At 70.9% G+C, this 55,889-nt stretch carries 52 protein-coding genes and 6 tRNA genes (1 of these 58 running past the window's edge); 13 read left to right on the top strand and 45 right to left on the bottom strand.

Annotated features, from left to right (window positions below; genetic code table 11):
* The 8 genes from alaS to ACFZDE_RS29960 all read right to left on the bottom strand — a co-directional run.
* Positions 1-1,359, bottom strand: partial view of an alanine--tRNA ligase gene (gene alaS, locus ACFZDE_RS29995; RefSeq protein WP_391205000.1) — the 5' portion only. The gene continues 1,311 nt to the left of window position 1, outside the view; only the first 1,359 of its 2,670 coding nucleotides appear in the window; its start codon is at positions 1,357-1,359; the stop codon falls past the left edge of the window.
* Complete coding sequence (locus ACFZDE_RS29990) at positions 1,359-1,712, bottom strand: hypothetical protein (protein ID WP_033309654.1); 354 nt, start codon at positions 1,710-1,712, stop codon at positions 1,359-1,361. Before ACFZDE_RS29990 ends, alaS begins: the two co-directional genes overlap by 1 nt.
* Positions 1,713-1,721: 9 nt before the next feature.
* Positions 1,722-2,162 carry a DUF948 domain-containing protein gene (locus tag ACFZDE_RS29985; protein WP_391004866.1) on the bottom strand — a complete coding sequence of 147 codons (441 nt, stop codon included), beginning with the start codon at positions 2,160-2,162 and terminating at the stop codon, positions 1,722-1,724.
* Between the two features lie 176 nt (positions 2,163-2,338).
* Positions 2,339-2,953: a 30S ribosomal protein S4 gene (gene rpsD, locus ACFZDE_RS29980; protein ID WP_031104240.1), complete on the bottom strand. Its 615-nt coding sequence runs from the start codon at positions 2,951-2,953 to the stop codon at positions 2,339-2,341.
* A gap of 301 nt (positions 2,954-3,254) precedes the next feature.
* A complete protein-coding gene (locus ACFZDE_RS29975) occupies positions 3,255-4,607 on the bottom strand; it encodes an AAA family ATPase (protein ID WP_391204997.1) in 1,353 nt (450 codons plus the stop codon).
* A 56-nt stretch (positions 4,608-4,663) separates the two neighbouring features.
* Positions 4,664-5,320: a vitamin K epoxide reductase family protein gene (locus tag ACFZDE_RS29970; RefSeq protein ID WP_391004861.1), complete on the bottom strand. Its 657-nt coding sequence runs from the start codon at positions 5,318-5,320 to the stop codon at positions 4,664-4,666.
* A gap of 268 nt (positions 5,321-5,588) precedes the next feature.
* Positions 5,589-6,851, bottom strand: coding sequence for a histidine--tRNA ligase (gene hisS / locus ACFZDE_RS29965; protein ID WP_391004859.1), 1,263 nt, complete (start codon positions 6,849-6,851; stop codon positions 5,589-5,591).
* Positions 6,852-6,862: 11 nt separating this feature from the next.
* A complete protein-coding gene (locus ACFZDE_RS29960; protein WP_391204993.1) occupies positions 6,863-7,570 on the bottom strand; it encodes an MBL fold metallo-hydrolase in 708 nt (235 codons plus the stop codon).
* A 169-nt stretch (positions 7,571-7,739) separates the two neighbouring features.
* Between ACFZDE_RS29960 and ACFZDE_RS29955 the strand changes: the two genes are divergently transcribed.
* Positions 7,740-8,582, top strand: a complete 843-nt coding sequence (locus tag ACFZDE_RS29955; RefSeq protein WP_391204990.1) for a peptidylprolyl isomerase — start codon at positions 7,740-7,742, stop codon at positions 8,580-8,582.
* A gap of 135 nt (positions 8,583-8,717) precedes the next feature.
* The gene (locus ACFZDE_RS29950) at positions 8,718-9,947 is read left to right on the top strand and encodes a DUF349 domain-containing protein (protein WP_391004853.1); all 1,230 of its coding nucleotides are present in this window, start codon (positions 8,718-8,720) and stop codon (positions 9,945-9,947) included.
* Between the two features lie 85 nt (positions 9,948-10,032).
* Here ACFZDE_RS29950 and relA read toward each other — a convergent pair whose 3' ends face one another.
* The 19 genes from relA to pgsA all read right to left on the bottom strand — a co-directional run bounded on the left by relA (position 10,033) and on the right by pgsA (position 28,194).
* A complete protein-coding gene (gene relA / locus ACFZDE_RS29945; RefSeq protein ID WP_391004851.1) occupies positions 10,033-12,555 on the bottom strand; it encodes a GTP pyrophosphokinase in 2,523 nt (840 codons plus the stop codon).
* 194 nt (positions 12,556-12,749) lie between these two features.
* Positions 12,750-13,289, bottom strand: coding sequence for an adenine phosphoribosyltransferase (locus ACFZDE_RS29940; protein WP_391004849.1), 540 nt, complete (start codon positions 13,287-13,289; stop codon positions 12,750-12,752).
* On the bottom strand, positions 13,286-14,401 hold the full coding sequence (gene secF, locus ACFZDE_RS29935) for a protein translocase subunit SecF (RefSeq protein ID WP_391004847.1): 1,116 nt from the start codon (positions 14,399-14,401) through the stop codon (positions 13,286-13,288). Before secF ends, ACFZDE_RS29940 begins: the two co-directional genes overlap by 4 nt.
* Position 14,402: 1 nt before the next feature.
* Positions 14,403-16,169, bottom strand: coding sequence for a protein translocase subunit SecD (gene secD, locus ACFZDE_RS29930; protein ID WP_391204987.1), 1,767 nt, complete (start codon positions 16,167-16,169; stop codon positions 14,403-14,405).
* Positions 16,170-16,301: 132 nt separating this feature from the next.
* Positions 16,302-16,793: a preprotein translocase subunit YajC gene (gene yajC / locus ACFZDE_RS29925; RefSeq protein WP_391004843.1), complete on the bottom strand. Its 492-nt coding sequence runs from the start codon at positions 16,791-16,793 to the stop codon at positions 16,302-16,304.
* Between the two features lie 185 nt (positions 16,794-16,978).
* Positions 16,979-18,049, bottom strand: a complete 1,071-nt coding sequence (gene ruvB / locus ACFZDE_RS29920) for a Holliday junction branch migration DNA helicase RuvB (RefSeq protein ID WP_391004841.1) — start codon at positions 18,047-18,049, stop codon at positions 16,979-16,981.
* Positions 18,050-18,073: 24 nt separating this feature from the next.
* On the bottom strand, positions 18,074-18,679 hold the full coding sequence (ruvA, locus tag ACFZDE_RS29915) for a Holliday junction branch migration protein RuvA (RefSeq protein WP_391204984.1): 606 nt from the start codon (positions 18,677-18,679) through the stop codon (positions 18,074-18,076).
* Complete coding sequence (ruvC, locus tag ACFZDE_RS29910) at positions 18,676-19,215, bottom strand: crossover junction endodeoxyribonuclease RuvC (RefSeq protein ID WP_391204981.1); 540 nt, start codon at positions 19,213-19,215, stop codon at positions 18,676-18,678. The genes ruvA and ruvC overlap by 4 nt, the downstream gene beginning before the upstream one ends.
* A 135-nt stretch (positions 19,216-19,350) precedes the next feature.
* Positions 19,351-20,103, bottom strand: a complete 753-nt coding sequence (locus ACFZDE_RS29905) for a YebC/PmpR family DNA-binding transcriptional regulator (RefSeq protein WP_033309637.1) — start codon at positions 20,101-20,103, stop codon at positions 19,351-19,353.
* A 48-nt stretch (positions 20,104-20,151) separates the two neighbouring features.
* Entirely contained in the window at positions 20,152-20,760 is a 609-nt protein-coding gene (gene pdxT, locus ACFZDE_RS29900) for a pyridoxal 5'-phosphate synthase glutaminase subunit PdxT (protein WP_391204977.1), read from the bottom strand.
* Between the two features lie 13 nt (positions 20,761-20,773).
* On the bottom strand, positions 20,774-21,679 hold the full coding sequence (gene pdxS, locus ACFZDE_RS29895) for a pyridoxal 5'-phosphate synthase lyase subunit PdxS (protein ID WP_391204974.1): 906 nt from the start codon (positions 21,677-21,679) through the stop codon (positions 20,774-20,776).
* A 162-nt stretch (positions 21,680-21,841) separates the two neighbouring features.
* Positions 21,842-22,384, bottom strand: a complete 543-nt coding sequence (locus ACFZDE_RS29890) for a hypothetical protein (RefSeq protein ID WP_185009149.1) — start codon at positions 22,382-22,384, stop codon at positions 21,842-21,844.
* A gap of 55 nt (positions 22,385-22,439) precedes the next feature.
* Entirely contained in the window at positions 22,440-22,871 is a 432-nt protein-coding gene (locus ACFZDE_RS29885; RefSeq protein WP_391204971.1) for a lasso peptide biosynthesis B2 protein, read from the bottom strand.
* A complete protein-coding gene (locus ACFZDE_RS29880) occupies positions 22,868-23,101 on the bottom strand; it encodes a lasso peptide biosynthesis PqqD family chaperone (RefSeq protein WP_391204968.1) in 234 nt (77 codons plus the stop codon). Before ACFZDE_RS29880 ends, ACFZDE_RS29885 begins: the two co-directional genes overlap by 4 nt.
* Before the next feature lies 1 nt (position 23,102).
* On the bottom strand, positions 23,103-24,938 hold the full coding sequence (locus tag ACFZDE_RS29875) for a lasso peptide isopeptide bond-forming cyclase (protein ID WP_391204965.1): 1,836 nt from the start codon (positions 24,936-24,938) through the stop codon (positions 23,103-23,105).
* A 52-nt stretch (positions 24,939-24,990) separates the two neighbouring features.
* On the bottom strand, positions 24,991-25,131 hold the full coding sequence (locus ACFZDE_RS29870) for a lasso RiPP family leader peptide-containing protein (protein WP_391204962.1): 141 nt from the start codon (positions 25,129-25,131) through the stop codon (positions 24,991-24,993).
* A gap of 230 nt (positions 25,132-25,361) precedes the next feature.
* Entirely contained in the window at positions 25,362-26,525 is a 1,164-nt protein-coding gene (locus ACFZDE_RS29865) for a glycosyltransferase (protein WP_391204959.1), read from the bottom strand.
* Positions 26,522-27,430 carry a phosphatidylinositol mannoside acyltransferase gene (locus ACFZDE_RS29860; RefSeq protein ID WP_391204957.1) on the bottom strand — a complete coding sequence of 303 codons (909 nt, stop codon included), beginning with the start codon at positions 27,428-27,430 and terminating at the stop codon, positions 26,522-26,524. The genes ACFZDE_RS29865 and ACFZDE_RS29860 overlap by 4 nt, the downstream gene beginning before the upstream one ends.
* Positions 27,427-28,194, bottom strand: a complete 768-nt coding sequence (pgsA, locus tag ACFZDE_RS29855) for a phosphatidylinositol phosphate synthase (RefSeq protein WP_391005041.1) — start codon at positions 28,192-28,194, stop codon at positions 27,427-27,429. Before pgsA ends, ACFZDE_RS29860 begins: the two co-directional genes overlap by 4 nt.
* A gap of 218 nt (positions 28,195-28,412) precedes the next feature.
* On the opposite strand from pgsA, the gene ACFZDE_RS29850 reads away from it, so the two are divergent.
* Together ACFZDE_RS29850 and ACFZDE_RS29845 are read left to right on the top strand one after the other, a co-directional pair.
* On the top strand, positions 28,413-30,611 hold the full coding sequence (locus tag ACFZDE_RS29850; RefSeq protein WP_391204954.1) for an elongation factor G-like protein EF-G2: 2,199 nt from the start codon (positions 28,413-28,415) through the stop codon (positions 30,609-30,611).
* Positions 30,612-30,850: 239 nt separating this feature from the next.
* A complete protein-coding gene (locus ACFZDE_RS29845; RefSeq protein WP_391004821.1) occupies positions 30,851-32,518 on the top strand; it encodes a hypothetical protein in 1,668 nt (555 codons plus the stop codon).
* Between the two features lie 130 nt (positions 32,519-32,648).
* Here ACFZDE_RS29845 and ACFZDE_RS29840 read toward each other — a convergent pair whose 3' ends face one another.
* The 4 genes from ACFZDE_RS29840 to ACFZDE_RS29825 form a co-directional block, all read right to left on the bottom strand.
* Positions 32,649-33,206, bottom strand: coding sequence for an HIT domain-containing protein (locus ACFZDE_RS29840; protein WP_161364015.1), 558 nt, complete (start codon positions 33,204-33,206; stop codon positions 32,649-32,651).
* Between the two features lie 66 nt (positions 33,207-33,272).
* Positions 33,273-35,249, bottom strand: coding sequence for a threonine--tRNA ligase (gene thrS, locus ACFZDE_RS29835; RefSeq protein WP_391204951.1), 1,977 nt, complete (start codon positions 35,247-35,249; stop codon positions 33,273-33,275).
* Between the two features lie 91 nt (positions 35,250-35,340).
* Entirely contained in the window at positions 35,341-36,555 is a 1,215-nt protein-coding gene (locus ACFZDE_RS29830) for a hypothetical protein (RefSeq protein WP_391204948.1), read from the bottom strand.
* Positions 36,552-37,118, bottom strand: coding sequence for a DUF4365 domain-containing protein (locus tag ACFZDE_RS29825; RefSeq protein ID WP_391204945.1), 567 nt, complete (start codon positions 37,116-37,118; stop codon positions 36,552-36,554). Before ACFZDE_RS29825 ends, ACFZDE_RS29830 begins: the two co-directional genes overlap by 4 nt.
* A 171-nt stretch (positions 37,119-37,289) precedes the next feature.
* Here ACFZDE_RS29825 and ACFZDE_RS29820 point away from each other — a divergent pair, with 171 nt between their 5' ends.
* Positions 37,290-38,021, top strand: coding sequence for an exonuclease domain-containing protein (locus tag ACFZDE_RS29820; protein ID WP_391204942.1), 732 nt, complete (start codon positions 37,290-37,292; stop codon positions 38,019-38,021).
* Between the two features lie 69 nt (positions 38,022-38,090).
* Here the strand turns inward: ACFZDE_RS29820 and ACFZDE_RS29815 are convergent.
* Both ACFZDE_RS29815 and ACFZDE_RS29810 read right to left on the bottom strand, forming a co-directional pair.
* A tRNA-Val gene (locus ACFZDE_RS29815) sits at positions 38,091-38,162 on the bottom strand.
* Between the two features lie 39 nt (positions 38,163-38,201).
* A complete protein-coding gene (locus ACFZDE_RS29810) occupies positions 38,202-38,648 on the bottom strand; it encodes an SRPBCC family protein (RefSeq protein ID WP_391204939.1) in 447 nt (148 codons plus the stop codon).
* Positions 38,649-38,745: 97 nt separating this feature from the next.
* On the opposite strand from ACFZDE_RS29810, the gene ACFZDE_RS29805 reads away from it, so the two are divergent.
* The gene (locus ACFZDE_RS29805) at positions 38,746-41,130 is read left to right on the top strand and encodes an SCO7613 C-terminal domain-containing membrane protein (protein ID WP_391204936.1); all 2,385 of its coding nucleotides are present in this window, start codon (positions 38,746-38,748) and stop codon (positions 41,128-41,130) included.
* Between the two features lie 67 nt (positions 41,131-41,197).
* Here the strand turns inward: ACFZDE_RS29805 and ACFZDE_RS29800 are convergent, their stop codons facing one another.
* The 7 genes from ACFZDE_RS29800 to ACFZDE_RS29770 form a co-directional block, all read right to left on the bottom strand.
* Complete coding sequence (locus tag ACFZDE_RS29800) at positions 41,198-43,936, bottom strand: Tat pathway signal sequence domain protein (protein ID WP_391204933.1); 2,739 nt, start codon at positions 43,934-43,936, stop codon at positions 41,198-41,200.
* A 125-nt stretch (positions 43,937-44,061) separates the two neighbouring features.
* Positions 44,062-44,652, bottom strand: coding sequence for a hypothetical protein (locus ACFZDE_RS29795; RefSeq protein ID WP_391004804.1), 591 nt, complete (start codon positions 44,650-44,652; stop codon positions 44,062-44,064).
* A 5-nt stretch (positions 44,653-44,657) separates the two neighbouring features.
* Positions 44,658-45,548, bottom strand: a complete 891-nt coding sequence (locus ACFZDE_RS29790; RefSeq protein ID WP_391004802.1) for an ABC transporter permease subunit — start codon at positions 45,546-45,548, stop codon at positions 44,658-44,660.
* Positions 45,545-46,546 (bottom strand): ABC transporter permease subunit, encoded by a 1,002-nt coding sequence (locus ACFZDE_RS29785; RefSeq protein ID WP_391204930.1) that lies wholly within the window; start codon positions 46,544-46,546, stop codon positions 45,545-45,547. The genes ACFZDE_RS29790 and ACFZDE_RS29785 overlap by 4 nt, the downstream gene beginning before the upstream one ends.
* A complete protein-coding gene (locus ACFZDE_RS29780) occupies positions 46,546-47,853 on the bottom strand; it encodes an extracellular solute-binding protein (RefSeq protein ID WP_391204926.1) in 1,308 nt (435 codons plus the stop codon). The genes ACFZDE_RS29785 and ACFZDE_RS29780 overlap by 1 nt, the downstream gene beginning before the upstream one ends.
* Before the next feature lie 1,082 nt (positions 47,854-48,935).
* Positions 48,936-49,007 (bottom strand) — tRNA-Val (locus tag ACFZDE_RS29775).
* 46 nt (positions 49,008-49,053) lie between these two features.
* Positions 49,054-49,512 carry a TIGR02611 family protein gene (locus tag ACFZDE_RS29770; RefSeq protein WP_391004796.1) on the bottom strand — a complete coding sequence of 153 codons (459 nt, stop codon included), beginning with the start codon at positions 49,510-49,512 and terminating at the stop codon, positions 49,054-49,056.
* A gap of 191 nt (positions 49,513-49,703) precedes the next feature.
* On the opposite strand from ACFZDE_RS29770, the gene ACFZDE_RS29765 reads away from it, so the two are divergent.
* Both ACFZDE_RS29765 and ACFZDE_RS29760 read left to right on the top strand, forming a co-directional pair.
* A complete protein-coding gene (locus tag ACFZDE_RS29765; protein ID WP_004002642.1) occupies positions 49,704-50,117 on the top strand; it encodes an SsgA family sporulation/cell division regulator in 414 nt (137 codons plus the stop codon).
* 291 nt (positions 50,118-50,408) lie between these two features.
* The gene (locus tag ACFZDE_RS29760; protein WP_391004794.1) at positions 50,409-50,969 is read left to right on the top strand and encodes a CGNR zinc finger domain-containing protein; all 561 of its coding nucleotides are present in this window, start codon (positions 50,409-50,411) and stop codon (positions 50,967-50,969) included.
* A gap of 87 nt (positions 50,970-51,056) precedes the next feature.
* Here the strand turns inward: ACFZDE_RS29760 and ACFZDE_RS29755 are convergent, their stop codons facing one another.
* Both ACFZDE_RS29755 and ACFZDE_RS29750 read right to left on the bottom strand, forming a co-directional pair.
* Entirely contained in the window at positions 51,057-51,233 is a 177-nt protein-coding gene (locus ACFZDE_RS29755) for a hypothetical protein (protein WP_358567337.1), read from the bottom strand.
* Between the two features lie 157 nt (positions 51,234-51,390).
* Positions 51,391-51,831, bottom strand: coding sequence for a hypothetical protein (locus ACFZDE_RS29750; protein ID WP_391004793.1), 441 nt, complete (start codon positions 51,829-51,831; stop codon positions 51,391-51,393).
* 175 nt (positions 51,832-52,006) lie between these two features.
* Between ACFZDE_RS29750 and ACFZDE_RS29745 the strand changes: the two genes are divergently transcribed.
* Positions 52,007-52,531, top strand: coding sequence for a DsbA family protein (locus tag ACFZDE_RS29745; protein ID WP_391004791.1), 525 nt, complete (start codon positions 52,007-52,009; stop codon positions 52,529-52,531).
* Positions 52,532-52,602: 71 nt separating this feature from the next.
* Here ACFZDE_RS29745 and ACFZDE_RS29740 read toward each other — a convergent pair whose 3' ends face one another.
* From ACFZDE_RS29740 to ACFZDE_RS29730, 3 genes are read right to left on the bottom strand one after another with little or no spacing between them, the layout of a single operon-like run.
* A complete protein-coding gene (locus ACFZDE_RS29740; RefSeq protein WP_391004788.1) occupies positions 52,603-53,427 on the bottom strand; it encodes a GNAT family N-acetyltransferase in 825 nt (274 codons plus the stop codon).
* 53 nt (positions 53,428-53,480) lie between these two features.
* Positions 53,481-54,302 carry an aminotransferase class IV gene (locus ACFZDE_RS29735; RefSeq protein WP_391204923.1) on the bottom strand — a complete coding sequence of 274 codons (822 nt, stop codon included), beginning with the start codon at positions 54,300-54,302 and terminating at the stop codon, positions 53,481-53,483.
* Complete coding sequence (locus ACFZDE_RS29730) at positions 54,299-55,342, bottom strand: chorismate-binding protein (RefSeq protein WP_391204920.1); 1,044 nt, start codon at positions 55,340-55,342, stop codon at positions 54,299-54,301. Before ACFZDE_RS29730 ends, ACFZDE_RS29735 begins: the two co-directional genes overlap by 4 nt.
* 178 nt (positions 55,343-55,520) lie before the next feature.
* Between ACFZDE_RS29730 and ACFZDE_RS29725 the strand changes: the two genes are divergently transcribed.
* The 4 genes from ACFZDE_RS29725 to ACFZDE_RS29710 all read left to right on the top strand — a co-directional run bounded on the left by ACFZDE_RS29725 (position 55,521) and on the right by ACFZDE_RS29710 (position 55,873).
* Positions 55,521-55,593 (top strand) — tRNA-Gly (locus ACFZDE_RS29725).
* A gap of 37 nt (positions 55,594-55,630) precedes the next feature.
* Positions 55,631-55,704: transfer RNA gene (locus tag ACFZDE_RS29720), tRNA-Cys, on the top strand.
* A 1-nt stretch (position 55,705) separates the two neighbouring features.
* Positions 55,706-55,777, top strand: a tRNA-Val gene (locus ACFZDE_RS29715).
* A 24-nt stretch (positions 55,778-55,801) separates the two neighbouring features.
* Positions 55,802-55,873, top strand: a tRNA-Val gene (locus tag ACFZDE_RS29710).
* Positions 55,874-55,889: the final 16 nt, after the last annotated feature.

The raw sequence follows: 55,889 nt of genomic DNA, 5'->3' as shown, positions 1-55,889 counted from the left end.
ACGGTAGGCACCGGCACCGGCGTGCCCGGTCTTCTTGGCCTGGGCGTCGGCCTTGGCGCGCTCCCGCTGCTCCTTCATCAGGCGCCGGAAGCCGTCCTCGTCCACGGACAGGCCCTGTTCGGCGGCCATCTCCAGGGTGAGGTCGATCGGGAAGCCCCAGGTGTCGTGGAGCAGGAAGGCCTTGTCGCCGGGCAGGACGGTGGAGCCGGAGGCCTTGGTGTCGGTGACGGCCGTGTCGAGGATGTTGGTGCCGGCCTTCAGCGTCTTGAGGAAGGCGTTCTCCTCGGCGAGGGCGACCTTCTCGATGCGCTCGCGGTCGGTGATGAGCTCGGGGTACTGCTGGCCCATCATCTCGATCACGGTGTCGATCAGGTCCTGCACGACCGGACCGGTGGCGCCGAGCAGGCGCATGTTGCGGATGGCGCGGCGCATGATGCGGCGCAGCACATAGCCGCGGCCCTCGTTGCCGGGGGTGACGCCGTCGCCGATGAGCATCACCGAGGTGCGCATGTGGTCGGTGACCACGCGCAGGGAGACGTCCGAGCCGTGGGCGTCGCCGTAGCGGACGCCGGTGAGCTCGGTGGCCTTGTTGATGACGGCCATGGAGGTGTCGATCTCGTACATGTTCTGCACGCCCTGCAGAATCATGGCGAGCCGTTCGAGACCGAGGCCGGTGTCGATGTTCTGGCTCGGCAGGTCTCCCAGGATCGGGTAGTCCTTGCCCGGGCCCTCTCCCCGCTCGTACTGCATGAAGACGAGGTTCCAGATCTCCACGTACCGCTCGTCGTTGACGGCGGGGCCGCCCTCGGCACCGAACTCGGGGCCGCGGTCGTAGTTGATCTCGGAGCAGGGGCCGCAGGGACCGGGGACGCCCATGTCCCAGTAGTTGTCCTTCTTGCCCAGGCGCTGGATGCGCTCCCGCGGCACGCCGACGACCTCGTGCCAGATGCGCTCGGCCTCGTCGTCGTCCTTGTAGACGGTGATCCACAGGCGCTCGGGGTCGAGGCCGTAACCGCCCTTGTCCTGGGCGCTGGTGAGCAGCTCCCAGGCGAGCTTGATGGCGCCTTCCTTGAAGTAGTCGCCGAAGGAGAAGTTGCCGCACATCTGGAAGAACGTGCCGTGCCGGGTGGTCTTGCCGACCTCTTCGATGTCCGGCGTGCGCACGCACTTCTGGACGCTGGTGGCGCGGGCGAAGGGCGGCTTGACCTCACCCAGGAAGTAGGGCTTGAAGGGCACCATGCCGGCCGGGACGAGGAGCAGAGTCGGGTCGTCCGCGATGAGCGACGCCGAAGGGACGACGGTGTGACCGCGCTCCTCGAAGAAGCTCAACCAGCGGCGGCGAATCTCAGCCGACTCCATCAGTGGTCCTCATTCCGGTTGTACGGGTACGTCTGGTACGCCGAACCCTCGACGTACTTGGGGTTGTTGCGGTTCTCGATGGCGGCGAACCGCCGGGGGCCGGGGAGTTCGGGATTCTCGTTGATCCCGAGGGCGTCGCCCAGCTCGGCCTCCCGCACGGCCATGTTGTCCCGGACGTCGAGCGCGAAGCCGACCGCGCGGTCCTTGATGCGGTGACCGGCCTCGATCGCCTTGTTGCCGGCGGTTCTGGCGAGGCTCTCGGGGGTCAGCTGCTTCAGCTTGCGATTGACCTTGGTGGTGGCCCACACACCGGCGGCGACGCCCGTGGTGAACCAGAAGGTGCGGCGGAACATCGCTGGCTCTCAGTCCCTCTTGTCTCGGGCACCGCGCCGGGTGACCGTGCGGCCCACGATCACGGTACGCCTGGACGCCTTGGCGGGCACGTCCTCCTTGCGGCCGCCCAGGGCCCGGCGCACGCCGTAGCCGAAGGCCGCGACCTTGACCAGGGGGCCGCCGAAGGTGGAGGCGACGGTCGTCGACAGCGCCGAGGCGTTCGACGTGACCTCCTGGACGTCGGAGGCGATCGAGTCGACCCGGTCGATCTGGGTCTGCGCGGAGCGCACCGCCGTGGAGGCGTCGGCCAGCAGCGGGACGGCCTGGTCGGTCACGTCCGCCACGAGCTTGGTGGTCGCCTTGAGCGTCTGGGCCACCCTCGCCAGCGCGACGGCGAGGAAGGAGACCAGGATCGCCCAGAAGACGGCCACCAGGATCCCGGCAACCTCTCCACCGGACACTGTGTGCACCCGCTCCCTGAAACGTGCCTGAACATCAAAAAGTCGTGCGACGAGCCTATCGCGCCGGAGGTTGCGCTCCGTACCGGATTACCGCGCGGGAGCAGGGGAATCGCGAAAGCCCGCCGCCTCGCCCACCCGTACAGGTGGGGAGACGGCGGGCTGGGGTACCGCGTGCCTGCCGAGGATCAGCGGGCGTAGTACTCGACGACGAGCTGCTCGTCGCAGATCACCGGGATCTCCTTGCGGTTCGGCTCGCGGTCCAGGCGGAACGCCAGGCCCTTGAGGTTCACCTGGAGGTAGCGCGGGGTCTCACCGTCGGGGGCGAAGCCACCCTCACGAGCGATCGTGAAGAGGGTCTTCTCCTTGGAGCGCTCGCGGACCTGCACCACGTCGTCCGGACGGACACGGAAGGAGGGCTTGTCGACCTTCTTGCCGTTGACCGCGATGTGGCCGTGCACGACCATCTGGCGGGCCTGGTAGATCGTGCGGGCGATGCCCGAACGCAGAACCAGGGCGTCGAGACGGCGCTCCAGCTCGATGATCAGGGCCTCACCGGTCTTGCCCTGGACCTTGGAGGCACGCTCGTAGGCGCGGACGAGCTGGCGCTCGGACACGTCGTACTGCGCGCGCAGACGCTGCTTCTCGAGCAGACGGACCTTGTAGTCCGAGTTCTGCTTGCGGCCGCGGCCGTGCTCACCGGGCGGGTAGGGGCGGGCCTCGAAGTACTTGACGGCCTTCGGGGTCAGCGCGATGCCGAGGGCACGCGACTTCTTGACCTTGGGGCGGGACTGGTTCGCCACTGTTTTTCGCTTCCTTGTATCGGCTTGTCAGGGTTGAGGGAGGTCGCATCCGCAGCCGGGGAAACCCTCCTCGGTCCTGGTGGACCTCGGTGGGCAGCCGCTCCCTGGTCTGGGCACATACGTGCAGCACGCGAGTGGCCCACCGACCGCTTCCGTCGTGCGACGGGTGGTGGTGGGCTGCCCGCGACACCGTTCGACGGTGCGCGACGCTCCTGGAGCCGGTCCCGGGGGACCGGGCTCCGGCCGACTGCCCCGTTCTGACTGCACGGGACGCGGCACTCCGGACGAGTTTACAGGGTGCTCAGGACCGCTTTCGACCGAGGTTCTTCCGGGTCCACTCCACCGCGTCCGCGTAGCGGGCCTCCGCGCCGTGCCGGGTCGGCTCGTAGTACTCGCGGCCCTTCAGTTCGTCGGGGGCGTACTGCTGGGCCGCGATGCCCTCGGGCAGGTCGTGCGGGTAGACGTAGCCCTGGCCGTGGCCGAGCTTGGTCGCGCCCTTGTAGTGGCTGTCGCGCAGGTGGGCGGGGACGGGTCCGGCCAGGCCCTTGCGGACGTCCTCCAGGGCGGCGCCGATCGCGGTGGTCGCGGCGTTGGACTTGGGGGCGAGTGCGAGGGCGATCGTGGCGTGGCTGAGGGTGAGGGCGGCTTCCGGGAAACCGATCATGGCGACGGCCTGGGCGGCGGCGACGGCCGTCTGCAGAGCGGTCGGGTCGGCCAGGCCGATGTCCTCGCTGGCGGAGATCATCAGGCGGCGGGCGATGAAGCGGGGGTCCTCGCCGGCCTCGATCATCCGGGCCAGGTAGTGCAGGGCGGCGTCGACGTCGGAGCCGCGGATGGACTTGATCAGGGCGCTGGCCACGTCGTAGTGCTGGTCGCCGTCGCGGTCGTACTTCACGGCGGCCCGGTCGACCGTCTCCTCCAGGGTGGTCAGGCCGATCTCCGCCTCACCCTTGTCGAGGGCGGCCCCGGCGGCCGCCTCCAGGGCGGTCAGGGCGCGGCGGGCGTCGCCGCCGGCGATCCGCAGCAGGTGGTCCTCGGTCTCCTCGGGGAGGGTGACGGACTCCTTGAGGCCGCGCTCGTCGGTGAGAGCGCGACGGATCAGGCTCCTGATGTCGTCGTCGGTGAGTGGTTCGAGGGTGAGCAGCAGGGAGCGGGACAGCAGGGGGGAGATCACCGAGAAGTACGGGTTCTCCGTGGTCGCCGCGATGAGGGTCACCCAGCGGTTCTCGACGGCCGGGAGCAGGGAGTCCTGCTGGGCCTTGCTGAAGCGGTGGATCTCGTCGAGGAAGAGAACGGTCTCCTTGCCGTAGCCGCCGGAGGCGCGGCGGGCGCCGTCGATGACCGCGCGGACCTCCTTGACGCCCGCGGTGATCGCGGACAGCTCCACGAAACGGGCGTCGGTCGCCTTGGAGACGACGTAGGCCAGGGTGGTCTTGCCGGTGCCGGGCGGGCCCCAGAGGAGCACCGAGGAGGGTCCGGCCGGGCCGGAGGCCTCCCCCACCAGTCTGCGCAGGGGTGAGCCCGGTTTCAGCAGATGCTGCTGGCCCACGACCTCGTCGAGGGTGCGCGGGCGCATCCGGACCGCCAGGGGGCTGCTGGACGGCTCCTTCTCCTGGCGTTCTTCGGCTGCTGCGGTGAACAGGTCGGGCTCCACGTCAGAAACCCTAAAGGACGGCACCGACAATGCGGCCGGGCCCCGGAACCGGGGGCTCAGCTGAGCCAGAAGTCCCACCAGCGGGTCAGGATCAGCATGCCGATGATGCCGATGTGCAGCACGGGCATGACCCAGGTGAACTCGCCGAAGAAGCTCTTGAGCCAGCCCGGGGCGGGAAGGAAGCCCTTGCGGATGTTGAACGACGTCACGTACCAGAACATCAGGATCGTGGCGACCCAGGCGAGGCTGCACCACAGGCACAGCGCGTTGATCCGGTACAGGGACTGGAACATCAGCCAGGCGCAGAAGACCACGCCGAAGAGGCAGCCGGCGTTGAAGGTGAGCCAGTACCAGCGCGGGAAGCGGGCGCGGGCGAGCAGGGCCATGCCGACGCCGATGACGATGCCGTAGCAGACGATGCCGAGCATCGGGTTCGGGAAGCCGAAGACGGCGGCCTGCTTGCTCTCCATGACGCTGCCGCAGGAGACGACCGGGTTGAGGCTGCAGCCGGGCGTGAACGTCTTGCCCTCGACCTTGGCTTCGAGGATCTTGAACTTGTCGATCGTGATGACCCACGCGGCGAGCAGTCCGGCCGCGCCGGTGATCACGAGCAGCAGGGCGAGAGCCTTGCTGCCGCCCTCCGCGCGCGGCGCGATCTCGGCGCGCTCCGGCTCGGATTCCGTGCTGACGTCCCTGACTGTCGTCTTGCTCATCACGCCGATTCCGTCACTTGAGACCTGAACATCTTCGGGCAGGGGCCATTGTGCCGCACGGGACCCCGAGTCCACCGTTCAGTGAACATAAGGACGGCTCTCCCGTCGCCCCTGAGGGGTGCGTTTCGGCCGACGCCCGTCGCATGGCAGCACAGGGGTGCGAACACGGGGGCCCGAACGGCGTCCAGGGGTGATCAACGGCGACGGCCTCGGCCGCCCCAGCGGCGCGGGCTGGGGCGGCCGAGGCCGTTGTCGTGCCGGCGGGTGATCAGCCCAGGCGTGCTTCCAGCTCCGCCACGATCTCGTTCACGCCCACCGCCGTCTGCTCGCCGGACTCCATGTCCTTGAGCTGGACGACGCCCTCGGCGAGATCGCGTTCGCCGGCGACGACCGTGTAGCGGGCGCCGCTGCGGTTGGCGTTCTTCATCGCGCCCTTGAGGCCCTTGCCGCCGTAGGAGAAGTCGGCCGCGATGCCGTTCTTGCGCAGCTCGGTGACCTTGGCGAACAGCACGCGGCGGGCCTCCTCGCCGAGCGGGACGGCGAACACGCTGGTGGTGGCGGGCAGTTCGAGTTCGACGCCCTCCGCCTGCAGGGCGAGGACCGTGCGGTCGACGCCGAGGGCCCAGCCGACGGACGGCAGCGCGGGGCCGCCGATCATCTCGGACAGGCCGTCGTAGCGGCCGCCGCCGCCCACCGCCGACTGCGAGCCGAGGCCGTCGTGGACGAACTCGAAGGTGGTGCGGGTGTAGTAGTCCAGGCCACGCACCAGCTTGGGGTCGTCCTCGAAGGAGACGCCCGCCGCGGTGATCAGCTCGCGGACCTCCTCGTGGTACGCCTTGCAGGCGTCGCAGAGGTAGTCGCGCAGCAGGGGCGCGTCGCCCAGCTGCTTCTGCACCGACTCGCGCTTGTCGTCCAGGACGCGCAGCGGGTTGATCTCGGCGCGCCGCAGGGTGTCCTCGTCCAGGTCCAGACCGCGCAGGAACTCCTGGAGCGCCGTCCGGTACACCGGGCGGCACTCCTGGTCACCGAGGCTGTTGAGCAGGATCCTGAAGTCGCTCAGGCCCAGGGAGCGGTACGCCTGGTCGGCCAGGATGAGCAGCTCGGCGTCGAGCGCCGGGTCCTCGGCGCCGATCGCCTCGGCACCGACCTGGGAGAAGTGGCGGTAACGGCCCTTCTGGGGGCGCTCGTAGCGGTAGTACGAGCCGGAGTACCAGAGCTTGACCGGGAGGTTGCCGGCCTTGTGGAGGTTGGCCTCCAGCGCGGCGCGCAGGACGGAGGCCGTGCCTTCGGGGCGCAGGGCGAGCTTGTCGCCGCCCTTGGTCTCGAAGGCGTACATCTCCTTGGTCACGATGTCGGTGGACTCACCGACCCCGCGTGCGAAGAGCTCGACGTTCTCGAAGCCCGGCGTCTCGATGTAGCCGTAGCCGGAGTTGCGCAGCGGGGCGGCGATCGCCTCGCGGACGGCGAGGTAGGTGGCGCTGTCCGGGGGGATCAGGTCGTACGTGCCCTTGGGGGCCTTGAAGGTGCTCACGGAAGGTCTCGTCACATTCCTCGTCGGGGAGCCCGGGCGGGTCCCTGGCCGGCGGCCACCTGCCGCAGATACGGGTTGGTGGAGCGCTCCTGGCCGATGGTGGTCTGGGGGCCGTGGCCGGACAGCACCACGGTCGAGTCGTCGAGCGGCAGGCACACGCGGGCCAGCGAGTCGAGCATCTCGGCCATGTCACCGCCGGGCAGGTCGGTGCGTCCGATGGAGCCGGCGAACAGCAGGTCGCCCGAGAAGAGGATCGGCGGGATGTCCGCCGCCTCGGGCATGCCGAAGGTCACCGACCCCTTGGTATGGCCGGGTGCGTGCGCGACGGACAGCTCCAGGCCCGCCAGCTCCAGCTTCGCCCCGTCGGCGAGCTCCTTGACGTCGTCGGGCTCCCCCACGGTCAGTTCACCCAGCAGCGGCATCCCGATGGACCGGCCGATGCCCTTCTCGGGGTCGCTCATCATGTACCGGTCGTCGGGGTGGATCCAGGCCGGCACGTCGTGCGCGCCGCACACCGGGACGACGGACGCCACATGGTCGATGTGGCCGTGGGTGAGGACGACGGCGACGGGCTTGAGCCGATGCTTGGCGATCGTCTCCGCGACGCCGTCGGCGGCCTGATGGCCGGGGTCGATGATCACGCACTCCTCACCGGCGGCGGGGGCGACGAGGTAGCAGTTCGTCCCCCAGGCCCCGGCGGGGAACCCGGCAATGAGCACGATCGTCCTTCGTTGTGTCGATATACGGGCGGCTACGGCTGCTCACAGAGCCTACCGGCGCTGCCGATTCCTCAGCGAACCCATATACGGTACGGGGCACACGCACGCGCTCGGCACACAGGACGCACGCGTACCGGTCGGCATATGAGACCCATGAGGAGAGAACCCGGTGGTCAGCCAGGAACAGCGGCGGCGTCAGCTCGCCCGGGAGAAGTTCTTGCGGCAGCAGCAGCGACGCACTGACGCGCGACGCAAGGCCCGTATCCGCAACTCCGTGATCGCCTCGGTTCTCGGCGTGATCGTGATCCTCTCGGTGACGGTCTTCCTGACCAAGCCGTTCGAGGACGACGGCAAGGAGAACGCGAACGCGGAGGTCACCCCGAGCGCCACGCCCAGCAACGCGCCGGACCCGTGCGAGAAGCCCGCCGCGGGCAAGGTCGAGTCGCAGACCTGGAAGAAGGAACCTGCGATGACCATCGACAAGTCGGCGAAGTACACGATGAAGCTGGACACCACGTGCGGTGAGATAGACGTCGCGCTGAAGGCGTCGGCCGCGCCGCACACCGTCAACTCGTTCAACTTCCTTCTCGGCAAGGGCTATCTGGACCACAGCAAGTGCCACCGGCTCACGAGCCAGGGCATCTTCGTCCTGCAGTGCGGCGACCCGCAGGGCACCGGCATGGGCGGACCGGGCTACACCATTCCGGACGAGAACCTCAAGGACAAGAGCCTCAAGGGCGGCACGTACCCGGCGGGCACGGTCGCGATGGCCAACCAGTACAACGCGCAGACGAAGCAGGGCCGCGACAGCGGCGGCAGCCAGTTCTTCCTCGTCTACCAGGACAGTCAGCTGCCGCCCGACTACACACCGTTCGGCACGGTGTCCGAGGCGGGCATGAAGGTCCTGAAGAAAATCGCGGACGCCGGGGCGCAGGCTCCCGACCCTCAGACGGGCAATACGGCGCCCAACGCGACCGTCGTGATCAACAAGGCCACGATCACCGAATCCTGACCCCCAACTGCGAAATTTCGGTCGCGCGGGATGCGGACACGCCCCCCGCCGGTCGCCTATGTTGGCCGTGACGAAACTGTGGACGATGCCCGGGGGAGCTGAGGCCCCCCGCAGGCATCATGTGGAGGAGGCGCTGTGAGCAGCGACCCGTGGGGCCGCGTCGACGAGACGGGGACCGTGTACGTGCGTACGGCCGACGGCGAGCAGGTCGTCGGTTCCTGGCAGGCAGGCTCCCCCGAGGAGGCGCTGGCCTATTTCGAGCGCAAGTACGAGGGCCTGGTTGTCGAGATCGGCCTCCTCGAGAAGCGAGTGAAGACCACCGACCTGTCGGCGAAGGACGCCCAGGCGGCCATCGACCACATCCGCGAGCAGGTCGACGCGCACCACGTGGTGGGCGACCTGGACGCCCTGCGGGTCCGGCTGGACAAGCTCGTGGAGCTGGTGGAGGCGCGCCGCGAGGAGCGCAAGGCGCAGCGGGCGAAGCAGTCCGACGAGGCCCGGCACGCCAAGGAGGCGCTGGTCGCCGAGGCGGAGGAGCTGTCGCAGTCCGACCAGTGGCGGGCCGCCGGTGAGCGGCTGCGGGCCCTGGTGGACACCTGGAAGGGTCTGCCGCGCCTGGACCGCAAGTCCGACGACGAGCTGTGGCACCGGTTCTCGCACGCGCGCTCGGCGTTCTCCAAGCGGCGCAAGCAGCACTTCGCGCAGCTGGACGCGCAGCGCGAGGAGGCCCGCAAGACCAAGGAGCGGCTGGTCTCCGAGGCCGAGGCGCTGTCGAACTCGACGGACTGGGGCGTCACGGCGGCGCGCTACCGCGAGCTGATGTCCGAGTGGAAGGCCGCGGGCCGCGCACAGCGCGAACACGAGGACGATCTGTGGAACCGCTTCCGCGGCGCCCAGGACGTCTTCTTCGCGGCCCGCAGCTCGGTCTTCGCCGAGCGGGACGCCGAGCAGTCGGAGAACCTCAAGCTCAAGGAGGAGCTGGCCGAGGAGGCCGAGAAGCTCCTGCCGATCACGGACCTGAAGGCGGCCCGCGCCGCGTTCCGGCACGTGAACGAGCGCTGGGAGGCCATCGGCCATGTGCCGCGCGACGCCCGGCCGAAGGTCGAGGGCCGGATGCACGCGGTCGAGCGGGCCATCCAGGAGGCCGAGGAGGCCGAGTGGCGCCGGACGAACCCGGAGGCACGCGCGCGTGCCGAGGGTCTGACCGGCCAGCTCCAGGCCGCGGTGGACAAGCTGCGGGGCCAGATCGAGCAGGCGCGCGCGCAGGGCAACAACGCCAAGGCCGACAAGCTCCAGCGTGAGCTCGACGGCCGGCAGGCGCTGCTGGACCAGGCGCTGAAGGGTCTGCAGGAGTTCGGCGGCTGAGCGGCGATCGACCGAGAAGGGGCTCCCGTACACGGTGTACGGGAGCCCCTTTCGTGTGGTCGGAGGTGACGACCGCTGACGTTGGTTAGGACCTGCTGCGCGCCGACGTCACCCGGTACACGTCGTAGACGCCCTCCACGCCCCGGACCGCCTTCAGCACATGGCCGAGGTGCTTCGGGTCGCCCATCTCGAAGGTGAAGCGGGAGGTGGCGACCCGGTCGCGGGAGGTCTGGACGGCCGCGGAGAGGATGTTGACGTGCTGGTCGGACAGCACGCGGGTGACGTCCGACAGCAGCCGGGAGCGGTCCAGCGCCTCGACCTGGATGGCGACCAGGAACACCGAGGACTGGGTGGGCGCCCACTCGACCTCGAGGATCCGCTCCGGCTCGCGGGACAGCGAGTCGACGTTCACACAGTCGCTGCGGTGCACCGAGACGCCGCTGCCGCGGGTGACGAAGCCGATGATCGGGTCACCGGGCACCGGGGTGCAGCAGCGGGCCAGCTTGACCCACACGTCCTCGACGCCCTTGACGACGACGCCGGGGTCGGCGCTGGAGCGGCGCTTGCGGCTGCGGCCCCGGGCCGGCGGGACCGACTCGTCGATCTCCTCGGTGGCGGCCTCCTCACCGCCGAGGGCCTGGACCAGCTTCTGCACGATGTTCTGCGCGGAGACATGGCCCTCGCCGATGGCCGCGTACAGCGCGGAGATGTCGGCGTAGCGCATCTCGTGCGCGAGGGTCACCAGGGAGTCGCCGGTCAGGATGCGCTGGATCGGCAGGTTCTGCTTGCGCATCGCCCGGACGATGGCGTCCTTGCCCTGCTCGATCGCCTCGTCGCGGCGTTCCTTGGAGAACCAGGCCCGGATCTTGTTGCGGGCGCGCGGTGATTTGACGAAGCCGAGCCAGTCACGGGAGGGGCCGGCACCGGCCGCCTTGGAGGTGAAGACCTCCACCAGGTCGCCGTTGTCGAGGGTGGACTCCAGGGGGACCAGCCGGCCGTTGACACGGGCGCCGATGGTGCGGTGCCCGACCTCGGTGTGCACGGCGTAGGCGAAGTCCACCGGGGTGGCCCCGGCGGGGAGCGCTATGACGTCGCCCTTGGGGGTGAAGACGAAGACCTCGTTGCGGGACAGGTCGAAGCGCAGGGACTCCAGGAACTCGCCCGGGTCCTCGGTCTCCTTCTGCCAGTCCAGGAGCTGGCGCAGCCACGCCATGTCGTTGAGGTGGTCGTCCTTGCTCTTGCCGGACGACTTCGGGGCGTCGCTGCGCACCTTGGAGGCACCGGCGACGGCCTCTTGCTTGTACTTCCAGTGCGCGGCGATGCCGTACTCGGCGCGGCGGTGCATGTCGAAGGTGCGGATCTGCAGCTCGACGGGCTTGCCGCCGGGGCCGATGACCGTCGTGTGCAGCGACTGGTACATGTTGAACTTGGGCATCGCGATGTAGTCCTTGAACCGGCCGGGGACCGGGTTCCATCGCGCGTGCACGGTGCCGAGGGCCGCGTAGCAGTCGCGGACGGTGTCCACGAGGACGCGGATGCCCACCAGGTCGTAGATCTCCGCGAAGTCCCGGCCGCGGACGATCATCTTCTGGTAGACGCTGTAGTAGTGCTTGGGGCGGCCGGTGACGGTCGCCTTGATACGGGCCGCGCGCAGGTCCTGCTGGACCTCGTCGGTGACGATGGCCAGGTACTCGTCGCGCTTGGGTGCCCGCTCGGCCACCAGCCGGACGATCTCGTCGTACATCTTGGGGTAGAGGATCGCGAAGGCGAGGTCCTCCAGCTCCCACTTGATGGTGTTCATGCCCAGTCGGTGGGCGAGCGGCGCGTAGATCTCCAGGGTCTCGCGCGCCTTCTTCTCCTGCTTCTCGCGCTTGAGGTAGCGCATGGTGCGCATGTTGTGCAGGCGGTCGGCGAGCTTGATGACCAGGACGCGGGGGTCCTTGGCCATGGCGACGACCATCTTGCGCACGGTCTCGGCCTGTGCGGCCTCGCCGAACTTGACCTTGTCCAGCTTGGTGACGCCGTCGACGAGCAGCGTGACGACGTCGCCGAAGTCGCGGCGCAGGTCGTCCAGGCCGTACTCGGTGTCCTCGACGGTGTCGTGCAGCAGGCCGGCCATCAGCGTGGCCGGATCCATGCCCAGCTCGGCGAGGATGGTGGTGACGGCGAGGGGGTGCGTGATGTACGGGTCGCCGCTCTTGCGCTTCTGGCCGCGGTGCCAGCGCTCGGCGACCTGGTAGGCGCGCTCGATCTGGCGGAGGGTGGCCGTCTCGATCTTCGGGTCGTTGCTGCGCACTATCCGCAGCAGCGGCTCCAGCACCGGGTTGTACGGGTTCGCGCGCTGCACACCGAGCCGGGCCAGACGGGCGCGGACGCGGTTGGAGGAGCCGGAGCGGGCCGGCTGCCCGGCTGCCTGACGGACCGCGGGCGGCGGGGTGGGCTTGGGCCGCGACTGCTCGGCGGGCTTGTCGACCGGTGCCCCCTGGGCATGCTCGACGGCCCCGCGGGTGTCGTTCTTCGCGTGGGGCGCGTTCGGCGCGGGCTTCGCCGCGGCTGCCGAGGCGGACTCGGGCTTGGCGGCGGTCAGGTGCTGGGCCTCGTCTGGCAAGAGGGCTCCTCGTGCGCGATCCGGGTCCCCCGGTCAGGTTCCGGAGACCCCATGGTAGCGATCCTGGGCTCCAGGATCGCCTTCAGGCCAATGTGAGGACCGTCTACCCCGCACCAACGCGGGAGGCGGGCTCCGGATTCCTCCGGGCCCGCCTCCGCGGTGTGGTGCCGGTGTCCGCCGGGACGCCGAGGTCGCTAGACCGTGAGCAGTGCCTCCAGCGGGGCGCCGTTCAGCACCGGCTCCAGGCGGGCGCGGCCGCTCAGGAAGCCGAGCTCCATGAGGACGGCGAGTCCCGCGACCTCGGCGCCGGCCCGGCGGATGAGCTGGACCGAGGCCTCGGCGGTGCCGCCGGTGGCGAGGACGTCGTCGATGACCAGCACACGGTCCTCGGCGGTGAGGTCCTCGGCGTGCACCTCGATCTCCGCCGAGCCGTACTCCAGGTCGTAGGCCTGGGCGAGGGTCGCTCCGGGGAGCTTGCCCGCCTTGCGTACGGGGATGAAGCCGAGCCCGGCGCGGATCGCGACCGGGGCGCCGAGGATGAAGCCGCGGGCCTCCAGGCCGATGACCTTGGTGGCGCCGCTGCGCCCGGCGATCTCGGCGAGGGCGTCGGTCAGGGCGGTGAACGCCGCCGGGTCCGCCAGGAGCGGGGTGATGTCCTTGAACATCACGCCCGGCTCCGGGTAGTCGGCCACGTCGCGGATGCGGCTGAGCAGCAGCTCCTTGATGTCGGTCATCGGCGCTTCCCCGAGGGGCGGCCGCGGCCGCGGGTGCGCGAGGCGGGCTGGTTGCGCGGCCCGACCACCGCGGGTGCGGCGTCCTCGGGCTCGTCCGGGTACGCCTCGTCGTCGCCCTGGACCTCGGTCTCGCCCTTGGCGGCGGCCTGGGCCCGCTTGGCGAGGACGCGCTTCTTCAGCGCCTTCATCGCCGGCTCGCGCTCCTTGAGGTCGGCGACGAGCGGCGTGGCGATGAAGATCGAGGAGTAGGCACCGGCGGCGAGGCCGACGAACAGCGACAGCGAGATGTCGTTCAGCATGCCGGCGCCGAGGACACCGCCACCGATGAACAGCAGGCCCGCGACCGGCAGCAGCGCGACCACGGTGGTGTTGATGGAGCGGACCAGGGTGCTGTTGATCGAGCGGTTGGCGACGTCGCTGTAGGTCCAGCGGGTCTGCTTGGTGAGGTCCTTCGTCTGCTCCTTGAGGCTGTCGAACACCACGACCGTGTCGTAGAGCGAATAGCCGAGGATGGTCAGCAGACCGATCACCGTGCCCGGTGTGACCTCGAAGCCGACCAGGGCGTAGATGCCGACGGTGATGGTGATGTCGTGGATCAGCGCGATGAAGGCGGCGACCGCCATGCGCCACTCGAACGCGATCGCCAGGTAGATCACCACGAGGATCAGGAAGATGCCGAGGCCCTGCCAGGCCTTGTTGGCGATCTGCTCACCCCAGCTGGGGCCGACCAGTTCGGCGTTGATCTGCTCCGAGTCGACCTTGAGGTCGTCCGACAGCTCGGCCCTGATCTGGTTGGCCTTGTCGGTCTCGATGCCCGCGACCTGGATCCGCAGGCTGCCGTCGCCGAGCTTCTGGACGATCGCGTCGTGGCCGGAGGCCGTTTCCGCGTACTCCTCGGCCTGGGACACCGAGACGCTGACGTTCTTCGGGGTGGTGAAGACGGCGCCGCCCTGGAACTCGATGCCCATGTTCAGGCCGCGCACCGCCAGGCCGACGATGGCCGTGATGGTGATCAGGATCGACAGGCCGTACCAGATCTTGCGGTTCTTGACGAAGTCGTAGCCGATCTCGCCGCGGTGCAGCCGGGCGCCGAGGTTGCCGAGTTTCGACATCTCACGCCTCCTTCGTCTCGACGGGGGCGGAGGGACGGCGGGTGCGGCGCAGTGGCGGCTGGGCACCCAGGCTCTTCGGGTCGAGGCCGGACCACTTGTGGCCGTTCGCGAAGAAGGGGCGACGGGCCAGCAGGGTCAGCAGCGGCTTGGTGAAGAGGAAGACCACGACGACGTCGAGCAGCGTGGTCAGGCCGAGCGTGAAGGCGAAGCCACGCACCTTGCCGACGGTGACGATGAAGAGCACCGCGGCGGCGAGGAACGACACGAAGTCGGAGACCAGGATGGTGCGCCGGGCGCGGGGCCAGCCCCGCTCGACGGCGGGGCGCAGCGTACGGCCCTCGCGGATCTCGTCGCGGACGCGTTCGAAGTAGACGATGAACGAGTCCGCCGTGATGCCGATGGCGACGATGGCGCCGCAGACGGCCGGCAGGTTCAGCGCGAAGCCGATGGCCGGGCCGAGCAGGGCCATGAGCGTGTAGGTGAGGGCGGCGGAGACCAGCAGCGAGAGGATCGCGACGAACGCCAGACCGCGGTAGTAGGCCAGCAGGTAGACGATGACCAGCGCGAGACCGATCGCGCCGGCGATCAGGCCGGCCTGCAGCTGGTCACCGCCCAGTGCGGCGGTCACGGTCGTCATGCTGTCGACCTTGAAGGTCAGCGGCAGCGCACCGTAGCTCAGCATGTTGGACAGGTCCTGCGCGGACTGCTGGTTGAAGTTGCCGGAGATCTCGGCGTTGCCGCCGGTCAGGGCCTGGCGGACGTACGGGTCGGAGACGACGTCGCCGTCCAGGACGATCGCGAACTGGTTCTGCGGGGACTGGTTCTGCGCCAGCTTGCCGGTGATGTCCGCGAACTTCTTGGCGCCGCCGTCGGTGAAGTCCATCTGGACCGTCCAGCCCGCGCCCCGCTGGGTGTCCAGGGTGGCCTGGGCCTTGTCGACGTCCGTGCCGTCGACCGCGGCGGGGCCGAGGATGTACTTCTGCCACTGGCCCTGCGCGTTCTTACCGCAGGCCAGGGTGGGCTGGGAGGCCTTGACGCCGTCACCCACAGTGGAGCGGGTCTTGGAGTCCGTGCAGTCGAGCTTGGCGTACTTCGCCTGCAGCGCGTTCGCGTCGTCCTGCGCGGTGCCGCCGCTTCCCGACGGGGAGGGGCTCGTCGCGGGCTTGTCCGAGGCGCTCGCGGACGGCGTGGCGTCGGCCTTCAGCGCGTCGGTGACCGCGCGGCCCTGGGTGGTGGCCGTGGCGGACGGCGAGCTGGAGTTCTTGTCGGTGGCCGCGGGCTTGTCGCTCGCCTCGCCGGACGGCTTGCCCGTGGGGCTGCCGGTGGGGCTCGGGGAGGGGCTGGCCGCGCCCTGGCCGCCGGAGACCTCGGTGGCGATGACCGGGCGGAAGTAGAGCTTGGCGGTGGTGCCGACCTGCTTGCGGGCCTGCTCGGAGTTGGTCCCCTTGGGGATGTTCACGACGATGTTGTCGCGGCCCTGCGTCTGGACCTCGGCCTCCGAGACGCCCAGACCATTGACGCGGCGCTCCATGATGGAGACGGCCGTGTCCATGTTGGTCTTGTTGATCGCCGCCTCGTTGCCGGCCTCGGGGACCGCGCGGAGCGTGATGCTCGTACCGCCGGCGAGGTCGATGCCCAGTCGCGGCGTCGTGTGCCCCGAGGCGAACATCCCACCGGTGAGCGCCGCGATGGCGATCAGGATCAGGGCCAGCGAGCGCCCCGGCTTGCTCTGGGCGCTCGCGCTCCGGCCCTTTTTAGGTGTGGCCACCTTCTCGTACTCCCTCTCGGGCCACCTCGCTCCGGATCGGCGGACGGGCGGCCATGACATGGTGTCGGGATTCCGTGCGAGCTGGGCGTGTCCCGGGGTGCGCGGGACGGGCCCGCGCACCCCGGGACACGACTACTTCGCCTCGGAGTCGCCGTCGGTCTTCTTCGGCTCTGCGTCCGTCTTCGCTTCGGCGGCGTCGTCGGCCGGCTCGTCGGCCGCGTCCTTCTTGCCGAGGTCGACAGCCTTGTCGTCACCGGGGGCGTCGGCGGCGGACTCGTCGGTCGCGGTGAGCGAGGAGGCGTCGTCCGGGACGATGTCGGCGTCGGACTTCAGGTCGTGCTCGATGCCGTGGACGATGCGGTTGTACTCGTCGTCGGTGAGGACGGCGCCGATGGCGTTCTTGGCGAAGAGGAGGTCGACGCCGGGGCCGGCGTCGACGAGGACGGTGTCCTCGTTCACTTCCTTGACCGTGGCGTACATGCCCCCGATGGTGCGGACACCGCTGCCGGGCTGCATCTGGTTCCGCATGTCGGCGGCCTGCTGCTGCTTCTTCTTGGCCGATCGGGTCATCAGGAACATGGCCCCGATGAGCACGATGAAGGGGAGGAGGGTCAGGAGACTCACGGGTCGGTACTTCCTTCACACGACCGCGCTGTGAGCGGCCAGCTGGTTGGGGGTATGTACGCCGCCGACAAAGGCGGCATCGGCGGAGTCTAAGCGAGTCCGCGCGCATGGAACAACGCTCAGCATGGCACCGGGGTTCCCCTTGCGGCCACTGACCTCGCCGCCCCGCGGGCGTGACGGAGGCGTCACGCCCCGAACAGGTCCCCTTGTCCGTTTCCGGCGTTCCGGGAGGCCGGCGGGGTGAGGCCGAGATGTGCCCATGCGGCGGGGGTGGCGACCCGGCCGCGGGGAGTCCGGGCCAGCAGGCCCTCCCTGACGAGGAAGGGCTCGGCGACCTCCTCCACGGTCTCACGCTCCTCCCCCACCGCGACAGCGAGCGTGGACAGGCCGACCGGTCCGCCGCCGAACAGCTTGAGCAGGGCTTCCAGCACGCCCCGGTCGAGGCGGTCGAGGCCGCGCGCGTCCACCTCGTACACGGCGAGGGCCGCGGCGGCGATGTCCCTGGTGATCAGTCCGTCGGCCTTGACCTGCGCGTAGTCGCGGACACGGCGCAGCAGGCGGTTGGCGATACGGGGCGTGCCGCGGGAGCGTCCGGCGATCTCGGCGGCGCCCTCCGGCTGGATCTCGACGTCGAGGAGGCCGGCCGAGCGGTGGATGACCCGCTCCAGTTCGGCCGGTTCGTAGAACTCCATGTGCGCGGTGAAGCCGAAGCGGTCGCGCAGCGGGGGCGGCAGCAGTCCGGCCCGGGTGGTGGCGCCGACCAGGGTGAAGGGGGGCAGCTCCAGCGGGATGGCCGTGGCGCCCGGGCCCTTGCCGACGATGACGTCGACACGGAAGTCCTCCATCGCCATGTACAGCATCTCCTCGGCGGGCCGGGACATGCGGTGGATCTCGTCGAGGAAGAGGACCTCGCCCTCCTGGAGGGAGGAGAGGATCGCGGCGAGGTCGCCGGCGTGCTGGATGGCGGGGCCGGAGGTGATGCGGATGGGGGCGCCCATCTCGGCCGCGATGATCATCGACAGGGTGGTCTTGCCGAGGCCGGGGGCGCCGGAGAGCAGCACGTGGTCGGCGGTGGCGCCACGCGCGCGTGCGGCGCGCAGCACGAGGTCGAGCTGCTCGCGGACCTTCTCCTGGCCGATGAACTCGTCCAGGTCCTTGGGGCGCAGGGCGGCCTCGACGGCCTGGTCCTCACGGTCGGCGACCGAGTCCACCAGCCGCTCTGCGGCGTCGGCGTCGGTGGTGTCGTCCCAGTTCATGTGATGTGCCTCGGGTGGTGGGGGTCAGCGGGCGCGGTTCAGGGTCTGGAGGGCTGCCTTCAGCAACTGGCCCACCTGGGGCGTGCCGCCGGCGGCCTCGGCCTGCGGGGTGACGGCGGTGACGGCCTCGTCGGCCTCCCGGGTGGCGTACCCGAGGCCGATCAGGGCCGCGTGCAGCTGGTCGCGCCAGCCGCTGCTGACCGGGGCGCCGACGGCGGGTGCGCCGACCGGGGCGCCGAGCCGGTCCTTCAGCTCCAGGAGCAGTTTCTGCGCGCCCTTCTTGCCGATGCCGGGGACGGCGGTGAGGGCCTTCTCGTCTGCGGTCGCGACGGCTCGGCGCAGGGCGTCGGGGCTGTGCACGGCGAGCATGGCCTGGGCCAGCCGGGGGCCGACGCCGCTGGCCGTCTGGAGCAGTTCGAAGACCTGCCGCTCGTCGTCGTCGGCGAAGCCGTACAGGGTGAGGGAGTCCTCGCGGACGACCAGGGAGGTGTGCAGCTTGGCCGGCTGGCCCATGCGGAGCGTGGACAGTGTGTTCGGCGTGCACTGGACGGCCATGCCGACCCCGCCGACCTCGACGACGGCGGCGTCCGGAGCGAGTGCGGCCACGGTGCCGCTGACGAAGGCGATCATGCCGTCCGGCCTTTCGGTGCTTGGGCGGTGTGCAGGGCGACGGCCTGCTGGAGTCGGTTCTGCGCGGGGGCGCGCCAGATGTGGCAGATGGCGAGGGCGAGGGCGTCGGCCGCGTCGGCGGGCTTGGGCGGGGCGCTGAGCCGGAGCAGGCGGGTGACCATGGCGCCCACCTGCGCCTTGTCGGCGCGGCCGCTGCCGGTGACGGCGGCCTTGACCTCGCTCGGGGTGTGCAGCGCGACGGGGATGCCGCGGCGGGCGGCGCAGAGCATGGCGACGGCGCTGGCCTGGGCCGTGCCCATCACGGTGCGGACGTTGTGCTGGCTGAAGACGCGCTCGACGGCGACGCACTCGGGCCGGTGCTCGTCGAGCCACTGCTCGATGCCCTGCTCGACGGCGACGAGGCGGTGGCCGAGGTCGGCGTCCGCCGGCGTGCGGACGACGCCGACGCCGATCATCGTGAGCGGCCGTCCGGCGACGCCCTCCACGACGCCGACACCGCACCGGGTCAGTCCCGGGTCCACCCCCAGTACGCGCACGCGCCGCCCCCTCCTCTTCGCTCACCTGTTTGTGCAGGCTATCGGGTGCCACCGACAACGCGACGGGCCGACGGGGTGTGTCCCGTCGGCCCGTTGAACCGGTGGAGTCCGGAATGCGGAATGCGCGGTCCGCGGTTACGCGTCGACCTTCTCCATGACCTCGTCGCTGACGTCGAAGTTGGCGAAGACGTTCTGCACGTCGTCGCTGTCCTCCAGCGCGTCGATCAGCTTGAAGATCTTCTTGGCGCCCTCCTCGTCCAGCTCGACCTGCATGGTCGGGACGAAGTTGGCGTCGGCGGAGTCGTAGTCGATGCCGGCGTCCTGGAGGGCGGTGCGGACCGCGACCAGGTCGGTGGCCTCGCTGAGGACCTCGAAGCTCTCGCCGAGGTCGTTGACCTCCTCGGCGCCCGCGTCGAGTACCGCGGCCAGCACGTCGTCCTCGGTGAGCTCGCCCTTGGGGACGATCACGACGCCCTTGCGGTTGAACAGGTACGACACCGAGCCCGGGTCGGCCATGGAGCCGCCGTTGCGGGTCATGGCGACGCGGACCTCGGAGGCGGCGCGGTTGCGGTTGTCGGTGAGGCACTCGATGAGCACCGCGACACCGTTGGGGCCGTAGCCCTCGTACATGATCGTCTCGTAGTCGGCGCCGCCGGCTTCGAGGCCGCCGCCGCGCTTGACCGCGGAGTCGATGTTCTTGTTCGGGACCGACTGCTTCTTCGCCTTCTGGATGGCGTCGTAGAGGGTCGGGTTGCCCTCGATGTCGACGCCGCCCATCCGGGCAGCCACCTCGATGTTCTTGATCAGCTTCGCGAAGAGCTTGCCGCGCTTGGCGTCGATCACGGCCTTCTTGTGCTTCGTCGTAGCCCATTTAGAGTGGCCGGACATCTGCCTGTCTCCTTCGCGTAACCCATCTCAGCAACGAACGCAGGAATCCTACAAGGATCCGGCTGTCCGCTTCTCCCGCACCATGTCGACGAACAGGGCGTGGACGCGGTGGTCGCCGGTCAGTTCCGGGTGGAACGACGTGGCCAGCGCGGTGCCCTGGCGGACCGCGACGATGTGGCCGTCGTGCTCGGCGAGCACCTCGGCCCGGGCTCCGACGGACTCCACCCAGGGGGCGCGGATGAAGACGCCCTCCACCGGGTCGCCCTCGATGCCCCGGACGGCGACGGCCGCCTCGAAGGACTCGTTCTGCCGACCGAAGGCGTTGCGGCGCACGATCATGTCGATGCCGCCGAGGGTCTCCTGGCCCGAGCGCGGGTCGAGGATCTTGTCGGCGAGCATGATCATGCCGGCGCAGGTGCCGTAGACGGGCATGCCGTCCCGCACGCGTGCGCGCAGGGGCTCCATCAGACCGAAGAGGACGGCCAGCTTGGAGATGGTGGTGGACTCGCCGCCGGGGATGACGAGGCCGTCGACCTCGGCGAGTTCGTCGGGGCGCCGCACCGGCCTGGCCACGGCGTCGGCCGCGGCCAGGGCGACGAGGTGCTCCCGTACGTCGCCCTGAAGGGCCAGGACGCCTATGACGGGGGTGTCGCTCATGGATTCCTGTGCCTTACCAGCCGCGGTTGGCGTAGCGCTCGGTCTCGGGGAGGGCGTCGCAGTTGATGCCGACCATGGCCTCGCCGAGGTTGCGGGACGCGTCGGCGATGATCTTCGGGTCGTCGTAGAAGGTGGTGGCCTTCACGATGGCGGCGGCGCGCTTGGCCGGGTCGCCGGACTTGAAGATGCCGGAGCCGACGAAGACGCCCTCGGCGCCGAGCTGGCGCATCAGGGCCGCGTCGGCCGGGGTGGCCACGCCGCCGGCGGAGAACAGCACGACGGGGAGCTTGCCGAGCTCGGAGACTTCCTTGACCAGCTCGTACGGGGCGCGCAGCTCCTTGGCGGCGGCGTACAGCTCGTTGTTGTCGTAGCCGCGCAGGCGGGCGATCTCGTTCTTGATCTGGCGCAGGTGGCGGACGGCCTCGACGACGTTGCCGGTGCCGGCCTCGCCCTTGGAGCGGATCATCGCGGCGCCCTCGGCGATGCGGCGCAGGGCCTCACCCAGGTTGGTGGCGCCACAGACGAAGGGGGTGGTGAAGGCGAACTTGTCGCTGTGATTGACCTCGTCGGCCGGGGTGAGGACCTCGGACTCGTCGATGTAGTCGACGCCGAGCGACTGAAGGACCTGGGCCTCGACGAAGTGGCCGATGCGGGACTTGGCCATGACCGGGATCGAGACGGCGTCGATGATGCCCTCGATCATGTCCGGGTCGGACATGCGGGCCACGCCGCCGTCCTTGCGGATGTCGGCCGGGACCCGCTCCAGGGCCATGACCGCGACGGCGCCCGCGTCCTCGGCGATCTTGGCCTGCTCCGGCGTGACGACGTCCATGATCACGCCGCCCTTGAGCTGCTCGGCCATGCCGCGCTTCACTCGGGCGGTGCCGGTCTCGGGAGCCTGGTTTTCGGAGATGGACACGGGTGACCTCGCTGATGGGAAAGAGGGTTTCTGCAGCACTGAGGAAACGTGAGAGAACCGGGCCACAGCAAGGGCCAATGGGAACGCCGTGGATCCTTTTGCGACGGACGGCCGGGGAACGGCAGGTGACGGGCGGCCTGGGAACGACAGGTGAGCGAGGTCTCAGGCGGCCCGGTCCACCAGGGCCGCGGGGGGTTCGTCGTCCATTTCGAAGGCCATCGGGAAGGGCGCGTGACCGGCCAGGCGGAACCAGCGCACCTTGCGGTGCCGGCGCAGGGCCCGGGCGGCCCGTACGGCGTCGTTGTGGAAGCGCCGGGCCATCGGCACCCTGCGGACCGCCTCGGTGAGTTCCCGGGCCGCCTCCTCTCCCCCGGGTGCCTCACGCACCGCCTCCACCTGCGGGGCCTCCCCGAAGACGGCACGCAGGGCCTGGCTCAGTTCGCTCTCGGCCACTTCCCGCTGCTCCTCCTCGGCCTGCCGGGCGGCGTGCGCGGCCTCGTAGAGCACGATCGAGGCGGCCGGGTCGAGTACCCCCGACGTGGCCAGTTCCTGCGCCACCGAGGCGCGCCGCAGCAGCTGGGCGTCCAGGGCCGCGCGGGCGGCGTCGATGCGGGCGTGCAGACGGTCGAGCCGGCCGGCGGTCCAGCTCAGGTAGAGCCCGATCGCGACCAGGGCGACGGCGATCCAGATGAGAGTGGTGGTCACGGGCGGCAAGGCTAGCGGCACGGGCGGCCTCGCCGTTCACCCCGCCCGCCCGTGGTCAGCGACCTGAGTCGTTCGGCAGCGGCGGGATGGACATGAGCGTCTTGAAGTGGTCCTTGGGGTGTCCCTCGCCGACGAGTCGCCCCTCCGCCTCGACCCAGGCGTGGGCGGCGAAGGGGTGGGTGCGCACGCCGGTGCACCAGGTGGGCCAGGATCCGCGTGCCCGGCAGAGCAGGGCGGTGGCGATGGAGCGCTGAAGGCAGCCCTGCCCGGCGCAGCGCAGGCTGACGGACACGACCTCCTCGCGGGCCCGGAGCGCCTGGGCGGCCGTCGCGGGTACGGCGCCCCGGCGGGCGAACTCCAGGACGGTGCGCAGCCGGGCGGGTCTGACCTTGGCCAGCAGCCGGGCGGCGCCCACGGCCAGCAGGGGCAGGGCCCGGCGGTGCACGGGCAGCCGGCGCCGCTCGGCCAGCGCGACGGGCATGCTCACGCGATCACCAGTTCCGAGCCTCGCAGTCGCTCGATCACGGCGCTCACGTCGCGTTCGGCCTGCTCGGCGTCGATCCCGTACCGGCTCGCGAGGCCTCCGGCGATGGCGGCGGGCTGCTGCCCGTCGAGCAGTGCGCGCAGCACATGGGCGCCGGTGTTGTTCAACTGCCAGTAGCGGCCGGTGCGTTCGTTGAGCAGGACCGTGCCGTCGTCGGTGTCGGTGGTGCTCACGTCAGGGTGCAGGCGCACGGGCGTCGAACCTCCAGGCAGGGGTGGGGCGGGTGGCGGCGCGCAGCCAGGTCTCGCAGCCGATCAGGGGTTCCAGGGCGATCCTCGTGGAGTTGTCCGGCTGGGGTGCGAGCAGCCGGGCGCGGAGGGCCGCGGGGTCGATCAGGCCCCGGGCGGCCAGGGCCGAGTCGTCGAGCAGTTCCAGGATCGCGGGCAGGTTGCGGCGCAGCCCGCTGTTGGCCTCGTCGCTGAACTCGCCCTTGGTGGAGCGGCCCAGCACGGGCTGCGGGACGATGCCGCGCATCGCGTCGGCCAGCAGCGGCTTGTAGCGCCAGGGGCCCGCGTGTTCGTGGGCCCGGACGGCCAGGACGGCTTCCACCACGCGGTCGTCGAAGAACGGCGAGTCGAGCTGGACGCCGTCGGCGGCGAACACCCGGGCCAGTTGCCGGTACCAGGGGGCGGCGGTGCGTACGGCGAGGAGCGTCTGGTGCTGTGCCAGGTCGTCGGAGAGCGGCCGTACCCGGGTCGCGGTGTCCCGCAGGGCCTCCCGGGTGGCCTCGATCGCGGCGCCGGTGGCCCAGGACGGTGCGTGCAGCGTCCACAGGCCCCATCCGAGTGCGGGCCGGCGTTTGGGCGGGGGTGGGTCGGTGAGCCGGTCGGCCTGGTCGCGCCACCAGTCGGCTTCGGTACCGGGGCGGGTCAGCGCGGCCAGGGTCGGCAGCGCGGGCCAGCGGCTCAGCGCGGCGTATCCGCGGACGTGCCGCAGGGCGGTCAGCGGTCGGCGGCGGAGCAGTCGGTGGAGGTAGCCAGGGAACGGGGTGAACAGTTCGTCACCGCCGTGTCCGGCGAGGTGCCTGCGCGATCCGGTGCCGGCCAGCAGGCGGGCCGTGTGCCGGGTACGGGCGAGGGTGCGGGCGAACGGGTAGGGCCCTTCGGTGTCCACCGGCTCGTGGCAGTCGGTGAACAGGGAGGGCAGTTCGCCGGGCGGGACCACGAGGTGCTCGGCGCGGTCGAGGGCGCCGATGGCGTGGGTGGCGAAGGCGGCGTCGTCGTTGCCCGCCTCGGCCTCGCCCCAGCGGAACGTCAGCAGGCCGGGCGTGTTCCGGGCGGCGAGGAAGCACAGCGAGGTGGAGTCCATGCCGCCGGACAGGTCCGTGCTCAGCCGGCCCTGCTCGGGCGCCCGGTCCTCGAAGGCCGAGGTGAGGGCGTGCCGCACCGCCTCGGCGCCCGCCGTCAGGGTCAGGTCGGGGGTGGGTGGCCGCCACCAGCGTGTCTCGCGGATCCGTTCGTGTTCCCACACCAGGCAGTGGTCCGGGGCGAGGGCGGATATGCCTTCCCACAGGGGCCGGTCGCCCAGCGGGGGCGGCAGGAAGCCACCGGTGGCCACGCGCAGGGCCAGGGCCTGTTCGTCGATCCCGGCACCGGTCGTCGCGGCGAGGACGTCGGCCCGGTCGGCCGCCACCTCGACCCCGTGTGCCCGGGTGCGGAAGACCCGGCGCAGGCCGGTCGCGCCGCCCTGGAAGCGAACCTCCCCGTGGGCCGAGACGACCAGGTGGCAGGAGCCGGGCAGGGAGCTGGCGAGGGCGTCCGCGTCGGACACCGTCCGGATGCGGGCGGCCAGTTGGGAGAGCCGGGCGGCGGGGACGGGGCAGATCCCGACCACCGCCACCCGCACCGGGCCCGCGCTGACCACCGTGATCTCACCGGCGGACCAACGGCCCACCAGCCAGGGCCGGCCCGAGGCATGCGCGTGCTCCTGCGGCGACGCCCACGGCACGGCCGTGCGCACGGCGGCGGCCGCCGCCGTGTCCGGCAGGACCACGAACCCGGTGCTGCTCATCTGCTCATCTCTCCGAGCGTGCTCGCGCCGGCCGCAGCCGGCGAGACGACTGTCAGAAGCCGCCCGAGTAGTGACCGAAGATGTCGTTGCCCCAGCCGATGAAGCCCAGGGTGTCCTCGTTGAACTCTCCGACCTCGATCAGCGTCGGCGGCGCGTACGGCTCGGTGGTCGTGAGCTCGGTCTGCTCGTCCATGACATCTCCTCCCGTGACAAGGGGCAGCCGGTCAGCTACCCATTGCACCGTACATTCGATATCGATTCATGATCCATCTGTTTTCACTCAAGTCCCAGGGGTCACTTCGCACACCCGAGCGACACGGAAAGATCACGGGTGATCTGCGCGATCGATCATTCGGCACCAAGGCACACGGGCGCCCGGCCACCCTTCTGACATGGCCTGAAAAGACCGGGTGCCCCCGCCCGTCAGTCCCGGGCGAACCCCAGCCGCCCCCACAGTCCGGTCGTCCGCTCGTCCTCGGCCACCGCCGCCGCTCCGGCCGTGACCGTCTCGTACACGGACAGGATGTCGGCGCCGACGGTCGACCAGTCGAAGCGCCGTACGTGGGTACTGCCCCGCTCGCGCAGCTCCGCCAGCCGTTCCGGGTCCGCCAGGAGCCGTACCGCCGCGTCGGCCAGGGCGTCGGCGTCCTCGTTGGGGAACAGTTCACCGGCCGCTCCCCGGTCCAGGACCTGGGCGAAGGCGTCCAGGTCGGAGGCGAGGACGGGGGCCCCGGCGGACATGGCCTCGACCAGGATGATGCCGAAGCTCTCGCCGCCGGTGTTGGGCGCGACGTACAGGTCGACGCTGCGCAGGAAGCGGGCCTTGTCCTCGTCGCTGACCATGCCGAGGAACTCGACGCGCGAGCGCAGCTCGGCGGGCAGGGACTGGACGGCCTCCTCCTCGTCACCGCGCCCGGCGACCAGCAGCCGGGTCCCCGGACGGGCGGCGAGGATCTTCGGCAGGGCCTTCATCAGCACCGGGAGTCCCTTGCGGGGCTCGTCGATACGCCCTATGAAGCCGATCGTGTCGCCCTGCCACTCGGCCTTGGGCTCGGCGTCGGCGAAGAAGTCGACGTCGACGCCGTTGGGGATCACGACCGCGTCGCCGCCGAGGTGCTCCACCAGCGTGCGGCGGGCGTACTCGCTGACCGCGATCCGGGCGCTGATCTTCTCCAGGGCGGCCTGGAGGATCGAGTAGGCGGCGATCATCGCCCGGGAGCGCGGGTTGGACGTGTGGAACGTCGCCACGATCGGCCCCTGGGCGGCCCAGCAGGTCAGCAGGCCCAGCGACGGGGAGGTCGGCTCGTGGATGTGGATCACGTCGAACGCGCCGTCGTGCAGCCAGCGGCGCACCCGGGCGGCGCTGAGGAAGCCGAAGTTCAGCCGGGCCACCGACCCGTTGTAGGGCACCGGCACCGCGCGCCCGGCCGAGACGACGTACGGCGGCAGCGGGGTGTCGTCGTCGGCGGGGGCCAGGACGGACACCTCGTGGCCGAGGCGGAGGAAGTACTCGGCGAGGTCACGGATGTGGAACTGGACGCCACCCGGTACGTCCCAGGAGTACGGGCAGACGATGCCGATCCTCACGGGCGCCCCTTCCCGGGGTCGAGGTCCGCGAGCCACAGGCGCTGGAGCATGTGCCAGTCCTCCGGGTGCTCGGCGATCCCGGTGGCGAAGGCGTCGGCCAGCGCCTGTGTCATGACGGACGTCTTCTCGGCGCGGGTGCCCGACCCGGGCACCTCGACGGGCGGGTGGACGCGGCCGCGCATGACGGGCGACTCGTCGTACCAGAGGGTGACGGGCAGCAGCAGGGCGCCGGTCTGCTGGGCGAGCAGGGCCGGTCCGGCCGGCATCCGTGCCGTGTCGCCGAAGAAGTCCACCTCGACGCCCGAGGCGGACAGGTCGCGGTCGGCGACCAGGCAGACCAGGCCGCCCTCGCGCAGCCGGCGGGCCAGGGTGCCGAAAGCGGTGCCGCCGCTGTGCGGCAGGACCTCCATGCCGAGGCCCTCGCGGTAGGCGACGAACCGGTCGTAGAGCGTCTCGGGCTTCAGGCGCTCGGCGACCGTGGTGAAGGGGATGCCGAGCTTGGTGGTGACCCAGGCGCCGGCGAGGTCCCAGTTGGCGAGGTGCGGCAGCGCGATGATCACGCCCTTGCCGGCGGCCAGGCCCTCGGTGAGATGGTGCAGGTCCTTGGGGTCGAAGCCGCCCTTGATCCGCTCCTCGCTCCAGGCCGGGAGCCGGAAGGACTCCATCCAGTAGCGCAGGTAGGAGCGCATGCCCGCGCGCGACAGCTCGGCCAGGCGCTCGGGGCGCGCGTCGGGCAGCACGCGCGCGTAGTTGCTCTCCAGGCGTTGCACGCCCTTGCCGCGCTGCTTCCAGGCCAGGTCGGCGATGGTCCGGCCGAGACGTACGGCGGCCGGCTCGGGGAGCTTCTTGACCATGCCCCAGCCGAGGCCGTACAGCGCGTCCGTCAGACGGTCCTGGGCGCTCACGTGGCGGCCTCGCTCCCGTGGGAGGCGTTCTGCTGCTCGTCCGCGTCGTTCTGTCCGGCCTGCTCGCCCTGTGCGGCCGCCTCCGCCTCGGCGGACTCCCTGCGGACCGTGACGACCCGCTGGATCAGCGTGACGAGGCTGCCCACGGCGACGATCCACAGCGCGACCGGCAGCAGGTACTGGATGCCGGGCACACCGAACGTGTGCAGGCCCGCGAGCCCGGCCGCCACCAGCGAGATCACCAGGCGCTCGGCACGCTCGACGAGCCCGTTGACCGCGACCGGCAGGCCGATCGACTCGCCCCGGGCCTTGGTGTACGACACCACCTGGCCGCTGGCCAGGCAGAAGATCGACACCGCGCACAGGACGAGGTCGTCGCCGCCACCGGCGTACCAGAGGATGAAGCCGCCGAAGATCGCGCCGTCGGCGACCCGGTCCAGCGTGGAGTCCAGGAAGGCGCCCCAGCGGCTGGAGCGGCCGAGCTGACGGGCCATGTTGCCGTCGACCAGGTCGGAGAACACGAAGAGCGTGATCACGACCGTGCCCCAGAAGAACTCGCCCCTGGGGTAGAAGACCAGCGCGCCCGCTACCACACCGGCGGTGCCGATGAGGGTGACCGTGTCGGGGCTGACGCCCCGGCGGATGAGAAACGCGGCGAACGGTGTGAGGACACGCGTGAAGAATGCACGCGCGTACTTGTTCAGCATGGCCTTCCCGAGGGTCGGTGTCGCCGTCTGGCCCCTGCTGGCCACCGGCGGGCCCATCGTAGTCACGCGCGCGCGTGGGCGAGGTGCGGGCACCCGGACCCCTTTCGGGGGAACCCGCGGGCCGCTGGTGGGCGGCCAGATCGCGTCGTTCGTATGGACGCACCGTGACGGGAGTGGGAAGGTCGAAAGACCGCGGGCGTCGCCGGAGCCGCACCGCACGCGGATTCCGCGTGTCCGCGCCCACAGTGACCTCACCGTGCACGGGAGGCAGGATCATGGGCGACAAGGCACAGACACACCCTGGGGCCGCCGGCAGGGCACAAGCGGCCGACCACCCTCAGTCCGTACGGAATGTGGTGCTGGTCGGCCACTCCGGATCGGGAAAGACCACGCTGGTCGAAGCCCTCGCGCTCACGGCGGGGGCGGTGAACCGGGCGGGCCGCGTGGAGGACGGCGGCACCGTCTCCGACTACGACGACATCGAGCACCGGCAGCAGCGCTCGGTACAGCTCTCCCTGGTGCCCGTCGAGTGGGACGGCATCAAGGTCAATGTCCTCGACACCCCCGGATACGCCGACTTCGTCGGTGAGCTCAGGGCCGGTCTGCGGGCGGCGGACGCGGCCCTCTTCGTCGTCTCGGCCTCGGACGGGGTGGACGGCTCGACCCGCACGGTGTGGGAGGAGTGCGCGGCCGTGGGGATGCCCCGGGCCATCGTGGTCACGCACCTGGAGTCGGCGCGCGCGGACTTCGAGGAGATGACCCGCACCTGCGCCGAGGCCTTCGGCGCGGACGACCCCGACGCGGTCCTGCCGCTCTACCTGCCGCTGCACGGCCCCCAGGCGCCCGACGGGCACGCGCCCGTGACCGGGCTGATCGGGCTGCTGTCGCAGAAGCTGTTCGACTACTCGACCGGCGAGCGCAAGGAGTCCGAGCCGGGCGAGGACCAGCTGCCGCTGATCGAGGAGGCCCGCAACCGGCTCATCGAGGGGATCATCTCGGAGAGCGAGGACGAGACCCTCATGGACCGCTACCTCGGCGGGGAGCCCGTCGACGTCAAGACGCTCATCGAGGACCTGGAGCGGGCCGTCGCGCGCGGGGTCTTCTTCCCCGTCCTGGCCGCCGCCCCCGCGGGTGAGGGCGCCCGGCAGGGGCTCGGCACCGTGGAGCTGCTGGAGCTGATCACGCGGGGCTTCCCGACGCCGCTGGAGCACGAGACGGTGCGGGTCACCACCATCGACGGCACGCCCCGCGAGCTCAAGCCCTGCGACCCGGACGCCCCGCTGGTCGCGGAGGTCGTGAAGACCTCCTCGGACCCCTATGTGGGCCGGCTGTCGCTGATCCGCCTGTTCTCCGGCACCCTGCGCGCCGACCAGACGGTCCATGTCTCCGGCCACGGGCTGGCCGACCGCGGCCACGAGGACCACGACGTCGACGAGCGGATCGGCGCCCTGTCCACCCCCTTCGGCAAGCAGCAGCGCCCGGTGTCGCACGTCATCGCGGGCGACCTGGCCTGCGTGGCGAAGCTCAGCCGCGCCGAGACCGGCGACACCCTGTCCGCCAAGGAAGACCCGCTGCTCATGGAGCCGTGGCGGATGCCCGACCCGCTGCTGCCGCTGGCCATCCAGGCGCACAGCAAACCGGACGAGGACAAGCTGTCCCAGGGCCTGGCCCGGCTGGTGGCCGAGGACCCGACGATGCGGCTGGAGCAGAACCAGGACACCCACCAGGTGGTCCTGTGGTGCCTGGGCGAGGCGCACGCCGACGTGGCGTTGGAGCGGCTGCGCAGCCGGTACGGCGTCCAGGTCGACGTCGTCCCGCACCGGGTGTCCCTGCGCGAGACGTTCGCGACCAAGTCGGCCGGCCGGGGCCGGCACGTCAAGCAGTCCGGCGGGCACGGGCAGTTCGCGATCTGCGAGATCGAGGTGGAGCCGCTGCCCGGCGGGTCCGGCATCGAGTTCGTGGACAAGGTCGTGGGCGGCGCGGTGCCCCGGCAGTTCATCCCGTCGGTGGAGAAGGGCGTACGCGCGCAGGCGGCCAAGGGGGTCGCGGCCGGGTACCCGCTCATCGACGTACGGGTGACCCTGCTGGACGGCAAGGCGCACTCGGTGGACTCCTCCGACGCCGCGTTCCAGACGGCCGGGGCGCTCGCGCTGCGGGAGGCCGCGGCCGACGCGAGGATCCATCTGCTGGAGCCGGTGGCCGAGGTGTCGGTGCTGGTCGGCGACGACTTCGTGGGCGCCGTGATGAGCGATCTGTCGGGGCGGCGCGGCCGGGTGCTCGGCACCGAGCAGACACCGGGCGGGCGCACCCTGATCCGGGCCGAGGTGCCGGAGATCGAGATCGGCCGGTACGCCATCGATCTGCGGTCGATGTCGCACGGCACGGCGGGGTTCAGCCGCCGGTACGCGCGGCACGAACCGATGCCGCAGCAGGTCGCGGACCGGGTGCGTGAAGAGGAGCGTAAGGCCTCGTAGTTGGCGCGTTGAAGAGGAGCGCAAGGCCTCGTAGTTGGCGCGTTGAAGAGGCGCGCAAAGCCTCGTAGTTGGCGCCGGGCGCCACCAAGTGCCCGTGCGGGAGCTCCTTTCAGCGGGGGCGGGTGGCTTGACGGGCCGCCCGCCCCCGTCCGACGGTGCGGACGGATACGCTGATGACCTGATCAACAGGTGTGCGCGACGCGGAAGTCGGGAAGGCCGCAGATGCGGATGCGGCAGCGATGGGGGCGGCAGTGACGGACGGATTCGACTTCAGCCCAGGAGCCCAGGTGCCCCTGGCGGGTGCGAGCGGCCAGACGGCGGCGACCTATGCGCTGGCCGCGGCGGCGTACCGGGACGACGAGGTCACCAACATCCTGAAGGCCGACAACGAGTGGCATCAGTCGAAGGTGACTCCGCCGCGCTCCTGGGCGAAGATCTTCCGCCCCAGGTTCGGTGAGGCGTTCTCCCGTGCGGTGATCGACCGGATGCTGGGTGCCGGGCGGGCTCCGGTCATCCAGTCCTTCGGCATCGAGCCCCAGGTCGTCGTGGAGCACTGTCTGGCGGCCCACCGCATCCGCCGCGACCGGGACAACTGGCTCTCTGCGATCACGGTGATCTGCGGGGTGCTCTTCCTGCCGGGCTTCCTCGTGTGGCTGCTGGTGTTCACGCTGCGCACCACCATGGCCAAGCGCGAGGACAAGCGGGCCGGCGCCCTGGCCACGACGCTGCTGGTGGCGGTGGGCGCGCTGGCCGTGCTGTTCCTGATCCGCATGCCGTTCACGGGCTTCTGGGCCCTGTACGGACGCGCGGCGGTGATCATGCCGGTCGTGGGCTGGTTCTGGGCCAAGCAGATCTGCGAGCGGACGGCCCGCGATCTGCGGGAGCGCTGGTCGAGCCTGCTGTCGGGCGGTGGCGTGGGCGCCAAGATCCCCGAGGCCGTGCCCGGCAACCCCGGCGACGCGGCCGAGCAGGTCCGCAAGGAGCTGGCCCGTCTCGCCGCCGAGCAGCGGTCCAACTCGGTCTTCTACGCGGGCCCCAAGGGCATACTCGGCATGGGCACGCGGTGGGGCAGCTGGCAGCTGGCCGAGGAGCTGGTCTCGGCCGAGCCGGGCAAGGAGTTCCACCCGTTCCGCAGCTGGGACGTCATCGTGGCGATCCAGGGCGGTCTCGGCATGCTGGAGCGCACCTCGATCAATACCGGCGGCTTCCCCAAGCCGTCCATCACGCACTGGATCGTCACGCCGATCGGTGAGAAGGCCACGGAGGTGTCCCGGCCGAGCGGCACGGACGTCGACGCGTACACGGTCCGGACGCACGCCGTGCAGGACATCTGCAACAAGCAGCAGTTCGGCAGCGGCGACCGGCACTACCTGGGCGTGCAGTGGACCCTGTGGGACGGCCACTTGGTGATCACGATGCTGATCACGGTGACCGTGCTGCACGACACCCTGCGCATCGAGGTCACCGGACACGCGCTGGGGCCGGTGAACCCCCTGTTCAACGAGAAGCCGGCGGCCAAGGAGAAGTCGGTGCAGAAGGCGCTGCGGTTCTGGGAGACCCGGACCGTGAAGCTGCCGCTGATCGACACCGACGAGGTGGTCCGGCTGGCCGCGCGCGCCCCGCTGACCTGGTACCCGCCGCTGCTGAAGTGGCTCGGTGGCAGTCTGACGCTGCCCGAGCCGTTCGGTCTGCGGCACGCGTGGGCCGACCAGCCCTGGCGGCACCGCTTCATGGCCGACGACGCGCTGCGGGCGGCCACGCCGGTACTGCGGGTGGTGCACTCGGCGGCGCTGAAGGTGCTGCGGGAGAACGGGGTGGACGTGGAGAAGTTCGGGTCCAGGTCGGCTGCGCTCAGCGGGGCGGTTCAGGAAGCCGCGCCGAAGAAGGCGGACGTGTACGACGCGTAGGTGAGTCGGCGCCGCCGCGGGCGGTCGTGCCGCTGGGGCGGCACGGGTGGGTGCGCGGCACCCCGCAAGCGCCGGGCCGCGCACCCACCCGGCAGCACGACCAGGCACCTGTGCCGCCGGATGCCCCGCTTTACGAAGGCCAGCTCTCCGCCAGCATCTTCCGGGTGTCCGCCAGCAGCTGCGGCAGCACCCGCGTGTGCCCCACCACCGGCATGAAGTTCGTGTCCCCGCCCCAGCGCGGCACGATGTGCTGGTGCAGATGGGCGGCGATGCCCGCACCGGCGACCGTGCCCTGGTTCATGCCGATGTTGAAGCCGTGTGCGCCGGAGGCCGTGCGCAGGGCCGTCATGGCCTGCTTGGTGAGTTCGCCGAGCTCGGCGGTCTCCCCCGCGGTGAGGTCGGTGTAGTCGGCGACGTGCCGGTAGGGCACGGTCATCAGATGCCCGCCGTTGTACGGGTAGAGGTTCAGCACCGCGTAGACCTGTTCGCCGCGCCGGACGACGAGCCCGTCCTCGTCGGACTTGGCCGGGATCGAGCAGAAGGGGCAGCCGTCGCCGGCGCCCGGGCCGGTCGGCTTGTTCTCGCCCTGGATGTAGGCCATCCGGTGGGGCGTCCACAGACGCTGGAACGCGTCCTGCGTCCCTACTCCCAGCTGCTGCTCCGGCTCACTCGTCATGCAGTGCAGCATATGGCGTCGAGCTGGGGGGACGGCAAAGGCCCCCGGGATCTCCCCGGGGGCCTCGGCACGCCGTGATCAGACCTGGGTGCGCTCTTCGACGACCTTCAGGATCTTCGCGATGGCCTCCTCGAAGGGGATGCCGTTCTCCTGCGAGCCGTCGCGGTAGCGGAAGGACACGGACTCGTGGGACATGTCCTCGTCGCCCGCGATGACCATGAAGGGCACCTTCTGCTTCTGGGCGTTGCGGATCTTCTTCTGCATGCGGTCGGAGGAGGAGTCGACCTCGACGCGCAGGCCCTTCCTCTTGGCCGCGGTGGCGAACTTCTCCAGGTACTCCACGTGCGCGTCGCCGATCGGGATGCCGACCGCCTGGACCGGGGCCAGCCACGCCGGGAAGGCACCCGCGTAGTGCTCCAGGAGCACCGCGAAGAACCGCTCGATGGAGCCGAACAGCGCGCGGTGGATCATGACGGGGCGCTGCTTGGAGCCGTCGGCGGAGGTGTACTCCAGGTCGAAGCGCTCCGGCAGGTTGAAGTCGAGCTGGATCGTCGACATCTGCCAGGTGCGGCCGATGGCGTCCTTGGTCTGCACGGAGATCTTCGGGCCGTAGAAGGCGGCGCCGCCCGGGTCCGGGACCAGGGGCAGGCCCTGCTTCTCGGCGACCTGGCGCAGCGTCTCGGTGGCCTCCTCCCAGGCCTCGTCGGAGCCGACGAACTTCTCCGAGTCCTTGGTGGACAGCTCCAGGTAGAAGTCGGTCAGGCCGTAGTCGCGCAGCAGGCCGAGGACGAAGGTGAGCGTCTTGTCGAGCTCCTCCGACATCTGCTCACGGGTGCAGTAGATGTGCGCGTCGTCCTGGGTGAAGCCGCGGGCCCGGGTCAGGCCGTGCACCACGCCCGACTTCTCGTACCGGTACACGGTCCCGAACTCGAAGAGGCGCAGCGGCAGTTCACGGTAGGAACGCCCGCGCGCGTCGAAGATCAGGTTGTGCATCGGGCAGTTCATGGGCTTGAGGTAGTAGTCCACGCCCTCGTCGAGCTGCATGGGCGGGTACATGCCGTCGGCGTACCAGTCCAGGTGGCCCGAGGTCTCGAAGAGCTTCCCCTTGGTGGCGTGCGGGGTGTAGACGAACTCGTAGCCCTCTTCCTCGTGGCGGCGGCGCGAGTAGTCCTCCATGACCCGGCGGATGATGCCGCCCTTGGGGTGGAAGACGGCGAGGCCGGAGCCGATCTGCTCCGGGACCGAGAACAGGTCGAGCTCGCTGCCGAGCTTGCGGTGGTCGCGCTTCTCGGCCTCGGCGAGGAACTCCAGGTGCGCCTTCAGCTCGTCCTTGGTGGGCCAGGCGGTGCCGTAGATGCGCTGGAGCATGGGGTTCTTCTCGCTGCTGCGCCAGTAGGCGGCCGCGTTGCGCATCAGCTTGAACGCCGGGATGTTCCGGGTGGTGGGCAGGTGGGGGCCCCGGCAGAGGTCCTTCCAGCACAGGTCACCGGTCTTGGCGTCCAGGTTGTCGTAGATCGTCAGCTCGCCGGCGCCGACCTCGACGTCCGCGCCGTCGTCGTGCGAGGCGGAGCCCTTGAGGCCGATCAGCTCCAGCTTGTACGGCTCGTCGGCCAGTTCCTCGCGGGCGGCCTCGTCGGTCACCACGCGGCGGGAGAAGCGCTGGCCCCGCTTCTGGATCTCCTGCATCTTCTTCTCGATGGCCTTGAGATCCTCGGGGGTGAACGGCTTCTCGACATCGAAGTCGTAGTAGAAGCCGTCCTTGACGGGCGGGCCGATGCCCAGCTTGGCCTCGGGGTGGAGCTCCTGCACGGCTTGCGCCATGACGTGCGCCGTGGAGTGGCGCAGGATGTTCAGGCCGTCCTCGGAGGAGATCTCGACGCCCTCGACCTCGTCGCCGTCGGACAGGGCGTACGACAGGTCCCGGAGCTCGCCGGCCACGCGCGCGGCGATGATCGAGCGCTCGCCGGCGAAGAGCTCGGCGGCCGTAGTGCCCGTCGTCACCACGCGTTCTTCCCGCTCGGAATCGCGTTGGATGATCACACGGACGTCTGACACCGGTCTCTCCTGACTGAAGGGGGCTGCGGCGCCATACCCGAGCGCGCGCACGAGTAAGGATCGTACCGACCCGGGACGGCCCTACGCGAAATCAGTCCCCGCCGCAGGCCTCCTCGAAGAAGTCGAGGTTCTCGTGGAGCTCCTTCATCAGCCGGTCCCGCTCGGCGTCGTCGACCGCCACGGGGACCACCCCGTGGGCCCCGGTGAGGCGGCGGAATCCGCCCCGGCTCTCCAGCCGCCCCTGCACCCGTACCGGGAGTCCGACGAGGTGGGCGTGCCCGGCGATCCGGTAGGCCTCCTCGTCGAGGGTGATCCGGACGTTCGGCACGTCGGCCCCGGCCAGCACGCGCAGCCGTACCGTGCCGTCGCCGCGCGGCCCTGACCTGCGCAGCCGTATCACCGCTCCGGTGATCCGCACCGGCACGGCGGGTTCCTCGCGCAGATAGCGGGCGCCGGCCTCGCGCAGCACGGCCAGGTCGCCGGGTGAGAACTCGACGGGCTCGGCGGAGGGCGCGCAGCCCGTGGGCACACCGGCCGCCGGGGCCCATCCGACGGCGATCCGGGCGCCCTCCGTGCCCCGGACGAGGGCGACGAGGGCCTCGGTGAGCTCGTGGCTCACCCCTGCCTCGACGGCGGCGTCGAAGGCGTCCATCCCGCCGGTGGCCCGCTGGTAGTCGATGGCCTCGCGGGCGGCGAACAGGGCCTGGTGGAGGCGGACGGCCAGGGGGCGGCCACCGGCGACCGGGACGAAGGCGGTGAGGCTGCCGTCGGTGGTGGACCCGACGAGGACGTTCTCCAGGGCCGCGGCGGCGGCGCGGCGGTGGCGGGCGCCGTGGTAGCCGACCCGGGCGCGGGCGGCGAGGGCGGCCGCGAGCAGCATCCGGCGGGCGGCGCCGCGCAGCCGGTCCTCGACGGCCCAGGAGGAAGCGCCCGCGGGTCCGGCCGGGACGTCGTGCCACCAGCGGATCTCGTCGCTGGGCACGGCGAGGGAGACGAGCACCTCGCGGGCGGAGGGCGAGCCGCTGCGGGAGAGGGCGAGCAGGGCCTCGCCGAGCAGGTCGTCGCTGTCGGGGAAGGCGCGGCTCTCGGGCACCAGGAGGCTGGTGCCGCTGCCGCCGGGACCGGGCGGGGTCCAGCGGCCGTAGCGTCCGGGGGCGCCGCCGCGCCGCTGCCAGCCGTGTCGGCGCAGCAGGGCGCCCAGTACGGCCGGGTCGACGTCGACGGGCTCGGGCGGATCGCTCCGGGCGGGTTCGGCCGGGTGCGGCCGGACCTGCCGCGGTGGCTCCTCGGTCGGGCGGTGCGTCACGGTTTCCCTCCCGTCCCGACCCGCGTCATGATCTCGCACAGGGCCCGGTCGTCGAAGATGCGTGCGGTCGGTATCCGCACGGTGGTGCGGCGGCGGCCGGTGATCGGCTGTCCGGCGAGGTTGGTCCAGTAGCAGCAGTGCCTGAGGTCGAGCCGGTCGTGCCCGGCGCGCAGCCAGTCGTCCTGGGAGCGCGGCACCAGCATCACCACGAGGATCTTGTGCACCGACACGGGGGTGCGGGCGAGCTTCGCCAGGTGGTCGTTGTCGAGCGTGAAGGAGAAGGTGCGGCCGGGTGGGTCGGGCGGCACCTGGTAGGTGGCCTTGAGCTGCACCTTGATGGTGACCTCGTCGTCGACGGTGTGCCCGGGGGCGCTGTGGCTGACGTGCCAGTCGATGCCGTTGTCGGGAAAGGGCTGGGACAGCGAGCAGCCGGCGGCCGCCGCGACGGCGTGCAGATAGCCGACCTGCAGTGTCTCCATGCAGGCGGTGGTGGCGAGAGTGCCGCGGGAGGGAGCCGTGCGCTCGGGCAGCAGCCCGCCCCGTTCGGGCTGCGCAATGGCCATGGCGCCAACAGCCTTCCAGAACAAGTGATTCCCCGCTGCGGGCCGCTGAACTGCAACGACCCGTACTCCTGTTGTCTCCTTCCGGCGTACGGCGCAAACAGCCCGGGTATCACCGGATCGGGCAGCGGACGTTACGTCAACTGCCGAAGGTGAACGAGGGGTTGTGTGGCTATGACGACACTCTGGTACGAGGGGCCGCTGGCCGCCTTCGACACGGAGACCACGGGCGTCGACGTCGAGACCGACCGGATCGTGTCGGCCGCCGTGGTCGTCCAGGACGCGCCGGGTGTCCGGCCGCGGGTGAGCCGTTGGCTGGTGAACCCGGGGGTGCCGGTCCCCGCCGAGGCGACGGCGGTGCACGGACTGACGGAGGAGCACCTGCAGCGCAACGGCCGGTGGCCGGCGCCGGTGGTGCACGAGATAGCACAGGCGCTGGCCGAGCAGGCGCACGCCGGGCGCCCGGTCGTGGTGATGAACGCGCCGTTCGATCTGACCCTGCTGGACCGGGAGTTGCGCCGGCATCGCGCCTCGTCGCTCGGGCGCTGGTTCGAGTCGGCGCCGCTGTCCGTGCTGGATCCGAGGGTCCTGGACAAGCATCTGGACCGCTACCGCAAGGGCCGTCGCACCCTGACCGACCTGTGCGCGCACTACGGCGTCGCCCTGGAGGGCGCGCACGACGCGGCGGCCGACGCCGTGGCGGCGCTGGAGGTGACGCGGGCGGTGGGCCGCCGGTTCGCCTCCCGGCTGGAGCGTCTCGCCCCGGGTGAGCTGCACACCCTCCAGGCGGTGTGGCACGCGGCCCAGGCGCGGGGCCTCCAGGCGTGGTTCGCGCGCAGCGGCGTGGACGAGGCGGTCGACCCGGCGTGGCCCCTGCGTCCGGATCTGCCGGCGGCGGCTGCCTGAGGAGCCGGCGCGGGGCCCGCGAGGGCATGAAAAAAACCGGTCCGTCTGTGACGGACCGGCTGTTTCCGGTGGGCGATACTGGGTTCGAACCAGTGACCTCTTCGGTGTGAACGAAGCGCTCTCCCACTGAGCTAATCGCCCGGGAACGCACTGAACCATACAGGTCCGGGCGCGCTTCCATCAAACCGCTTCGAGGTACCCGAGCAGCCCACGCCGCCCGGACCGCATCATCAGCGCGTGGTTGGCGCGGAAGACGGGCCGTCCCGGTACGGCGAGCCGCCGCAGCAGCGTCTTGTTCACGCTGACGGCCTGGTCGTACCGCGCGAGCGTGCCCGTCCCCTGCGGTGTGAGCGTCCAGCGTGCCCAGCCCTCGAGGTCCCCGGACAGGGCGGTCTCCAGCACACCGGCTTCGGGATCGCGCCGCACCTCGCGCGCCGTGAAGGTCATGTCGTACGGCAGGACGGAGCGGACGCGGATCACGCCGGTGGTGTCGTCGAGCCGGGTCACCTCGCGGACCTCGCGCCACCAGTCCGGGTAGTCCTCGGGGCGTTCCAGCACGCCGTAGACGGTGGCGGGGGGTGCGGGCAGGGGCCACAGGCTGCGGAAGCGGTAATGGTTCCAGTCCATCCCAGCAGTCTGCCCAGGCGGGGCACGGACTGTCTGAGTACGCGCCTGAGTACCCGCACTCATGCCGTGCCGGGTGACGCGGACCACACTGCGATCCATGACCCACCTTCCGCCCCCGGCCGAGGAACTGCGGATCCTCGACGCCGAACTCCGGCAACTGGACGCCCGGCGCTCCCAGTTGCTGACCCGTCGCGCCTGGCTGGTCGCGGCCCTGCAACAGACGCGGCAGCAGTCACGCCCCTGGGCCTCCGCGCAGCCCCCGGTCGCTCCATCGCCGCGCCCCGAGACGACGGCGCCCAGCGTGCAGAACGTGCTGCTGGTCCTCGGCGGTGTCCTGCTCACGCTCGCGGCGGCGGTGTTCACGCTGGTCAGCTGGGGGGACATGGGCATCGCCGGGCGGGCTCTGGTGCTCGGCGCGGTCACACTGGCCGCGCTCGCCGCGCCCGTGGCCCTGCTGAAGCGGGGGCTGCGGTCGACGGCCGAGTCCGTGGCGGGCCTCGGGCTCGCCCTGACCGTCCTGGACGCCTACGCGCTGCACGCGGCGGCCCTCTCCGGGACGGACGGGACCGGGTACGCCGCCGTCGCGACGGCGGTGCTGGCGGCCATCTGGTCGGTGTACGGCCTGCTGCCGGTGACGTCCACGCTGCGGCTGCCCCTGCCCTCCGCGCTGGCCGTGGCGCAGGTGCCACTGCTGCTGTGGGCCCTGGCCGCCGACGCGGGTCCCTACACGATCACGGCCGCGCTGCTGGTGACGGCCGGGCTCGACGCGGTGGCGGTGGCGCGGGTGCCGGGCGGGGCGGTGCGGATCACCGCCGTCGTCGGCGCCTACGGCATGGGCGGCTGGGGCGTTCTGGGTGCGGGCTGGCTGTCCTTGACGGCAGACGGTCCGGGTGCGGCCTCCCGCGCCGGGGTACTGCTCCTGCTCGCGGCGGTGATCGCCCTGGGCGCGGCCTGGCGGGGTCCCGGCACCGGGCACGCCCTGGGTCTCGCGCTCACGGCCGGTCTGCTCGTCGTGGCCGCGCTCGGCGGGGTGGCGCGCTCCGGGCTGCCGTCGCTGTGGGTGGTTCCCGCTCATCTGGCCGTCGGTGTGGCCCTGTTGGCGGCGGTGCGGGCCGGACGGCTGCCGGACGCGGTACGGGCGGGCTTCGCGTGGGCCTCCGGTGCCGTGCAGGCGCTGGCGGTGCTGTGGACGCTGCCCGTCGTCGCCGTGGTGCTGCTGGGCCCGGCGGGTTGGCCGGCCCGGGTGTGGAGCGGTGCGCCGTCGGATGCCCGTGCGGCGGCGGTCGTCGAGGTGCCCTGGCCGCCGCACATGGAGGCGGCTCCACTCGTGCTGGTGGGCGTGGCGGCGGTGCTCGCCCTGGCGGTCCGGGCGGGGGTGTGGCGTCCGCGGGCCCGGCTCGGTGCCGCCGGGCTGCTGTGGGCCACGGCGCTGATCCTCCCCGCGGTCCTGGAGGTCCCGTACGTCGCGGGCCTGCTGGTGCTGGGCGTCGTGACGGCGGCGGCGCTGTCCGCGTGCCGGGTCACGGCGTCGGCCGCACAGGTCACGGCCCTCGTCCTGGCCCTGGTGACGGCTGCCGGCCTCACCCTGACGTCCCTTGCCTCCCAGTCCGCGACCCTCGTCGCGCTGTCCGGGCTGACGGTGCTGTTCGCCGCGGCCTCGTGGCGGGCCGGCGTCGCGCCCTTCACGGCTCCGGCCGCTCTGGTGTCCGCCGCCGCGCTGGCCTCGGCGTCGGGTGCCGCCGCGGACTGGCCGGCGGCCCGAACGGCCTTGCTGGTTCTGCTCGTTCCCGCTGCCGCCGCCCTGCTGGCGGCGCGCCTGGGCGCATCCCCGGTGACGGTGCCCGTGGAGGCCGTGGGAGGAGCCATCGGGCTGTTCGCCGTGGCGCTCGCCGTCTCCGACCCCCCGATGCTCGCGCTGGTACTGGCCCTGTTCGGGGTGATCGCCGCGGGTACGGCCCTGCGTGCCGAGCGGCGCGCCGTCGGCTATCCGGCCACGGCCCTGTTCGTGCTGGCCGCGTGGGTGCGCCTGGCCGCCTGGGACGTCGGCACGCCCGAGGCGTACACGCTGCCGGTGACGGTCCCGGCGCTGCTCGTCGGAGCGCTGCGCCGGCGCCAGGACCCGCGGACCTCCTCCTGGACGGCGTACGGCCCCGGGCTCGCCGCCACTCTCCTGCCGAGCCTCGTCGCGGCCTGGAGCGACTCGGACTGGACCCGGCCGCTCCTGCTGGGCCTGGCCGCCCTGTCCCTCACCCTGCTCGGCGGCGGCTACAACCTCCAGGCACCGCTCGCCCTCGGCGGTTCGGTCCTCGTCCTGGACGCCCTGCACGAACTGGCCCCCTACATCGTCCAGGTGACCGGCGCGCTCCCCCGCTGGGTGCTCCCCGCCCTGGCCGGTCTGCTCCTGCTGGCCCTGGGCGCGACGTACGAGCAGCGCATCAGGGACGTCCGGCGGATGCGGGATGTCCTGGGACGCATGAACTGAACCCCCGAGGGGCGTGGGGAACCGCGGGACCGGCCACGGAGGGCCCGCGGTTCCCCACGACGTCGACCTACGACGGCATCTTGTCGCCCAGCAGGGCCAGGTTCTCGATGGCGGCGAGGCCGTACAGGGCGGTCTCGTTGGTGGACACCCAAGTGGCCTCGCTGCCCGCCACCAGCGCGACCGGTCCGCTCAGCTTCTCGGTCTTCCAGGGCGCGGACTCCTTGTAGCCGTCGGAGTTGTAGAACTTCTCCCAGGCCCTCTTGGCGAGTTTCTCGTCGCCGGTCTTGACGGCCGCGTACGCGTCGAGGCGCGAGTGGCCCTGGAAGAGCAGCAGGGTGCCGAAGTTGGAACCGTAGCGTGCCGCCTGCTCGGCCTTGGTCGCGTTGAAGTAGCGGCAGTAGTCGAAGTACGCCTCGTTGAACTTCGGCATGTCGACCAGGTCGATGAGCTCGGCGCACAGCTCGTTGAGGCCGAAGACGGCCGAGAGGTGGGAGACCTCCACCTTGGCCTGGTCGGCGACGGCGAACTTGCCGGTGTCCAGGTCGTACAGGCCGCTGCCCTGGACGAAGCCGTTGGGCTGGGCGGCGATGGTCTCCATGGTGGACAGCACCCGGGCCTTGGCCTTCTCCCACTTGGGGCCCTTGCGCTCCCACTCCGTCAGCCAGGCCGACACCAGGCCGCTCCAGTCCGTGCCGAAGCCGATGGACAGGGCGTGCCGGTCGGGGGTGTACGGCTCGGTGCGGATCTTGCGCAGCGGGTCCAGGGCGAGGAACGTCTCGTCGGAGTCGACGTTGGCGTGCATGAGGTCGCCGACGCGTTCGTCCGCCGTGAGGAAGTAGTAGTAGCGCCGGTAGGTGGTGTTGGCGATGCGCTGCTGCTTGGCGCTGTCGGCGAAGTGCTGCACACCGTGGCGGGTGCCGAGGCCTGCCCATTTGCCCAGGTGGTAGACGTCGACCTCGCCGGTGTGCCGGGTCATCGCCTCGGCGAAGCGGAAGATGTCGGAACGCCCGGAGCGCAGATAGGCGAACCAGAGCCACAGGTCCGGCGACAGCTCGGAGTTGTCCCAGGCGTAGCCGCCGACGTCGTAGCGCCACTGGTGCCGGAAGGTGTCGTAGGTGTGCATGATGTCGCCGTAGTCCCAGAAGCCGTACCAGCGGCGCTGCTCCACCTGGTCCTTGTAGTAGGTGAAGAGGAAGTCCAGGTGGTCCTCGATCTTCGCCTTGGCCGGGGTGGAGCGGTCGGGTTCGGAGTACAGGCCCGGCCCGAAGACCTTGGCCTTGATGAGCTGCTTGGGCGGGGCGGCCAGTTGCGGCAGCACGCGGACGGCCTCGACCTGCTCGGCGAACCGGTCGGGGCTCGGGGTCGTCTCGTTGGCCCAGAAGAGGAGTTCGGAGGTGCGGGCGATGCCGTACGGGGTGCCGAACTCCGGCTCGTAGTCCTCGTAGGTGATGTTGAGGCCTTCGAGCTGCTCCGGGAAGGTGTCCTGGCCCATGCCGTCGTGGTAGAAGCGCATGTCCATGGGCTGCGCCTCGGGCGACCAGAGCCAGAGGGTGACCTCGGCCTCGTCGGTGTGGGCGTCCCGGATGTCGAGCTGGGCGGGGAACTTCTCCCAGAAGTCACGCAGCCCGAAGGAGAACCCGCCGCCGGCCCCACCGACGTACCCGAAGCCGGAGGCGCGCCGGCCGCCGCCCGCGGCGACCCAGCCGTGCCCCTTCTTGGTGCGCTTGCGCAGCGTGAAGCCGTCGGCGGACAGCTGCGCGAGGGTGTAGTCGCCCCACTCGGGGATGTATTGGAGCCGGGTCGTCACCCGCTGGTCCCAGGTGGCGGGGTCGGGCAGCTTCCTGCCCTCGAACTGGGCCTCCTGCACGGCCGCTCCGGGGTCCCGGCGCAGTCCGGTGATCCCCTTGACGGCTTCGCGGAGCAGTCCGGTGCCGTCGCCGCCGATGCGGATGTGGCGGTCGTACGACTCGTCCCGCAGGGGCACGGTGAAGCGGACGCCGAGGCCGCGGATGAAGTCGCCGCTGGCCTTGCCCGGCTCCTGGGTGCCGTCGTAGGTGATGGTGTGCACCATGCGGAAGGAGTCGGCGCCCGCGTAGAAGTAGAGCCTGATCGAGAAGGGCAGCCAACTGCGGCCGCCCTTGCGGTGCTTGCCGTCGACACGCACGACGGCGCGGACCGGGCCCGCTTGCTCGACCTCGACCTTGGAGATCGCGCCGTCGAAGCGCTCGGTCTTGACCGCGCCCTGGTCCTCGTCCTCGATCTCGGGCTGGCGGATCAGCACGAGCCGGCCGTTCTTCGCGATCTCGGTGGAGCCGCGGGTGACGGACTTGACGAGGGTGGAGCCGGACGTGCCGATCCGCGCGGTGATGACGCCGGTCGAGATGTCGATGGTGCCGCCGCGCTTGCCGACGGTGACCTTCTGCTCCGGGGCTGCGGGCGTCCCGGCGGTCAGGGTGAGCTTGCCGTCGCCGGAGGCGACCGCGTGCGCGGTCCACTTGAGGGAGCCGTCGGGCCAGTAGGCGATCGGCCAGGACTGCACGGGCACGGCCTTGCCCGCGGCGTCCGTCAGCGCGAAGGTCTGGTCCTTCTGGTGGGCGCCCTTGGGCCAGGGCACGCCGACGGTGGAGCCGGGTGCGGCGCCGAGGCCGCCGTCCTCCAGCCAGTCCAGGGTCACCGGGTCGCCGTCGGCCGCGTCGGCACCGGGCGCGGCCTGGGCGGCCTGGGCGCCCAGCGCCCAGCTGACCTGAGCGGCGGCTGTGGTGACGGCGGCCGCCTTGAGAACGGATCTGCGGGGGATGGGAGACATGGCGATGCTGCCTTTCCTTGTCCGTGCGGGAATCGTCCGTGCGGGAATCGCATCCATGCGCTGGTCAGGGGCGTGACAGAGAGAGGTGCGGCGCCGGGGCGCCGACCTGGAACAGGAGCCGCGGTTCAGCGGTGCCGGTAGCGCTCCTCCACGGCGACGGCCGCCGCCGCCACCGCCCCGAGGACGGGGAGCGCCAGCGGCGCGGCGAACCAGGCGGACACGGCCACCACGGCCAGCCCGCCGACGATCAGGAAGGATCCGGCCGGATCGAGCACCGTGCGGCGCCCGGCCTGCGCGAGGAGGGTCCGCCAGTGCGCGCCCGGCTCCCAGACCGCCGCCGCGCGCAGCCCCGCCACGACGAGCCCGATGAGTGCGACGACGCCGACGGCCCCGACGAGCGGCCCGCCGGGAATCCCCGCCCGGGCCGCCTGCACGTCGACCCAGACCGCGGCCACCGCCGCCCACCCGGCGAGCCCGGCGAGCCATCCGCCGCGCAGCGCGGTGCGGAAGTCGGCGGCGAACTCCCGCCACCCACCGCCCTCATGGGCGGTACGGCGCCGCAGATGCCGCGCCCCGGCGGCGAACGCGGCGGGGTAGGTGACGACGCCCAGCGAGGCCACCGCGATCCACACACCGGTCAGCAGGCACTCGGCGAACACCGCGAACCTCTCGGCGAACACCGACTCGCCCCGTGCCTTCACCCGTGTCCCGGCCATGTGCCTCAGCCCTTCAGACCCGACGTGGCCATGCCGTCGATCAGATAGCGCTGGAAGGCGAGGAAGAAGGCGAGCACCGGCAGCAGCGCGACCAGCGACATCGCGATCATGCCGCCGTAGTTGGCCAGTCCCTCCTGGTCGACGAACATCTTCAGACCGAGCGAGACCGTGTACTTGTCGGGCTCGTTGAGGTAGATCAGCGGGCCCATGAAGTCGTTCCAGGAGTTGATGAACGTGAAGATCGCGCTGGTGATCAGGGCCGGTCGGGCCAGCGGCAGCACGATCGACCAGTAGATCCGCAGGTGCCCGCAGCCGTCGAGCCGGGCCGCCTCGTCCAGTTCCTTGGGCATGTTGCGCATGAACTGCACCATCAGGAAGACGAAGAACGCCTCGGTGGCCAGGTACTTCCCGAGCAGCAACGGCGTGTAGGTGTTGATCAGCTCCAGGTTGCGGAACAGCACGTACTGCGGGATCAGCAGCACGTGGTACGGCAGCAGGAGCGTGCCGATCATCAGCGTGAAGAGCAGATTCCGCCCGGCGAACCTGATCCTGGCGAAGGCGTACGCCGTCAGCGAGCAGGACACCAGGATGCCGACGACGGAACCGACCGCGAGGAAGAGCGAGTTGAAGAAGAACGTGGAGATGGAGATGTCGGCGATGCCGTCGGCGAGGCTCGTGTAGTTGGCGATGACCGGGTCGCCCGGGAAGAGGTCCAGGCTGCCGACGATGTCCTCGCTCTTCTTGAACGACCCGCCGAGGACCCAGATCACCGGGTAGAGGATCACCGCGAGGATCAGCAGGGACCCGATGTGCCAGGCCAGGGAGCCGGGCAGCTTGTGGCGCAGCGCCCTGGCTCCGGCGGCGGGCTTGACGTCGGTGGTGGCCTGCGCGCTCATCGGGCGCCCTCCTCGTAGTGCACCCAGCGCTTCTGGGACCAGAACAGCACCGCCGTCACCAGGGCGACCGCGACGAGCAGCAGCCAGGCCATCGCGGAGGCCAGGCCCATTCGGCTGTTCTCGAAGCCCTGGACGTAGAGGTAGCAGGTGTAGACCATCGAACCGTCGGCGGGACCGCAGGCGTTGCCACCCGCCCCGCCGCCCACGATGTACGCCGAGCTGAAGATCTGGAAGGAGTGGATCGTCTCCAGCAGGACGTTGAAGAACAGGACGGGGGAGATCATCGGCAGCGTGATGTTCCAGAACCGCCGCAGCGGGCCCGCCCCGTCTACCTCGGCCGCCTCGTAGAGCTCGCGCGGGACCTGCTTGAGGCCGGCCAGGAAGATGACCATGGGGGCGCCGAACTGCCACACGGTGAGCGCCACCAGGCTGTAGATGATCATGTCCGGGTCGCCGGTCCAGCCGCCGACGTCGACACCGAAGATCTTCTGCGTACGGTCGACGATCGCGTCGTCCGAGAAGATCGCCTTCCAGACGATCGCGACCGAGACGCTCGCGCCGATGAGCGACGGCGCGTAGAAGGCGGCCCGGTAGAAGGCCTGTCCGCGCCGGCTCTGGGCGAGCAGCAGCGCCACACCGAGGGCGGCGATCAGCTTGAGCGGTGTGCCGACGGCGACGTACCAGAGCGTCACCTGCACCGAGTGGCGCCAGCGCGGATCGTCGAACATCTCGGAGAAGTTGTCGAGGCCGATCCACTTCGGCGGGTCGAACAGGTTGTAGTCGGTGAAGGCGAAGTAGAGCGAGGCGATCATCGGACCCGCTGTGAGCAGCAGGAACCCGGCGATCCACGGGGACATGAAGAGATAGCCGGCCAGGTTCTCCCGGCGCCGCCGCCGCTTGAGGGCGGCGGGGCGCTCGGGCTGCACCGGACCGTGCCGCGGCTCGGAGTCCTGGGACAGGCCCTCCATCGCAGGGGCGTGTGTCACGGTGGTTCCCATCAGGTGCCGAGAGCCGTCTTCGACTCGGTGAAGAACTGCTTGACGGCTTCCGCCACGGACCTCTTGCCCAGGGCCATCTCCTCGGCGATGCGCAGGAACGCCGACTCGCAGATGTCCGCGCCGTTGGGGTGCGGGGTGATGGGCTCGAGGACACCGGCCTTGACGAGGGACTGCTCGTAGGCGGCTATCGCCTGGTTGACCGGGTCGGTCGGCTTGTACGCGTCGAACTGGGCCTGCGTCGCGGGTACGCCCCGGTCGTAGCCCATGATCTTGGCGACCTCGGGGTCGTGCACCATGAAGTCGATGAACTGGGCGACTTCCTTGGGGTGCTGGGTGCGCTTGGAGGCGCTGAGCATCAGGGAGCCGAGGTACTGGCCGGTCTTCTTGCCGTCCGTCGTCGGGATCGGGGCCAGGCCGTACTCGCTCTTGCCCTCGGAGGTGTAGCGGACGGTGAAGTTGTCCCAGGTGAACTCACCACCGGCGAGCTCGGCCGAGACCGCAGACTTGGGCTTGATCTGGGCGACCTTCTTGGCGTCGGCGTAGACGCCGTCCTTGATCCCCTTCTCGGCCTTCGTCCACCAGTCCGTCAGATCGGCCTCGGTGAAGCCGAGCCCGTCGGCGGTGAAGAAGGCCTTGCCGTTCTGACGCAGGTACAGGTCGTAGAGGTACATGACGCCGTACATGCCGCTGTCGCCGGCGCGGCCCGTCTTGTCGCGGATCTTCTTCATCGCCGCGTCGAAGTCGTCCCAGGTCCAGCCCTGCTCGGGCGTGACGCCGGCGCGGGTGTAGACGGGCTTGTCGATGACGAGGGCCATCGAGTTGGAACCGACCGGGACGCCGAGGAGTTTGCCGTCGACCTCGCCGAACTTCTCGAGACCCGCGCGGAATCCCTCCATCCGGAGGTTCCCGGCCTCGGCCTGCTCGCTGAGATCGAGCAGGACGTTCTTCGCGTCGTATTTCCGGAGGAAGCCGATCGCATTCTGGAACACGTCCGGCGGATTTCCGCCGGAGGCTTGGGTGTTGAACTTCTTCCAGAAGTCGAGATAAGGCTGGAAGTCCGTTTTCACCTTGATCTTCGGGTACTTCTTGTGGAAGAGATCGATGGTCTTGTTGATTCTCTCGGCGCGGTCCTCCGCACCCCACCACGCATAACGGATCGTCACCGTCCCGTCGGCGGAGGCCCCGCCGTCCCCACCGCACCCGGTCGTCGCGGCCAGCCCCAGCGTGGCTGCCGTGGCTCCGGCCGCCTTCAGGATGGTACGTCTCTCAACATTCCTGCCGTTCACCACGGTTGGACCTCCCCGCATGTCGTGCCGCTCGCATGAATCGTTTCAAGTAAGCGCTTGCTGGCACAAGGTACGGAGGGGCTGAGAGTGCGTCAATGATTCGGACAAGAATTTCTTACCGGAGCGGTGGGTGACGGCGGCCGCCGAGGAGGTGGATCCCGGGCGGCGGCCGACGACGCCGCTGGTGGCGGGCCGATAGCCGGGTGACGGGCACACGGAACCGGGAGGGGCGAGCCGGGCCGGTGCCGGGCGCGGCCGGAAATCGACGGTGGGGGTGGCGGGAGGGGGCGCGGGGACGAGCGCCCGTTTCAGCCATGCGGTGCCGGGGTGGCGTGTTGCGCGTGAGCATCGGCGTGAGCGGGCTTCGGGCGGGAGCGGCGACGTCGGAGGCAGCGGTCGACCCGTCGGCGGGACCCCGATCACCCGGGGGAGCAGCCTTCCCGGGGGCTGTGGTCGCACCCACGGGCGGGATCCCGACCACCCGGCAGAGCGGCATTCTCGGAGGCCACGGCCATACCCACAGGCAGGGTCCATGGCCACACCCGCAGGCAGGATCCCGACCACCCAGCGGAGCAGCCTCCCCAGAAGCCATGGCCGGGCCCGTCGGCGGCATCCCGATCACGCGGCAGAGCGGCATTCTCCGAGGCCATGGCCGCACCCACGGACGGGACCCCACCCACCCGGCGGAGCAGCCCTCAGGAGCCATGGCCACACCCGGAGGCACGATCCCGACCACCCAGCGGAGCAGCCTCCCGGCGTCGTGGTCGCGTCCGCAGGCGGGATCCCGATCACCCCACCGGCGTTCCTCTCGGCGCCCAGGGCGACCCGTGCGGCGTGCGGTCGCGCCACCAGTCTGGCCGGTTCCGACCCCTCGCGCCGCCTCCGGCTCGGCCCGCTCGGAGCGGGCGCGGCCGGCCTCGGTGGCCGGAACTCTGTGTTACCGAGGCCGTCGCGAGCGTCCGGCGGAACACCCGGCCGGACACCTCCCGCTACCGCGCGGCGCTCTGAGGATCCGGCCCGTACGGAACCTGCCCGCCGGGCCTCACGGCGGGAACAACGACGGCGGCCCACCTGCGCTTGCGCAGGTGGGCCGCCGGTCCGGGTGGGCGATACTGGGTTCGAACCAGTGACCTCTTCGGTGTGAACGAAGCGCTCTCCCACTGAGCTAATCGCCCGGACGCAGGAAGAACATTACCCCATGTCAGGGGGTGCCTGTGACCCTCACTGGTCCTTGATCTTCCACGGCATCGTGATGCCGAACTTCCACAGGTAGACGCCGACCAGCACGCCCACGATCACCAGCCCGATCGACGTCAGGATGATGTTGCGGCGGCGCACCTTGGGATCGAGGGCGCGCTGGGCCGCCTCGGTGACCTTCCGCTTGGTCCAGCGGAGCACCAGCTGGGCCCAGACGAACTCCGTCGCCCAGATCGCCATGCCGCCGAAGATCACGACCCAGCCCGGCCCGGGCAGGGGCAGCATGATGATGCCGGCCACGACCACCGCGAGCCCGATGATGAAAACGCCGACCTGCCAGCTCACGTGCAGCGCCCGACGGGCCTTGATGAATTCCGGCGCCCGCGAACCGAGCCCGCGGTCCTGCTCGCCGTGCACCTCGCCCGTCCCCGTCTCGTCCGACGCCACGGCCACCTCGCCCGGCTCGTTACTCCCCGTATTCATACGGCCAAACACTACCCGAGCGAAACCAGTCACCGGAATGGACGCACGACGCGAACGATCTCTCGGCCGGAAGAGTTACGTAAAGGCACGCAAAACACTCAGAGGGGTTTACAACGGCACCGTAGGTGGCATGTCGATTTCGCCGACGTGCGAATCCCCGAGCGCACACTGAGCGAAAGGCCCTGGCGCTTATGAACACCACGGTCAGCTGCGAGCTGCACCTGCGCCTCGTTGTGTCGAGCGAGTCCTCCCTGCCTGTCCCCGCAGGCCTGCGGTACGACACGGCCGACCCCTACGCCGTGCACGCCACCTTCCACACCGGAGCCGAGGAAACCGTCGAGTGGGTGTTCGCCCGCGACCTCCTCGCCGAGGGGCTTCACCGCCCTACGGGCACCGGCGACGTCCGTGTCTGGCCGTCGCGCAGTCACGGTCAGGGCGTCGTGTGCATCGCCCTGAGCTCGCCGGAGGGCGAGGCCCTGCTCGAGGCCCCGGCGCGGGCCCTGGAGTCCTTCCTGAAGCGGACCGACGCCGCCGTGCCGCCCGGCACGGAACACCGGCACTTCGACCTCGACCAGGAGCTCTCGCACATCCTGGCGGAAAGCTAGGGCGAGGCCCCCTCAAAGCCGCCCGGCGCCGTCGACTCGGGGAGACGGCTCGGGCCCGGACAACCGCACATGGCATGACACCGGCGCCGTCACCGCGGCTCGAACGCGGTACGGCGCCGGTTCGCGTCCGGTGCCCCTCCCCCGCTGCCGCGGCGCGGGAACCCTGGCGGGCCCGGCGGCGTTGTATTCGAAGCCATGTGCGGGCATGAGGGCGGTCCGGCGGTGGTGGAGCCGTTACCATCGGCCAGCATCGGCGGGCGCCCGCCCGACCCTCAGGCCAGGGAGCAAATCGTGCTGATCACCCACGACACCCGGTGCGCCCTCGACACCGTGGTCGATCTGGTGAACACCGCACCGGAGGACGACACGGCGACCGACGGGCTGCCGGATGTCGCGACCCTCACGGACTTCGTGCGGAACCACGAGATCAGCGATGTCGGGGTGCTCTCGGAGTTCGACCTCGCCGCAGTGCTCAAGATCCGCGAGCGCTTCGCCGCCGTCTTCGCCGCCCCCGACGCTCGTGCCGCGGCCGGGCAGATCAACGAACTGGTCGCGGCCGCCGGCACCACGCCCCGGCTCACGGACCACGACGGCTACGACTGGCATGTGCACTACTTCGCGCCCGGCGCCTCCGTCGCCGACCATCTGGCCGCCGACTGCGGCATGGCCCTGGCGTTCTTCGTGGTGGCGGGCGAGCAGGAGCGGCTGCGGCGGTGCGAGGCGCCCGACTGCCGGCGTGCCTTCGTCGACCTGTCCCGCAACCGCTCCCGGCGCTACTGCGACAGCCGCACCTGCGGAAACCGGCTGCATGTGGCCGCGTACCGAGCGCGCCGCAAGGAGGCGGCGGGCTGAGGCTCGCCGCCGGGCCACGGTCAGGGGGGACAGGGAGTCGATGCCGACGCGGCCCCGGCGGATGGCGCCGGGTACCGCGGGTACGGCTCACAGCAACAGCAGATCGTGCAACGAGGCCATGAGCAGCAGGCTCCCGATCACCGCCAGGAAGATCATCAGCGGTGGCTGGGACAGGGCGAAGAGGCAACCACGCGGCTCGTCCCGCCGGGGACCTGGCTCGTCCTGCGGCGGTGCGGGGTCGCTCTGTTTCGTCGTGTCGAGCATCTCGCGGCGATGATGACGCAGTCGCCCGGCCGGACGCGATCAGTGCCCTCGATCCGTGCGGGAGTGGGCCGATTCCGTGAGGTCCGGTTCGGGTTGTGATCATTTCCGCGCGCCGGTGGACGCACTGTGACGATTCAGCCCCGAGCGGGCTGCCCCGTCATATGCCGTGCTTCTTGAGGATGGCCTCGATGTCGCTGAAGTCGTCCTCGCCGCGGGACGCCTTCGCGGGCCGGGTCGCCGGGCGGGTGCCCTGGCCCAGGGAGGGCGCCGCGGCGGTGGGGGCCACCGCATCGGGCCGGCCGGCCTCGCGGGCCGCCGCCCGGCGCTCCTTGCGGGTGCCGCCCCGGCGGCGCTCCACGGCCCGGGTGGTCATGAAGAGCACCCAAGCCAGTCCGAGCACCCCGAACCCCGCCCAGGCCGTCGGGCTGAACGCGGTGTCGGCCAGCCACTCGACGACTCCCGTCATCACCAGGCCGATCGGCACGAGGGAGTAGGCCGCGATACGGACCGCCGCGAGGTAGCGCTTGCGGTACGCCGTGACGATCGCAATGCCCAGTCCTGCCGCGGAAACGGCGGAGCAGACGGTCTCGGCAATCATCCGGTCCTCCAGGCGTGGCGGGGTCGGGTCGGGCACTTCGTCCCTTCCATCCTGCACCCGCCGTACCCCGGGGGGCCATGCCACGGCCCGAGATCAGGGACATCTCCGGGTCACCTCCTTCGCAGGTGCCGGTGCGGGCGGCACCCGCGGTCCGCACTGCTGGGAGACTGTCGGCATGAGTGACTTCTCCTCCGACCGTTCCGCCGCCCCCGTCCTCGAGGTCTGGTGCGACCTCCAGTGCCCGGACTGCCGCACCGCGCTGGACGATCTCCATGCCCTGCGCGCCCGCTACGGCGACCGCCTGGAGCTGCGGCTGCGGCACTTCCCGCTGGAGAAGAACAAGCACGCCTTCGCCGCCGCGCAGGCCGCGGAGGAGGCGTGGGAGCAGGGCCGCGGCTGGCCGTACGCGGAGGCCCTGCTGGGGCGGGTCGAGGAGCTCTCCCGTAAGGGGGAACCCTTCCTGGTCGAGCTGGCCCGCGAACTGGATCTGGACGCCGAGGAGTTCGACACCGCGCTGGTCGACGGCCGGCACATCCTGATCGTGGACGCCGACCAGGCCGAGGGCAAGGCGATCGGCGTGACCGGCACCCCGACGTACGTCATCGGCGGTGAGCGGCTCGATGGCGGCAAGAGCCAGGAGGGCCTGCGCGCGCGTATCGAGGAGATCGCGGACCGGCTGCTGGCCGGACAGCAGCGCTGACCGCCCTCGCCCGAGGCCGGCCGGGCAGGCCCCCTGACCGCGCCCCGCTGCGGGCCGCCGCCGCAGGGGCGTCACAGCAGCGGCTTGTACATGGCGTACAGCTCGTTCTCGTAGCCGAGGGAGGCATAGAGCCGTTCGGCCGGGGTGTTGCCGGCGAAGACGTTGAGGCCGAGGGTCCGCCTGCCCTCGGCGATCGTCTGGGCCTCGGCGAGCAGCAGCAGCGTGCGGCCGTGGCCCTTTCCCCGGTGGGCGGCGTCGGCTTCGACGTCGTAGACGAACCCGCTGCTCTCGCGCACCGCCAGCCACAGGGTTCCCACGGGTGTCCCCAGGTGCTCGACGACGCTGATGAGCATGCCGGGGGTGGCGAGGCCCCCGGGCAGCAGATGGGCGTGGTCGCGCTCCGACTTGGCCCGGGCCTCGGCCTCCGGGACGCCCCGGTCGATCCAGCTGCGCGCGTAGTGGTCCAGGCCCTTCTCCAGCCAGGGTCCGAACTCCGCCTCGGTCATGGGCCGGGCGCGACTGCCCTCCGGCAGGCCGGGCGGGGTGTCGCCGAGCCGCTTCACCATGCCGCGGTTGCGGACGACGTAGCCGAGCGCCGTGGCGAGCCGGAACCCCGCCTCGGATTCGGCGGGGACGGCCGCCTCCACCCGGCGGCACCCCCAGCCGCGCGCCACCTCCTCCGCGGCGAGCGCGGCGACCGTGCCCCGGCCCCGCCTGCGGTCCGGCTCGTCGATGTGCAGCTTCGTGATCCGGGCCACTTCGGGGCCGAAGACCGGGTGCGTGCCGAGGTGTATCGCCCCCACGGGACGGCTGTTCACACACACCTGGAAGCGGCGCGAGCGCGTCCCGTCGGCGTTCTGCTGAAGCGGCTCGATCGGCCGCAGGGTCGTGGTCATCACGGGTGTTCTACCCGCAACCACGGCCCTGTTCAGCCGAATTTCCGGGTCTTTCAGGGGTCGAGGTCGTTCCCCGCCCGCTCGTCGAAGATCCGCATGGCCTTGGCGGTGACCGGGCCCGGCGCGCCGGGCAGCTCACGGCCGTCGACGCGGTGCACCGCCTGCACGTCCCGCAGGGTGGACGTCAGGAAGATCTCCTCGGCCCGCCCCAGGACGTCCAGTGGCAGGTCGGTCTCCTTGGCGCCGGTCCATTCGACCGTCAGCGCGCGGGTGATGCCCGCGAGGCAGCCCGAGGCGACCGGCGGTGTGTGGATCTCGCCGTCCAGGACGACGAAGACGTTCGACCCGGTGCCCTCGCACAGCTGCCCCACCGTGTTGCCGAACAGCGCCTCGGACGCGCCCTGTTCGCGGGCTCGGGCGAGGGCGACCACGTTCTCGGCGTACGAGGTGGTCTTCAGGCCGGTGAGCGCGCCGCGCTCGTTGCGGGTCCAGGGGACCGTGATCACGGCGGTGGAGTCGGGGCGGCGGGTCGTCGCGCCGAGGGCGACGACCAGGGTCGGGCCGTGCTCGCCGCGGTCGGAGCCGAGGGGGCCGTGGCCGCCGGTGTAGGTGATGCGCAGGCGGCCGAGCGGCACGGGGTTGGCGTCGAGGACGGCGGCGCAGGCGCGGCGCACCTCGTCGTGGTCCGGGTCCGGCAGGCCGAGGCCGCGCGCGGAGCGGGTCAGCCGGTCGAGGTGCCGGGTGAGCGCGAACACCCGGCCGTCCACGGCCTTGACCGTCTCGAAGATGCCGTCGCCCACGGTCAGCCCGTGGTCGAAGACGGAGACGCGGGCGGACTCGGTGTCCTGCAGAGCGCCGTCGAGCCAGATCTTCACGTCAGGTCCTCTCCACTCACCTCGTACACTCCCGACGCTATCGCGAGCAGCCGGGACGCCTTCAGCTCGGTCTCCCGCCACTCCCCCTCGGGGTCGGATCCCCAGGTGATGCCGGCCCCGGTGCCGAAGCGCAGCATGCCGTCGGCCCGGTCGATCCAGAAGGTACGGATGCCCACGGCCAGCTCCGCGACCTGCCGGTCGGCGTCGACCCAGCCGATGCCGCCGCAGTACGGCCCCCTGGGCGCCGTCTCCAGCGCGTCGATGATCCGCAGCGCGCTGGACTTGGGCGCGCCGGTGACCGAGCCGGGCGGGAAGGCGGCGCCGAGCAGTTCGGCCCAGCCGGCGCCCCGCGCCAGCTCGCCGCGGACCGTCGACACGAGGTGGACCAGCCCCGGGTGCTTCTCGACGGCACACAGGTCGGGGACCGTGACACTGCCCGTGGCGCACACCCGCCCGATGTCGTTGCGGACCAGGTCCACGATCATCACGTTCTCGGCGTAGTCCTTCTCCAGCAGGTCCGCCTCGGTGCGGCCGGTGCCCTTGATCGGCCCGGACTCCACCACGCGGCCCTCGCGCCGCAGGAAGAGCTCGGGGGACGCGGTGGCGATCTCCACTCCGTGCCCGGGCAGGCGGATCGTTCCTGCGTACGGTGCCGGGTTGCCGCGGGCCAGCAGCGCGGTGAGCGCGTCCACGTCGGCGCCGGGCGGGACGGGCGCGGACAGTACCCGGCACAGGTTCGCCTGGTAGACCTCGCCGGCCGCGATGTGCTCGCGGATCCGCCGCACTCCGGCCGTGTACGCGGCGCGGTCGAGCGAGGACGTCCAGTCACCGGCGGCCGGTCCGTGCCATGCGCCGGGCACGGCGACGGGCACGGCCGTTGTGCGGACCTCCGCGAAGCGTGCGCAGGTCAGGCGGCCTTCGAAGTCCGCGCAGACGGCCCAGAAGCCGCTGGACTCCAGGGCCTCGGGGTCGTCGGTGACGTCGAGGAGCCCGGTGGCGACACGGTTGCCGAAGCGGGCGAGAGGAGGGAGGTCGTGCACGTCGTCGAGTCTAGGGCGGGTGTCCCTCGGGTGGCCGGGGGATGTCCGGTCGGGCGGCCCTGTGACCTCGCTGAGCAGGGGAAGCGCAGCACGCTGCACAAACGCGTTTTTGTGCTGGCCCCGGAATCCGCTAGAGTTCAACACGTCGCCGGGCCGCGGGAGCGGTCCGAAACGACAGGCGGACGTAGCTCAGTTGGTAGAGCGCAACCTTGCCAAGGTTGAGGTCGCGAGTTCGAACCTCGTCGTCCGCTCGAAGGAAGAGGGGGCTTCCCGGCCCCCTACACTCCTGGTGGAGTGGCCGAGAGGCGAGGCAACGGCCTGCAAAGCCGTCTACACGGGTTCAAATCCCGTCTCCACCTCCAAGGACGATTAGCTCAGCGGGAGAGCGCTTCCCTGACACGGAAGAGGTCACTGGTTCAATCCCAGTATCGTCCACTGGATCTTCCAAGATCCCGACCCGCGCGATTAGCTCAGCGGGAGAGCGCTTCCCTGACACGGAAGAGGTCACTGGTTCAATCCCAGTATCGCGCACGCAGTGCCCATGATC

The organism is Streptomyces sp. NPDC007929 (assembly GCF_042959065.1).
Taxonomy (GTDB): domain Bacteria; phylum Actinomycetota; class Actinomycetes; order Streptomycetales; family Streptomycetaceae; genus Streptomyces.
The sequence above is the reverse complement of the archived record's forward strand: the minus strand, read 5'-3'. Positions and strand labels throughout refer to the sequence as shown.

Excerpts from the sequence above, each read along its gene's own strand:
- ACFZDE_RS29805 (WP_391204936.1), top strand. The coding sequence starts at position 38,746 with ATGACCCACCTTCCGCCCCCGGCCGAGGAACTGCGGATCCTCGACGCC.
- ACFZDE_RS29790 (WP_391004802.1), bottom strand. The coding sequence starts at position 45,548 with ATGAGCGCGCAGGCCACCACCGACGTCAAGCCCGCCGCCGGAGCCAGG.
- ACFZDE_RS29740 (WP_391004788.1), bottom strand. The coding sequence starts at position 53,427 with ATGACCACGACCCTGCGGCCGATCGAGCCGCTTCAGCAGAACGCCGAC.
- ruvA (WP_391204984.1), bottom strand. The coding sequence starts at position 18,679 with ATGATCGCCTTCGTCAGCGGCACCGTGGCCGCACTCGCTCCGGACGCC.
- ACFZDE_RS29745 (WP_391004791.1), top strand. The coding sequence starts at position 52,007 with ATGAGTGACTTCTCCTCCGACCGTTCCGCCGCCCCCGTCCTCGAGGTC.
- ACFZDE_RS29875 (WP_391204965.1), bottom strand. The coding sequence starts at position 24,938 with ATGAGCAGCACCGGGTTCGTGGTCCTGCCGGACACGGCGGCGGCCGCC.
- ACFZDE_RS29800 (WP_391204933.1), bottom strand. The coding sequence starts at position 43,936 with ATGTCTCCCATCCCCCGCAGATCCGTTCTCAAGGCGGCCGCCGTCACC.
- ACFZDE_RS29755 (WP_358567337.1), bottom strand. The coding sequence starts at position 51,233 with ATGCTCGACACGACGAAACAGAGCGACCCCGCACCGCCGCAGGACGAG.
- ACFZDE_RS29845 (WP_391004821.1), top strand. The coding sequence starts at position 30,851 with ATGGGGGCGGCAGTGACGGACGGATTCGACTTCAGCCCAGGAGCCCAG.
- pgsA (WP_391005041.1), bottom strand. The coding sequence starts at position 28,194 with ATGGGCCCGCCGGTGGCCAGCAGGGGCCAGACGGCGACACCGACCCTC.
- ACFZDE_RS29990 (WP_033309654.1), bottom strand. The coding sequence starts at position 1,712 with ATGTTCCGCCGCACCTTCTGGTTCACCACGGGCGTCGCCGCCGGTGTG.
- ACFZDE_RS29940 (WP_391004849.1), bottom strand. The coding sequence starts at position 13,289 with ATGACCGACATCAAGGAGCTGCTGCTCAGCCGCATCCGCGACGTGGCC.
- ACFZDE_RS29795 (WP_391004804.1), bottom strand. The coding sequence starts at position 44,652 with ATGGCCGGGACACGGGTGAAGGCACGGGGCGAGTCGGTGTTCGCCGAG.
- secF (WP_391004847.1), bottom strand. The coding sequence starts at position 14,401 with ATGTCGAAACTCGGCAACCTCGGCGCCCGGCTGCACCGCGGCGAGATC.
- ACFZDE_RS29750 (WP_391004793.1), bottom strand. The coding sequence starts at position 51,831 with ATGATTGCCGAGACCGTCTGCTCCGCCGTTTCCGCGGCAGGACTGGGC.
- ACFZDE_RS29850 (WP_391204954.1), top strand. The coding sequence starts at position 28,413 with ATGGGCGACAAGGCACAGACACACCCTGGGGCCGCCGGCAGGGCACAA.
- ACFZDE_RS29970 (WP_391004861.1), bottom strand. The coding sequence starts at position 5,320 with ATGAGCAAGACGACAGTCAGGGACGTCAGCACGGAATCCGAGCCGGAG.
- ACFZDE_RS29770 (WP_391004796.1), bottom strand. The coding sequence starts at position 49,512 with ATGAATACGGGGAGTAACGAGCCGGGCGAGGTGGCCGTGGCGTCGGAC.
- ACFZDE_RS29840 (WP_161364015.1), bottom strand. The coding sequence starts at position 33,206 with ATGCTGCACTGCATGACGAGTGAGCCGGAGCAGCAGCTGGGAGTAGGG.
- ACFZDE_RS29825 (WP_391204945.1), bottom strand. The coding sequence starts at position 37,118 with ATGGCCATTGCGCAGCCCGAACGGGGCGGGCTGCTGCCCGAGCGCACG.
- ACFZDE_RS29870 (WP_391204962.1), bottom strand. The coding sequence starts at position 25,131 with ATGGACGAGCAGACCGAGCTCACGACCACCGAGCCGTACGCGCCGCCG.
- ACFZDE_RS29785 (WP_391204930.1), bottom strand. The coding sequence starts at position 46,546 with ATGGGAACCACCGTGACACACGCCCCTGCGATGGAGGGCCTGTCCCAG.
- ACFZDE_RS29810 (WP_391204939.1), bottom strand. The coding sequence starts at position 38,648 with ATGGACTGGAACCATTACCGCTTCCGCAGCCTGTGGCCCCTGCCCGCA.
- ruvB (WP_391004841.1), bottom strand. The coding sequence starts at position 18,049 with ATGAACTGGGACGACACCACCGACGCCGACGCCGCAGAGCGGCTGGTG.
- ACFZDE_RS29905 (WP_033309637.1), bottom strand. The coding sequence starts at position 20,103 with ATGTCCGGCCACTCTAAATGGGCTACGACGAAGCACAAGAAGGCCGTG.
- pdxT (WP_391204977.1), bottom strand. The coding sequence starts at position 20,760 with ATGAGCGACACCCCCGTCATAGGCGTCCTGGCCCTTCAGGGCGACGTA.
- ACFZDE_RS29820 (WP_391204942.1), top strand. The coding sequence starts at position 37,290 with ATGACGACACTCTGGTACGAGGGGCCGCTGGCCGCCTTCGACACGGAG.
- ACFZDE_RS29765 (WP_004002642.1), top strand. The coding sequence starts at position 49,704 with ATGAACACCACGGTCAGCTGCGAGCTGCACCTGCGCCTCGTTGTGTCG.
- ACFZDE_RS29780 (WP_391204926.1), bottom strand. The coding sequence starts at position 47,853 with ATGCGGGGAGGTCCAACCGTGGTGAACGGCAGGAATGTTGAGAGACGT.